The sequence below is a fragment of the Bacillus sp. AFS059628 genome, from assembly GCF_002571225.1.
Lineage (GTDB): Bacteria > Bacillota > Bacilli > Bacillales > Bacillaceae_G > Bacillus_A.
Genome location: NZ_NVEC01000049.1, coordinates 1 through 57,671 on the forward strand (window position 1 = coordinate 1; position 57,671 = coordinate 57,671).

The 57,671-nt window shown below is 35.2% G+C and carries 64 protein-coding genes and 2 tRNA genes (1 of these 66 running past the window's edge); 46 read left to right on the top strand and 20 right to left on the bottom strand.

Features of this window, described 5'->3' with window-relative positions; translation table 11 throughout:
• From COL05_RS16660 to srtB, 5 genes are all read left to right on the top strand, one after another.
• A partial coding sequence (locus COL05_RS16660; RefSeq protein ID WP_142337537.1) for an NEAT domain-containing protein occupies nt 1–1,230 on the top strand: 1,230 nt, incomplete at its 5' end.
• A 75-nt stretch (nt 1,231–1,305) separates the two neighbouring features.
• A complete protein-coding gene (gene isdE, locus COL05_RS16665; protein WP_098669430.1) occupies nt 1,306–2,181 on the top strand; it encodes a heme ABC transporter substrate-binding protein IsdE in 876 nt (291 codons plus the stop codon).
• Nucleotides 2,182–2,208: 27 nt separating this feature from the next.
• Nucleotides 2,209–3,192, top strand: a complete 984-nt coding sequence (locus COL05_RS16670; RefSeq protein ID WP_098669431.1) for a FecCD family ABC transporter permease — start codon at nt 2,209–2,211, stop codon at nt 3,190–3,192.
• Nucleotides 3,182–3,952 carry an ABC transporter ATP-binding protein gene (locus COL05_RS16675; protein ID WP_098669432.1) on the top strand — a complete coding sequence of 257 codons (771 nt, stop codon included), beginning with the start codon at nt 3,182–3,184 and terminating at the stop codon, nt 3,950–3,952. The genes COL05_RS16670 and COL05_RS16675 overlap by 11 nt, the downstream gene beginning before the upstream one ends.
• Nucleotides 3,953–3,983: 31 nt before the next feature.
• Nucleotides 3,984–4,748: a class B sortase gene (gene srtB, locus COL05_RS16680; RefSeq protein WP_098669433.1), complete on the top strand. Its 765-nt coding sequence runs from the start codon at nt 3,984–3,986 to the stop codon at nt 4,746–4,748.
• Nucleotides 4,749–4,810: 62 nt separating this feature from the next.
• Here srtB and isdG read toward each other — a convergent pair whose 3' ends face one another.
• Complete coding sequence (gene isdG / locus COL05_RS16685) at nt 4,811–5,134, bottom strand: heme oxygenase (protein WP_098669434.1); 324 nt, start codon at nt 5,132–5,134, stop codon at nt 4,811–4,813.
• Nucleotides 5,135–5,391: 257 nt separating this feature from the next.
• Here isdG and COL05_RS16690 point away from each other — a divergent pair, with 257 nt between their 5' ends.
• Together COL05_RS16690 and COL05_RS16695 are read left to right on the top strand one after the other, a co-directional pair.
• Nucleotides 5,392–7,182, top strand: coding sequence for a cation:proton antiporter (locus COL05_RS16690; protein WP_098669435.1), 1,791 nt, complete (start codon nt 5,392–5,394; stop codon nt 7,180–7,182).
• Nucleotides 7,183–7,271: 89 nt separating this feature from the next.
• The gene (locus COL05_RS16695) at nt 7,272–8,471 is read left to right on the top strand and encodes a class I SAM-dependent rRNA methyltransferase (RefSeq protein WP_098669436.1); all 1,200 of its coding nucleotides are present in this window, start codon (nt 7,272–7,274) and stop codon (nt 8,469–8,471) included.
• Nucleotides 8,472–8,510: 39 nt separating this feature from the next.
• Here the strand turns inward: COL05_RS16695 and COL05_RS16700 are convergent, their stop codons facing one another.
• Together COL05_RS16700 and COL05_RS31410 are read right to left on the bottom strand one after the other, a co-directional pair.
• Nucleotides 8,511–8,705, bottom strand: a complete 195-nt coding sequence (locus COL05_RS16700; RefSeq protein ID WP_001014310.1) for a YwbE family protein — start codon at nt 8,703–8,705, stop codon at nt 8,511–8,513.
• A complete protein-coding gene (locus COL05_RS31410; protein ID WP_001293578.1) occupies nt 8,706–8,879 on the bottom strand; it encodes a hypothetical protein in 174 nt (57 codons plus the stop codon).
• A gap of 168 nt (nt 8,880–9,047) precedes the next feature.
• On the opposite strand from COL05_RS31410, the gene COL05_RS16710 reads away from it, so the two are divergent.
• From COL05_RS16710 to COL05_RS16740, 7 genes are all read left to right on the top strand, one after another.
• Complete coding sequence (locus tag COL05_RS16710) at nt 9,048–9,740, top strand: response regulator transcription factor (RefSeq protein ID WP_029440068.1); 693 nt, start codon at nt 9,048–9,050, stop codon at nt 9,738–9,740.
• A 1-nt stretch (nt 9,741) separates the two neighbouring features.
• The gene (locus COL05_RS16715) at nt 9,742–10,677 is read left to right on the top strand and encodes a HAMP domain-containing histidine kinase (RefSeq protein ID WP_098669437.1); all 936 of its coding nucleotides are present in this window, start codon (nt 9,742–9,744) and stop codon (nt 10,675–10,677) included.
• Between the two features lie 125 nt (nt 10,678–10,802).
• Entirely contained in the window at nt 10,803–11,726 is a 924-nt protein-coding gene (locus tag COL05_RS16720) for an ABC transporter ATP-binding protein (protein ID WP_098669438.1), read from the top strand.
• Nucleotides 11,719–11,880 carry a hypothetical protein gene (locus COL05_RS31415; RefSeq protein ID WP_098669439.1) on the top strand — a complete coding sequence of 54 codons (162 nt, stop codon included), beginning with the start codon at nt 11,719–11,721 and terminating at the stop codon, nt 11,878–11,880. Before COL05_RS16720 ends, COL05_RS31415 begins: the two co-directional genes overlap by 8 nt.
• 34 nt (nt 11,881–11,914) lie before the next feature.
• The gene (locus tag COL05_RS16730; RefSeq protein WP_098669440.1) at nt 11,915–12,619 is read left to right on the top strand and encodes an ABC transporter permease; all 705 of its coding nucleotides are present in this window, start codon (nt 11,915–11,917) and stop codon (nt 12,617–12,619) included.
• Nucleotides 12,620–12,653: 34 nt separating this feature from the next.
• Nucleotides 12,654–13,526 carry a DUF4097 family beta strand repeat-containing protein gene (locus COL05_RS16735; RefSeq protein ID WP_142337538.1) on the top strand — a complete coding sequence of 291 codons (873 nt, stop codon included), beginning with the start codon at nt 12,654–12,656 and terminating at the stop codon, nt 13,524–13,526.
• A 24-nt stretch (nt 13,527–13,550) separates the two neighbouring features.
• Complete coding sequence (locus COL05_RS16740; protein WP_098669442.1) at nt 13,551–14,243, top strand: ABC transporter permease; 693 nt, start codon at nt 13,551–13,553, stop codon at nt 14,241–14,243.
• 62 nt (nt 14,244–14,305) lie between these two features.
• On the opposite strand, the gene COL05_RS16745 is transcribed toward COL05_RS16740, so the two are convergent.
• The 8 genes from COL05_RS16745 to COL05_RS16780 all read right to left on the bottom strand — a co-directional run bounded on the left by COL05_RS16745 (nt 14,306) and on the right by COL05_RS16780 (nt 22,371).
• A complete protein-coding gene (locus tag COL05_RS16745) occupies nt 14,306–14,611 on the bottom strand; it encodes a YfjL-like protein (RefSeq protein WP_098669443.1) in 306 nt (101 codons plus the stop codon).
• Between the two features lie 398 nt (nt 14,612–15,009).
• The gene (locus tag COL05_RS16750) at nt 15,010–16,032 is read right to left on the bottom strand and encodes a hypothetical protein (protein ID WP_098293595.1); all 1,023 of its coding nucleotides are present in this window, start codon (nt 16,030–16,032) and stop codon (nt 15,010–15,012) included.
• Nucleotides 16,033–16,034: 2 nt separating this feature from the next.
• Nucleotides 16,035–16,595 carry a hypothetical protein gene (locus tag COL05_RS16755; protein WP_098293596.1) on the bottom strand — a complete coding sequence of 187 codons (561 nt, stop codon included), beginning with the start codon at nt 16,593–16,595 and terminating at the stop codon, nt 16,035–16,037.
• 21 nt (nt 16,596–16,616) lie between these two features.
• Nucleotides 16,617–17,819 (bottom strand): hypothetical protein, encoded by a 1,203-nt coding sequence (locus tag COL05_RS16760; protein ID WP_098293597.1) that lies wholly within the window; start codon nt 17,817–17,819, stop codon nt 16,617–16,619.
• 173 nt (nt 17,820–17,992) lie between these two features.
• Complete coding sequence (locus tag COL05_RS16765) at nt 17,993–18,373, bottom strand: DUF6262 family protein (RefSeq protein WP_098293598.1); 381 nt, start codon at nt 18,371–18,373, stop codon at nt 17,993–17,995.
• Nucleotides 18,366–20,480, bottom strand: a complete 2,115-nt coding sequence (locus tag COL05_RS16770; protein WP_098293599.1) for a tyrosine-type recombinase/integrase — start codon at nt 20,478–20,480, stop codon at nt 18,366–18,368. Before COL05_RS16770 ends, COL05_RS16765 begins: the two co-directional genes overlap by 8 nt.
• A complete protein-coding gene (locus COL05_RS16775; protein ID WP_098293600.1) occupies nt 20,477–21,616 on the bottom strand; it encodes a tyrosine-type recombinase/integrase in 1,140 nt (379 codons plus the stop codon). Before COL05_RS16775 ends, COL05_RS16770 begins: the two co-directional genes overlap by 4 nt.
• Before the next feature lie 251 nt (nt 21,617–21,867).
• Entirely contained in the window at nt 21,868–22,371 is a 504-nt protein-coding gene (locus COL05_RS16780; RefSeq protein ID WP_098669444.1) for a DinB family protein, read from the bottom strand.
• Nucleotides 22,372–22,559: 188 nt separating this feature from the next.
• Between COL05_RS16780 and COL05_RS31420 the strand changes: the two genes are divergently transcribed.
• The 9 genes from COL05_RS31420 (at nt 22,560) to uvrC (ending at nt 31,369) form a co-directional block, all read left to right on the top strand.
• On the top strand, nt 22,560–22,793 hold the full coding sequence (locus tag COL05_RS31420; protein ID WP_180233462.1) for a hypothetical protein: 234 nt from the start codon (nt 22,560–22,562) through the stop codon (nt 22,791–22,793).
• A gap of 143 nt (nt 22,794–22,936) precedes the next feature.
• Nucleotides 22,937–23,749, top strand: coding sequence for a BclA C-terminal domain-containing protein (locus COL05_RS16790; protein ID WP_098669445.1), 813 nt, complete (start codon nt 22,937–22,939; stop codon nt 23,747–23,749).
• A 129-nt stretch (nt 23,750–23,878) separates the two neighbouring features.
• A complete protein-coding gene (locus COL05_RS16795) occupies nt 23,879–25,564 on the top strand; it encodes a long-chain-fatty-acid--CoA ligase (protein ID WP_142337539.1) in 1,686 nt (561 codons plus the stop codon).
• A gap of 106 nt (nt 25,565–25,670) precedes the next feature.
• Nucleotides 25,671–26,258, top strand: coding sequence for a fatty acid metabolism transcriptional regulator FadR (locus COL05_RS16800; RefSeq protein ID WP_098669447.1), 588 nt, complete (start codon nt 25,671–25,673; stop codon nt 26,256–26,258).
• A gap of 11 nt (nt 26,259–26,269) precedes the next feature.
• Nucleotides 26,270–27,046, top strand: coding sequence for an enoyl-CoA hydratase (locus COL05_RS16805; protein ID WP_000911295.1), 777 nt, complete (start codon nt 26,270–26,272; stop codon nt 27,044–27,046).
• Between the two features lie 78 nt (nt 27,047–27,124).
• Nucleotides 27,125–27,898: an electron transfer flavoprotein subunit beta gene (gene etfB / locus COL05_RS16810; RefSeq protein WP_001029030.1), complete on the top strand. Its 774-nt coding sequence runs from the start codon at nt 27,125–27,127 to the stop codon at nt 27,896–27,898.
• Nucleotides 27,899–27,934: 36 nt separating this feature from the next.
• Nucleotides 27,935–28,912, top strand: coding sequence for an electron transfer flavoprotein subunit alpha (gene etfA, locus COL05_RS16815; RefSeq protein ID WP_098669448.1), 978 nt, complete (start codon nt 27,935–27,937; stop codon nt 28,910–28,912).
• A gap of 211 nt (nt 28,913–29,123) precedes the next feature.
• Nucleotides 29,124–29,438: a thioredoxin gene (gene trxA, locus COL05_RS16820; RefSeq protein ID WP_001018944.1), complete on the top strand. Its 315-nt coding sequence runs from the start codon at nt 29,124–29,126 to the stop codon at nt 29,436–29,438.
• Between the two features lie 146 nt (nt 29,439–29,584).
• Nucleotides 29,585–31,369 (top strand): excinuclease ABC subunit C, encoded by a 1,785-nt coding sequence (uvrC, locus tag COL05_RS16825; protein WP_098669449.1) that lies wholly within the window; start codon nt 29,585–29,587, stop codon nt 31,367–31,369.
• A 114-nt stretch (nt 31,370–31,483) separates the two neighbouring features.
• Here the strand turns inward: uvrC and COL05_RS16830 are convergent, their stop codons facing one another.
• Nucleotides 31,484–31,933, bottom strand: coding sequence for a YslB family protein (locus COL05_RS16830; RefSeq protein WP_000042224.1), 450 nt, complete (start codon nt 31,931–31,933; stop codon nt 31,484–31,486).
• Nucleotides 31,934–32,233: 300 nt separating this feature from the next.
• On the opposite strand from COL05_RS16830, the gene sdhC reads away from it, so the two are divergent.
• The 4 genes from sdhC to COL05_RS16850 all read left to right on the top strand — a co-directional run bounded on the left by sdhC (nt 32,234) and on the right by COL05_RS16850 (nt 35,961).
• Nucleotides 32,234–32,860 carry a succinate dehydrogenase cytochrome B558 gene (gene sdhC, locus COL05_RS16835; protein WP_000678354.1) on the top strand — a complete coding sequence of 209 codons (627 nt, stop codon included), beginning with the start codon at nt 32,234–32,236 and terminating at the stop codon, nt 32,858–32,860.
• 13 nt (nt 32,861–32,873) lie between these two features.
• On the top strand, nt 32,874–34,667 hold the full coding sequence (gene sdhA, locus COL05_RS16840) for a succinate dehydrogenase flavoprotein subunit (protein WP_098669450.1): 1,794 nt from the start codon (nt 32,874–32,876) through the stop codon (nt 34,665–34,667).
• Nucleotides 34,660–35,421: a succinate dehydrogenase iron-sulfur subunit gene (sdhB, locus tag COL05_RS16845; protein WP_001291825.1), complete on the top strand. Its 762-nt coding sequence runs from the start codon at nt 34,660–34,662 to the stop codon at nt 35,419–35,421. The genes sdhA and sdhB overlap by 8 nt, the downstream gene beginning before the upstream one ends.
• Nucleotides 35,422–35,514: 93 nt before the next feature.
• Nucleotides 35,515–35,961, top strand: coding sequence for an acyl-CoA thioesterase (locus COL05_RS16850; protein ID WP_098669451.1), 447 nt, complete (start codon nt 35,515–35,517; stop codon nt 35,959–35,961).
• A gap of 35 nt (nt 35,962–35,996) precedes the next feature.
• On the opposite strand, the gene COL05_RS16855 is transcribed toward COL05_RS16850, so the two are convergent.
• On the bottom strand, nt 35,997–36,776 hold the full coding sequence (locus COL05_RS16855) for a M15 family metallopeptidase (RefSeq protein ID WP_098669452.1): 780 nt from the start codon (nt 36,774–36,776) through the stop codon (nt 35,997–35,999).
• Between the two features lie 265 nt (nt 36,777–37,041).
• On the opposite strand from COL05_RS16855, the gene motA reads away from it, so the two are divergent.
• Together motA and motB are read left to right on the top strand one after the other, a co-directional pair.
• On the top strand, nt 37,042–37,836 hold the full coding sequence (gene motA, locus COL05_RS16865; RefSeq protein ID WP_098254145.1) for a flagellar motor stator protein MotA: 795 nt from the start codon (nt 37,042–37,044) through the stop codon (nt 37,834–37,836).
• A complete protein-coding gene (motB, locus tag COL05_RS16870) occupies nt 37,826–38,614 on the top strand; it encodes a flagellar motor protein MotB (RefSeq protein WP_098669453.1) in 789 nt (262 codons plus the stop codon). The genes motA and motB overlap by 11 nt, the downstream gene beginning before the upstream one ends.
• A gap of 24 nt (nt 38,615–38,638) precedes the next feature.
• On the opposite strand, the gene COL05_RS16875 is transcribed toward motB, so the two are convergent.
• Nucleotides 38,639–39,466, bottom strand: coding sequence for a 5'-nucleotidase, lipoprotein e(P4) family (locus COL05_RS16875; protein WP_098669454.1), 828 nt, complete (start codon nt 39,464–39,466; stop codon nt 38,639–38,641).
• A 326-nt stretch (nt 39,467–39,792) separates the two neighbouring features.
• Between COL05_RS16875 and COL05_RS16880 the strand changes: the two genes are divergently transcribed.
• The 3 genes from COL05_RS16880 (at nt 39,793) to COL05_RS16890 (ending at nt 42,455) form a co-directional block, all read left to right on the top strand.
• A complete protein-coding gene (locus COL05_RS16880; protein ID WP_142337541.1) occupies nt 39,793–40,677 on the top strand; it encodes an ABC transporter ATP-binding protein in 885 nt (294 codons plus the stop codon).
• 2 nt (nt 40,678–40,679) lie between these two features.
• Nucleotides 40,680–41,906, top strand: a complete 1,227-nt coding sequence (locus COL05_RS16885) for an ABC transporter permease (RefSeq protein ID WP_098669456.1) — start codon at nt 40,680–40,682, stop codon at nt 41,904–41,906.
• A gap of 117 nt (nt 41,907–42,023) precedes the next feature.
• Complete coding sequence (locus tag COL05_RS16890) at nt 42,024–42,455, top strand: Rrf2 family transcriptional regulator (RefSeq protein WP_098669457.1); 432 nt, start codon at nt 42,024–42,026, stop codon at nt 42,453–42,455.
• A 59-nt stretch (nt 42,456–42,514) separates the two neighbouring features.
• Here COL05_RS16890 and COL05_RS16895 read toward each other — a convergent pair whose 3' ends face one another.
• Nucleotides 42,515–43,180: an MIP/aquaporin family protein gene (locus COL05_RS16895; RefSeq protein ID WP_000913206.1), complete on the bottom strand. Its 666-nt coding sequence runs from the start codon at nt 43,178–43,180 to the stop codon at nt 42,515–42,517.
• 143 nt (nt 43,181–43,323) lie between these two features.
• On the bottom strand, nt 43,324–44,289 hold the full coding sequence (locus COL05_RS16900) for a DMT family transporter (RefSeq protein WP_098669458.1): 966 nt from the start codon (nt 44,287–44,289) through the stop codon (nt 43,324–43,326).
• Between the two features lie 100 nt (nt 44,290–44,389).
• Between COL05_RS16900 and COL05_RS16905 the strand changes: the two genes are divergently transcribed.
• Nucleotides 44,390–44,962, top strand: coding sequence for a helix-turn-helix domain-containing protein (locus COL05_RS16905; protein WP_098344609.1), 573 nt, complete (start codon nt 44,390–44,392; stop codon nt 44,960–44,962).
• A 69-nt stretch (nt 44,963–45,031) separates the two neighbouring features.
• Here the strand turns inward: COL05_RS16905 and COL05_RS16910 are convergent, their stop codons facing one another.
• Nucleotides 45,032–45,217 (bottom strand): PspC domain-containing protein, encoded by a 186-nt coding sequence (locus COL05_RS16910; RefSeq protein WP_000044337.1) that lies wholly within the window; start codon nt 45,215–45,217, stop codon nt 45,032–45,034.
• 179 nt (nt 45,218–45,396) lie between these two features.
• Between COL05_RS16910 and COL05_RS16915 the strand changes: the two genes are divergently transcribed.
• The 5 genes from COL05_RS16915 to COL05_RS16935 all read left to right on the top strand — a co-directional run bounded on the left by COL05_RS16915 (nt 45,397) and on the right by COL05_RS16935 (nt 49,984).
• A complete protein-coding gene (locus COL05_RS16915; protein ID WP_098669459.1) occupies nt 45,397–46,638 on the top strand; it encodes an amidohydrolase family protein in 1,242 nt (413 codons plus the stop codon).
• A gap of 97 nt (nt 46,639–46,735) precedes the next feature.
• Nucleotides 46,736–48,031 carry a purine/pyrimidine permease gene (locus tag COL05_RS16920; RefSeq protein ID WP_098669460.1) on the top strand — a complete coding sequence of 432 codons (1,296 nt, stop codon included), beginning with the start codon at nt 46,736–46,738 and terminating at the stop codon, nt 48,029–48,031.
• A gap of 165 nt (nt 48,032–48,196) precedes the next feature.
• A complete protein-coding gene (gene gerE, locus COL05_RS16925) occupies nt 48,197–48,421 on the top strand; it encodes a spore germination transcription factor GerE (protein WP_000659484.1) in 225 nt (74 codons plus the stop codon).
• A gap of 105 nt (nt 48,422–48,526) precedes the next feature.
• Entirely contained in the window at nt 48,527–49,189 is a 663-nt protein-coding gene (locus COL05_RS16930) for a type 1 glutamine amidotransferase domain-containing protein (protein WP_098669461.1), read from the top strand.
• Nucleotides 49,190–49,345: 156 nt separating this feature from the next.
• A complete protein-coding gene (locus tag COL05_RS16935; RefSeq protein WP_098669462.1) occupies nt 49,346–49,984 on the top strand; it encodes a TetR/AcrR family transcriptional regulator in 639 nt (212 codons plus the stop codon).
• Between the two features lie 49 nt (nt 49,985–50,033).
• Here COL05_RS16935 and COL05_RS16940 read toward each other — a convergent pair whose 3' ends face one another.
• Nucleotides 50,034–50,717: a type 1 glutamine amidotransferase domain-containing protein gene (locus tag COL05_RS16940; protein ID WP_098669463.1), complete on the bottom strand. Its 684-nt coding sequence runs from the start codon at nt 50,715–50,717 to the stop codon at nt 50,034–50,036.
• Nucleotides 50,718–51,077: 360 nt separating this feature from the next.
• On the opposite strand from COL05_RS16940, the gene COL05_RS16945 reads away from it, so the two are divergent.
• The 8 genes from COL05_RS16945 (at nt 51,078) to COL05_RS16985 (ending at nt 56,862) form a co-directional block, all read left to right on the top strand.
• Nucleotides 51,078–52,403: an MFS transporter gene (locus COL05_RS16945; protein ID WP_098669464.1), complete on the top strand. Its 1,326-nt coding sequence runs from the start codon at nt 51,078–51,080 to the stop codon at nt 52,401–52,403.
• A gap of 209 nt (nt 52,404–52,612) precedes the next feature.
• Nucleotides 52,613–53,422, top strand: coding sequence for a glutamate racemase (gene racE / locus COL05_RS16950; RefSeq protein ID WP_098669465.1), 810 nt, complete (start codon nt 52,613–52,615; stop codon nt 53,420–53,422).
• 130 nt (nt 53,423–53,552) lie between these two features.
• Complete coding sequence (gene gerM, locus COL05_RS16955) at nt 53,553–54,602, top strand: spore germination protein GerM (protein WP_098669466.1); 1,050 nt, start codon at nt 53,553–53,555, stop codon at nt 54,600–54,602.
• A gap of 128 nt (nt 54,603–54,730) precedes the next feature.
• Nucleotides 54,731–55,468: a ribonuclease PH gene (rph, locus tag COL05_RS16960; RefSeq protein WP_001261765.1), complete on the top strand. Its 738-nt coding sequence runs from the start codon at nt 54,731–54,733 to the stop codon at nt 55,466–55,468.
• 11 nt (nt 55,469–55,479) lie between these two features.
• Nucleotides 55,480–56,088 carry an XTP/dITP diphosphatase gene (locus COL05_RS16965; RefSeq protein WP_000815929.1) on the top strand — a complete coding sequence of 203 codons (609 nt, stop codon included), beginning with the start codon at nt 55,480–55,482 and terminating at the stop codon, nt 56,086–56,088.
• Nucleotides 56,089–56,101: 13 nt separating this feature from the next.
• The gene (locus COL05_RS16970; RefSeq protein ID WP_098669468.1) at nt 56,102–56,605 is read left to right on the top strand and encodes a metallophosphoesterase; all 504 of its coding nucleotides are present in this window, start codon (nt 56,102–56,104) and stop codon (nt 56,603–56,605) included.
• 108 nt (nt 56,606–56,713) lie between these two features.
• Nucleotides 56,714–56,787 (top strand) — tRNA-Gly (locus COL05_RS16980).
• Between the two features lies 1 nt (nt 56,788).
• Nucleotides 56,789–56,862: transfer RNA gene (locus COL05_RS16985), tRNA-Arg, on the top strand.
• Between the two features lie 173 nt (nt 56,863–57,035).
• Here the strand turns inward: COL05_RS16985 and COL05_RS16990 are convergent.
• Nucleotides 57,036–57,386, bottom strand: a complete 351-nt coding sequence (locus COL05_RS16990) for a DUF6572 domain-containing protein (RefSeq protein ID WP_098101632.1) — start codon at nt 57,384–57,386, stop codon at nt 57,036–57,038.
• 15 nt (nt 57,387–57,401) lie between these two features.
• Nucleotides 57,402–57,671, bottom strand: partial view of a WXG100 family type VII secretion target gene (locus COL05_RS16995; protein ID WP_098669469.1) — the final stretch only. 681 nt of this gene lie beyond the right edge of the window; only the last 270 of its 951 coding nucleotides appear in the window; the start codon falls outside the window, past its right edge — the gene reads right to left on this strand; it ends in the stop codon at nt 57,402–57,404.

Genomic DNA, 57,671 nt, shown 5'->3' on the forward strand with positions numbered 1-57,671 from the left:
GACAACCAAGGCGGAAACGATAACCAAGGCGGAAACGACAACCAAGGTAATAACACAACCATTGATCCAAAAGCATTAAAAGATGGTGAATACAGCATTGGCTTTAAAGTGTTAAAAGATCAAACAGAAGAAATTTCAATGATGAACACATATACAAAGAGTCCAGCTGTACTAAAAGTGAAAGATGGTAAGAAGTATGTGTCGTTTACATTAACGAATAGTGCATGGATTACAAAATTTGAATTTGAGAAGAATGGTTCTTTTGTTAACGCAAAAGTGTTAAGTGAGAATAAAGGACAAAATACAAAAGTAATAGAGTTAGAAGTAGATGATTTATCGAAAAAATTAAATGCAAAAGTAAAAGTAGATATTGATGCAATGAATTATCACCATTTTTATGACATTCAATTTGCATTTGATAAAGGTAGTATTAAACCGTTAGACAACCAAGGAGGAAATGACAACCAAGGCGGAAACGATAACCAAGGCGGAAACGATAACCAAGGCGAAAATGACAACCAAGGCGGAAACGATAACCAAGGCGGAAATAATCAACCAAAAGTAATAGTTGATCCGAAAAATTTAGTAGATGGTCAATATGATATTCCATTTAAAGTGTTAAAAGATAAAACAAATGAGCTTTCAAAGATGCATGACTATACTGTACATCCAGCCAAATTAATCGTTAAAGATGGTAAAAAGTATATTGAGATGACGCTGAAAAATAGTGCGTGGATTACGAAATTCCAAACAGAAAAAGATGGTTTATTTGCTGATGCAAAACTAGTGAGTGAAGATAAAAATGCAAACACGAGAGTAGTGCAATTTGAAGTAAGTGATTTATTTGCAAAATTAAATGCAAAAGTGAAAGTTGATATTAATGAAATGAACTACCATCATTTCTACGATGTCCAAATTCAATTTGATACAAATAATATTGGTGCATTAGGAACGATTAAAGAGAATCCAAAAAAAGATCCGAAAAATGATCCGAAAAATGATCCGAACAAACCAGTGATTACATCGAAAGTAGATAATGTAAAAACAGTAAGTACTCCTGATTTCAACCGAAATGCAGATGATAAGAAGAAAAAAGAAGAGCAAAAAAATGATTCAAAAAAAGAGAAAAACTCAAAAACTGCAGATACAGCACAACTTGGTTTATACATGGTGTTACTGCTAGGTTCACTTGCTTTACTAGTTCGTAAATATAGAGCAGGTAGATTGTAATTTTTGGAGTCTTGATGCATGTTCGCATGCATCAAGACTTGTTTCATATTGTTTGGAAAGGAGTGGTGATAGAGAGTGAAAAAAATTGCAAGTGTACTAATGGCTATCATTTTATTAGTGTGTATAGCTGGATGCTCATCACCTAAAAAAGAAACAGCGAAGCAGGTAAAGAGTGAAAGTAAAGAGCGAATTGTTGCCACGACAGTCGCTGTTACTGAAATTATGGATGCGTTAGAAGTAGATTTAGTTGGTGTTCCAACAAGTACGAAAAATCTACCAAAGAGATATAAAGGTTTACCTGAAGTCGGGAATCCGATGAGTCCTGATATGGAAAAGGTAAAGTCATTAAGACCGTCAGAAGTATTATCCGTGACAACACTTGAATATGAATTAAAGCCAGTTTTTGATGGCGTAGGTATGAAAGCAAACTTTGTAGACTTAACTAGTTTAAAAAATATGCAAAATTCCATTAGTAATTTAGGTAAGCAATATGGGCGTGAAAAGCAGGCTAAAGCAGTTGTAACGAAGTTAGATAATAAGGTTGCAGAGATTAAAAAAGCAGTAAAGGGAAAGAAAGAACCGACAGTGCTTATTTTATTAGGTGTACCGGGGAGTTATTTAGTAGCAACAGAGAATTCTTACATTGGCGATTTAGTGAAACAATTAGGCGGTAAAAATATTGTACAAGGTGAGCAAGTAGAGTATTTAGCCTCTAATACAGAGTATTTAAAAAAAGCAGATCCAGACATTATTTTACGAGCAGCACATGGTATGCCTGATGAAGTTGTAAAAATGTTTGATAAAGAATTTAAAACAAATGATATTTGGAAACACTTCGCTGCAGTTAAAAATAACCGTGTTTACGATTTAGAAGAGCGTTTATTTGGAACGACAGGCAATTTAGCAGCAATTGAAGCGTTAGATGAATTGAAAAAAATGATGTATCCGTGATGCATTTTAATATAAAGGAAGAGTGGAATGAATAAAAAAACTTGGAGTTTCCTCATTGTTACTGCATTACTTATTGTTATGACATCATTGTCAGCAATGAAAGGGAGTTTAGAAATAGGGATAGTGGACCTCGTACAAGGGATATTTACAGGGGCTAATGAAGATGTTGAAGTAATTAAAGATTTGCGTTTCCCGCGTATTATTATTGCGCTGTTCACCGGGGCAGCTCTTGCTGTTTCAGGTGTGCTTTTTCAAGCTGTTATGAAAAATCCACTCGCTGATGCTGGAGTAATCGGTATATCTTCAGGAGCAAGTTTTATGACACTTGTTATTATTACGTTGTTCCCGCAATTCTTTTTCTGGACACCAGTATTCGCCTTTTTAGGTGGTGCGTTTGCATGTTATCTCGTTTATGCATTTTCGTGGAAGTCAGGGCTAAGCCCACTTCGCATTATTTTAGTTGGTATAGCTATTAATGCGATGTTCACTGGCTTAAATGAATCGTTCATTACAATTTGCGGATATTTCATTAAGAGTATTAAGCAAACGACGACTTCTAACATAACGATGAAGACGTGGGACGATGTAGAAATAATGGTTACGTATGGAACGATTGGCCTTATCCTCGCTCTGTTTGTAGGAGCTTGGTGTAATTTATTATCGCTACAAGATAAGACTGCGAAAAACTTAGGTTTGCACGTGACGAGAGTTCGTCTTATTATTTCTGCTATTGCAGTACTTTTAGCGGCAGTATCAACGGCGATTGCAGGTGTTATTGCTTTCGTAGGATTACTCGTTCCGCATATTTCAAGACAACTAGTCGGTTCAGATCATAAAGTATTAATTCCATTTTCTGCTCTTGCAGGAGCCTTATTAATTTTGACGGCGGATACGATTGGAAGGTTAATTGTGCCACCTAATGAAATTCCCGCGGCGACGATTATGGCAGTTATTGGTGGTCCATTCTTAATATTCTTGCTTAGAAAGAGTGATAAAGTTCATGGAAATTAAAAATGTAACCTTTTCGTATGATAATGTAACGGATCGATTAAAGTCGGTTAGTAGTGAAATAGAAATTGGTAAAATTACAACAATTATTGGCCCGAATGGATGCGGGAAATCGACATTACTTGGCGTGATGTCAAGAAATCACGATCCTCGTAGCGGAGAGGTAATACTGGACGGAAAGGCTATTAGCCAATATAAACCGAAAGAGTTTGCTAGAAAATTAGCCGTTGTCCATCAACAAAATGAAGCACCAGCAGATATGACGGTAGAGAAATTAACAAGTTTTGGTCGTATGCCTCATAAAAACATTTTTTCCTCGCAAACTGATGAAGATAGAGATGCAATCGAAAGGGCTTTAGCATGTACGAACTTGCTAAGTAAACGTGATAAAGAGATTCACGCTTTATCTGGTGGAGAAAGACAACGTGTTTGGATTGCAATGACGTTAGCTCAGAAAACACCGATGCTCTTTTTAGATGAGCCGACAACATATTTAGATATTTATTATCAACTTGAAATATTAGAGCTAGTAAAAGAGTTAAATGAAGTCCATGGATTGACAATTGTTATGGTATTACACGATATTAATCAGGCGATTCGCTATAGTGATCATATCATCATTATGAAAGATGGCGAGATTGTTACGAAAGGTAAGCCGAATGATGTTGTGACAGAAAGTATGATAAAGACGATATACGGTGTAGATGTCGTCGTAAAGCAAGATGAAGATACAGGGTTGTATATGGTCCCAATGGGTATTTAAATATGCGAACAATCCGTTTTGAGGTGATAATTTGAGTAGTAAAAAAGAACGGAAGAAGAATTCTTTTTTTCAACGAATACTTACAGTTGTTTTTTTAGGTACCTTTTTCTATTCAGTATATGAATTAGGTGGTATTTTCATGGATTACTATGAAAATCGTAAAGTAATGGCCGAAGCACAAGATATTTATGAAAAAAGTCCGATGGAAGAGCAATCACAAGACGGGGAAGTGCGTAAACAGTTCAAAGCTCTGCAGCAAATTAACGAAGAAATAGTTGGATGGATTACGATGGATGATACACAAATTAATTATCCAATCGTTCAAGCGAAAGACAATGATTACTATTTATTCCGTAATTATAAAGGTGAAGATATGAGAGCAGGAAGCATCTTTATGGACTATCGTAATGATGTGAAATCTCAAAATCGAAATACTGTTTTATATGGTCATCGTATGAAAGATGGTTCTATGTTTGGAAGTTTAAAGAAAATGTTAGATGAGGATTTCTTCTTGTTACATCGTAAATTATATTACGATACATTATTTGAAGGATATGATCTTGAAGTGTTCTCGGTGTATACAACAACAACTGATTTTTATTATATTGAAACGGATTTTAGTAATGATACAGAATACGCCTCATTTTTGGAGAAAATTCAAGAAAAATCGCAGTACAAAACGGATACAAAATTGACAGCAAGCGATCAAATCGTAACACTTTCGACGTGTGACTATGCACTTGATCCGGAAGCAGGAAGGTTAGTTGTGCATGCGAAACTAGTAAAAAGAAAGTAATTAAAAAAGTATAGAATATGAGAAGNNCTTCTCATATTCTATACTTTAAAAAAGAAATATGTTTACTGTGCTGCAGCCATCGGCATACGTACAACTTTTACATCATAGTAAGAGACTTTATTATCAAGAATATAATCTGGCATTCCGCCTTGGTGTGAGTGAGCAGCTTTAAATGCTGGGCTCTTTGTCCAACCTTGGAAATCTTCTTTTGCATTCCAGCGTGTGCTAATTGTTACTTCATCATAATCAACGGTATTTTGCGTTAAAAGAACTTCTAATCCTAAAAAGCCTGGCATTGTTTCGACTTGACCTACTTTATTAAAACGATCAATTAATTTATGTCCATTTCCCTTTGTAATTTTAGCTGTATTTGTAACAATAATCATGTGTATTCCTCCTATTAAGTGTAGCCTGTATTTTCGAGAATTCATATACATTAAATGATAATGAAAATCATTATCAATGTCAATGGTAATTTTACATTATGATACTATTTTTATGTAAGTATGATGTCCTTCAGTTGAATGTGTTGACTATATATTTAACTTGATTATATATTATGTAAATAGAATCAATGGAAAATGTGTAGAAGTAAAGAATGTTTATACTTTGCTGTCGCAATACTATGAACAAGGAGAATATTATGGTCGAATCACTTTTACTTAGTATTGTTATTATTATTACGTTGGGTATTGCTTCGCAATGGACTGCATGGCGCTTCCAGCTCCCTGCTATTGTTGTTATGGCAGTTGCTGGATTATTAATTGGTCCAGTTTTCGGTATTATTAATCCAAAAGAGGTACTTGGAGATGTTTTTAGTCCGCTCGTATCACTTTCTGTTGCGATTATATTGTTTGAGGGTAGTTTAAGTTTAGACATACGTGAACTGAGAGGACTATCAAAACCAGTATTTCGTATCGTTACGTTTGGTGCGTTTATTGCTTGGATTGCTGGCTCGCTTGCAGCTCATTACGTCGCTGGATTAGATTGGGCAGTTGCATTTATTATTGGAGGTCTCTTTATTGTGACAGGCCCAACGGTAATTATTCCGTTGTTACGCCAAGCGCGATTAAAGCCAAGGACGGCTGCAATTTTAAAATGGGAAGGTATTATTGTTGATCCATTTGGAGCTTTGCTTGCTGTATTTGCATTTCAAATTGTAAATTTCTTAACGAAAGAAAGTGTACAATTACATACGTTGCTGTATTTCTTTGCAGGTTCGTTATTTGCAATGGTGCTTGGGTATGCGTTCAGTATTTTTATGAGCTATATGATTTTAATGGGAAAAGTACCAGAATATTTAAAGGCACCAATTTTGCTTGTTACGGTACTATTATGCTTCGGTATTGCAGATGAAGTGATGCATGAAACAGGTATGCTAGCTGTAACAGTAATGGGGATTACACTTGCGCGAATGAAGAGATACATCTCCTCTATCGGTGATATTCGCCATTTTAATGAAAATATTTCAGTACTATTAACGTCAACAGTTTTTATTATATTAACAGCATCGCTTCCAAGGACAACTATTATGGAGATTTTCAGCTGGCCTATTATAAGTTTTGTACTTATGATGCTATTTGTTGTGCGTCCCTTATCGATTTGGATATCGACAATCGGTACAGAATTAACAAAATCAGAACGAGCGCTAGTTGGCTGGATTGCGCCGCGAGGTATTGTTGCATTAACAGTTTCTAGTTATTTCGCGACGGAGTTATTACAAGAAGGTTATAAAGATGCTTCTATATTAACAGCACTTACATTTGCACTTGTTATTACGACCGTTTGTGCTCACGGATTTTCAATTGGATTTTTAGCGAAGAAATTAGGATTGGCGAATACGGAGCCACCAGGAATTTTAATTTCAGGTGCAAGTACATTCTCATCTGCTTTTGCATTGCACTGTAAAGAGATGGGTGTTCCGAGCTTAATTGTAGATGTGTCAGAAGAGCATTTGCAATGTGCAAAGGTGAAAGGGCTTAATACATATAATGGCCAAGTTCTTTCTGAACAATTACAATTTGAAGTTGATATGAATCAGTACGAATACTTAATTGCAGTTACAGATACGGATTCTTATAATGTATTAGTCGCAAATACATACGTACCGCAGTTTGGACATCATAATACATTTTTACTTCCAATCCATGATGTGGAAAAGATTGAACAAGAACGCATTTCCCTTTCGAAAAAAGCGCATTTACTGTTTGGTGAAAATGAAATTTATGAAGAGTTAAATAGAAAAATTGAAGATAGTTATACGTTTAAAACGATACAAGTTGCAGAAGAACAAAAAATTAATAAAGAAGAAAGCGATTCAGAGGATTTAATATTATTTATTCGCCATCGAGATGGTAGTCTTACTTTTTCAACATTGTATAAATATATAGCTGTTATACCAGGGGATGAGCTAGTTGTACTAGCAAAGCAATAATATGGTATAGTGAAACGAGGCTGTTTTTCAGTCTCGTTTTTTAAGTGCTTCCTATAGAGAAAGCATGCAAATGGAAAGGAAGTTTTTATATGCGATCAGAAGTAGCTGTAAAAATAAAACCGAAATTTATAAAAGAAATTAAAAGTGGATATCCGCTTATTTTAAAAGATGCGATTCAAAATCTAAACGATGTTCGTGAAGAAGGGACAATCATCAAAGTAGTAGATGAAAAGAACAACTTTGTCGGAAAAGGTTATTATGGAAAACAAAATAAAGGATACGGTTGGATTTTAACGAGAAAAGAGAGTGAACAAATTAATCAATCTTTCTTTGAAAGTAAAATAAAATCTGCCTTACATAAACGAAAGCAATTTTACAAATCAAGTGATACGACAGCATTCCGCGCCCTAAACGGTGAAGGTGATGGTCTTGGCGGCTTAATTATCGATTATTATGACGGTTATTATGTAGTGAGCTGGTATAGTGAAGGGATTTATACTTTCAGAGATGAGATTATAGCAGCTCTTCAAAAAGTAGCAAACTTTAAAGGTATTTATGAGAAGAAGCGTTTTGATACGAAAGGGAAATACATTGAAGGCGACGATTTCGTAGCAGGAGAGCGCGGTGAGTTCCCGCTTATTGTAAAAGAGAATGGTGTGAACTTCGCTGTTTATTTAAATGACGGAGCGATGGTTGGGGTATTTTTAGATCAACGTAACGTGCGAAAACAAATTCGTGATAAATATGCGAAGGGAAGAACCGTGTTAAATATGTTCTCTTATACAGGTGCTTTTTCTGTATTTGCAGCGCTTGGTGGGGCGAGTAAAACGACGAGTGTCGACCTTGCAAATCGTAGTTTAAGTAAAACAATTGAGCAGTTTAGTGTAAATGAAATTGATTATGAAGCACAAGATATTATCGTAGAGGATGTATTCCTTTACTTTAAATATGCAGAGAAGAAAAAGATGAAGTTCGATATGGTTGTATTAGACCCTCCAAGCTTTGCACGCTCGAAAAAATATACATTTAGTGCAGCAAAAGATTATAAAAATTTATTAAAAGAAACAATTGCCATTACAGAAAATAATGGTATTATCGTTGCTTCTACAAATTGTAGTGCATTCGATATGAAAAAGTTTAAAGGCTTTATCGATACAGCCTTTAAAGAAATGAATGGTAAATATAAAATATTAGAAGAACATTCTTTACCAGAAGATTTCCGTACAATTGATCAATTTAAAGAAGGAGACTATTTAAAAGTAGTTTTCATCGAGAAAATAAAAGGATAATAAAGAAAAAGGAGCTCGAGTTTACTTGAGCTCCTGTTCTTATTGAACAATATTTTGTACTCTACCGACTTGCCCGTCCTGCAATCGCACTTTAATGCCATGCGGATGAGAAGGGGAGTTCGTTAAAATATCTTTTACAATTCCACGTGTTAATTTGCCGGTGCGTTGATCTTGTTTTAATACAATATCAACTTCAAGGCCGGGTGCGATATTAGAACGTTTTTGTCCGTTCATTTATACACCTGTACGTCTACGTTGGTTGTTTGTCTTTTTCGTTTGTTGGTTTTGTAGTTTTTTTGTTTCTTGACTTTGGTTTTTTGCATTTTGACCATTACCGTTACCTTGCTTTTTCTTTGCAAGTTGTTCGCGCATTAAATCAGCTAAGCTTACTTTTTTGTTTTCTGACATGATAAGTCTCCTTTATATAAAGTTAATTATGAACTATCGTAGTAAATTTCATCATATCATTGTTATGGAAGGAAGGGAAGTTGGTTTGAAAATTCATATAATTGTTTCCAGTCTGTAGTAGTTACGATACAATTGAGTTGTTAACGTTTGTAAAAAGGGGATAGACATATGTCACATCATATTTTATTAGTTGAAGATGATCTCTCAATTCAAGAGATGGTGGAAAAGTATTTAATAAAAGAGGGCTTTCAAGTTACAATCGCATCTGATGGAGAAGAAGGGGTAAACACATATTTAAAAGGTTCATTTGATTTGATTATCCTCGACATTATGATGCCAAAGCTAGATGGCTTAGAGGTTGTACGCATCATTCGAGAAAAAAGTGCCGTTCCGATTTTAATGATGTCGGCAAAAGATACAGATGTTGATAAAGCTGTCGGATTAGGACTTGGAGCAGATGATTACATTTGTAAGCCATTTTCTATGATTGAATTAGCCGCGCGTGTAAAAGCGGGTATTCGGAGGTCTACGAAATATTCGGCTACAGAAACAACAGAAAAGATGATTCAAATTGGTGATTTAACGATTGATCCAATTAATTTTACTGTGGAAAAAAACAGGAAGCCTCTCAAACTTACTTTAAAAGAATTTGAGATTCTAAAACTGTTTGTAAAAAATCAAAATCGTGTATTTACAAAAGCACAAATATATACGCTAATTTGGAACGAAGAGTATTACGGTGACGATAACGTTATTAATGTTCATATGAGAAGGTTGCGTGAGAAAATCGAAAGTGATCCATCTAATCCAGAATACATTAAAACGTTATGGGGTATCGGTTATAAGTTGGAAGTGATGTAATATGGTCAATTTGTTAATAAGTATTATTTTTATATTGTTATGTGTCATTTATATACAATATAAAATGAGGAAAAATAGTAATAAAAATTTGAGATACACATATGAAAAATTAGAAAGTATTGTTAATGAAAAAACAGGCGAGAAGTTACTCGTTATGACAGATGATCTAGAATTGCAAAAATTATTAGTGGCAATTAATCAATTATTAGATGCAAAACAGAAAACAAATGCAGATCATGCGAAAGTAGAAATTTCGATGAGAAAAATGCTTTCAAATATTTCACATGACTTGAAAACACCGCTAACAGTTATTCTTGGATATACAGAAATGTTAAATAAGGATAAAACGATTAGTGAAGAAGAACAACAAATATTACTTGAAAAGGTGCATGTGAAAACACTAGAAGTAATGGAACTAATTCATAAGTTTTTTGACTTAGCAAAACTAGAATCTGGTGACAAGGCAATCGAGATGACAAAAGTAAATATGAATGAAGTTTGTCGTGAGAAGATTTTATCTTTTTATGATTTAGTGACGGCGAAAGGGTTTCAAGTTCATATTGATATACCAGAAAGAAATATATATGCACTTGGAAATGTAGAAGTATTAGGTAGGGTATTGAACAATTTAATATCAAATGCGATTACATATGGAGACGATGGAAAGATACTGGGTATGACGTTAAGAGATGATGAAACGAATGTGTATATAGACGTATGGGATAAAGGAAAAGGGATTGATGAATCTCATATTGATAAAGTGTTTGAGCGTATGTACACACTTGAAGATTCGAGAAATAGATTGTACCAAGGAAGCGGTTTAGGGTTAACGATTACGAAAAGACTGGTGGAAGCGATGGATGGAAAAATTCATCTTTCTAGTAAGCCGTATGAAAAAACAATTTTTACAGTTGCATTAAAGAAGATGCAGTTTTAGCTTGTAGATAAGTAGATTCTACAAGCTTTTTTGCAGCGTAAGGAATTTGTAAGAAACGGGTAAGGAAAAAGAGATTTCCGTTGTCTATTATAGAAATATAAAGTAGTGCGAAAGGAGAAAGTGACATGACCTATATATTAAAAACGAATCAGTTAACGAAAGTGTTTAAAGGGAAAGAAGTTATTTCTAGCGTTAACATGCATGTAAAAAAAGGAGAAATATACGGTTTCTTAGGACCGAATGGTGCTGGTAAAACAACGATTATGAAAATGATTACAAATTTAATAAAACCGACGAGCGGTGAGATTGAAATTTTCGGTGAGAAGTTAACAGACACATCTTATGAAGTATTAAAAAGAATGGGGACAATTATTGAATATCCAATTTTTTATGATAAATTAACGGCGAAAGAAAACTTAGAATTACATTGTGAATATATGGGCTATTACGACAAAAATGAAATTGACCATGCATTACATTTAGTGAAGCTACAAGGGATAGATAATAAAAAAGTAAAAGATTTTTCATTGGGAATGAAACAACGACTTGGTATTGCAAGGGCAATCGTGACAAAGCCAGAATTGCTCATTTTAGATGAACCAATTAACGGTTTAGATCCAATTGGTATTAAAGAGTTACGAGACTTATTTAAAATGCTCTGCAAAGAATATGGCATTACATTATTAGTTTCTAGTCATATTTTAGGTGAGATGGAATTAATGGCGGATACAATTGGTGTCATTCAAAATGGAAAACTAATAAAAGAAGTTTCAATGAAGAGTATTAACGGAAAACAAACAGAGTACATTGAAATTACTGTTCCTGATGTGAAGCGTGCAACTTATATTCTAGAAGATAAACTTGGTATAAAAAATTATAAAATCATGAGTGGAAAAATGATTCGTGTGTATGATACGGCAGTGTCTCAGCAAGCCATTTCAAAAGCACTTATTATGAACGATGTGGAAATTGAAAGTATTAATAAGAAACATAGTTCCTTAGAGGAATATTTCTTAAATGTAATGGATGGAGAGGGCATTCATGCTTAATGGATTGTTAGTAAATCTAGTAAGTGGATTGGTCGTAATGTTCATAAGTGGGATTTTATATTATAGGAAACCAGGGCGGAAATGGTTGTTAATTCTACTAGTGATAGGAATGTTAAGCTTCGTTACTGCGGGAATTAGAATGTTAGCAATGTAGAGACAGTTATATAAAGAATGGAGGCGTGGTTTATATGTTTAAATTAATGAAGCTCGAATGGAAGAAACATCAATTATCTAGTTACTTTAAAAGTGTAGCAATTTGTATTATAACAATTTTCGCTGTAGTAAGCTTTATGGCATGGGGAATGAAAGCTGAGGGAGACGTGCTCTTCTCTGACTTCAAACAGAACATGGATTTAGCAAATATTTTTATTAGAATAACGTTCATTATTTTTAGTTCGGTCATTTTATCACGTTTAGTAATTGATGAGTATAAGAACAAAACGATCCAACTATCATTTATGTATCCGCTACAAAGGAAAATGTTAATGAGAGCGAAATTAACAATTGTTTTTTGTTTTTGTTTTGTGAGCACGATTATCGCTACTTTCATTATTAGTTTGCTCGTATATTTTGTGAGTCCAATGATGGGACTGATTGAAACGCCAGCTACGATAGGTGAAATAATAGCTATCGTTCCAAATACTATTATAAGTGCATTTATGATATCTGGTATAAGTTTAATTCCCTTATTTTTTGGGATGAGAAAGAAATCAACACCGACAACGATTACTTCGGCAGTAATAATTGGTATGTTGATTAGTGGTAACGTTGGGGCTGAAAGCAATCAAGTAAGTATGTTTGATTTTATAGCTATCCCAATAGTGCTCTGTTTATTAGGGATTTTTATTAGTTATCTATCGTTTCGTAAAATCGACAAGATCGATGTGGCGTGAAGCAAGCCTAAAACAAAAACGAACTGGGGTATGAATGGTGAAAAAAATAATAGTAATTGCAATATTATTTTTGACAATTGCTAGTGTGATTTTTGGCTTTAAGGTATTTCAGGGGAAAGATTTTAAGAAAGAAAAGTCTTTTGAGATAAATCATATAAAAGAAATAGAAGTGAAAAATGAAGACTGGGATATTGAATTTAAAGGTACAGAAGCTAATAAAATAGTAATTTCTGCTCAAGGTAAACAAGTGGATAAAGAGATAGATCCTGTCGAAATAGAGCATGAAGGGAATAAAGTTATAGTTAAGCAAAAACAAAAGGCGACCCAATTCTTTAATGGTTTTACGTTTAGGAAGAAAAATAGTATATCGATAGCTGTTCCGAAGAAAGGAATAGATAAAATTGTATTAAATAATAAATCGGGTGATGTGAAAATAAGGGATATAGTAGTAAAAAGTATCGTGACAAAAGGCAAGTCTGGAGATGGAATGATTACAGGACTATCGGCAGAGAAGGGTGAATTTACATCCGAAAGCGGAGATTTAATGTTAAAAGATAGTTCATTACAAGAAGTAAATATAACTTCTACTACTGGCGATAATTATGTGAAAAATATAAAAAACGAAAATATGAACATCACTTCAACATCCGGTGAAGTATTACTGAAAGATATGAAAGAAGGAAAATTGTTATTGGTAGAAACAAAATCAGGGGATATTGGCGTACGGTATAAAGGTGTCCCGGCATCATTGAAGCTTATGGCTAAAAGTAATTCGGCTGACGTAATAGTGGATTTAAAAGAACTTAAGAAAGATAAAAATACAGAAAAAATAAAAGTAGGAACGATTGGTGATGCCAAAAACAAAGTGGAGATTTTAAGTAAAACAGGGGTAATTTATATCGATTAAAATGTAAATGAAAGGAGGACTATTATGTTACGTCTTATGAAGCTAGAACTGAAGAAATTTAAGATTGGATGGTATGTGAGGGGAGCAATTATTGCAAATATCATTATACTGGCATTATTAATCTTTGTTAGTTTCATTGCACAAATAGAAGGAGATCCAGAAATAAGAGATCCGCAGATGATTTTGTTAACGGCTAGTACATTAGTAAGAGCAACATTTATTATTTTTGGTAGTGTGTTAATCGCAAGGTTAATAATTAGTGAATATAAAAACAAAACAATACTACTTATGTTTTCTTATCCAATTAACCGAAAGGAAATGATGGTTAGTAAGTTGGTTATTACAGCAACATTAACATTTATAACAGTTATTTTATCTAATATTTTAGTAGTAGGAGTGTTCTTTGGGATAGATAGCTATTTTTCACTTCTTCCTAATTCATTCACAGTAGATCAATTGATGCGAGAAGGGATAAATCTTGTTCCTTTAGCCGTTGCAACTGCGGGAATAAGTTTAATCCCACTATATTTCGGAATGCGTAAACGTTCGGTGCCAACTACAATTGTTTCATCTCTTATCGTTGTATCAATTGCAATGAATAGCACGACGTTTTCTGTAGCAACTTTTCTTCCTCTTCAACTAGCATTGGCAGCAATTGGAGTTGTGATTGCATGTTACGGAATTAAAAATATAGAGAAGGAAGATGTAACTGTATGACAAGAATACGTAAAAAAGAGTTGGCGTTACACCAACTCTTTTTGTATATGTATGCTTCGTTATTACTCTGTAAATCTAGAGTGTTTGCTTAAATACTCTTGAACTCCTGGAGAAATGTTAAAGTTATTAGGGCTTTTATATTCAATAGTAAACTCTCCGTCCTTACTTGTTTCAAAGGAGATTGCATAGCTATTCATTTTAGCATCGTAAGAAGTATTTTTGACTTCCGCATCTAGATTAAAGTATTTTGTAATATATTCTTTTGATTCCGTAACTGCTGTTTGTTTTCCCCAAGGGGTACCATAACTTGTGCAATAAAGAGACACACTGATAACTCCGATAATAGAAGTTAGTAAAATAGTTCCCATAGCTATTTTTTTTATTTTTTGTATTCAATTTGGTTACTCCTCTTCGTAATATGTATTCATTTTAACCTATATATTCCATAAAACAACCATTTTAAAAAAATAGTTTCACATGAAACAAGTTACAGAAAAAGACAAGATGGTACACTTATCAAGACCTAAATGCAAAAAATGCTTAAAATATGAAGCTCCTAACATACTATATATGACTAATATGTTAGGAGTTTTTATTTTTGATACTAAGTCTGAATAGTATTTTTCTAATACTTATATCCTTGTGTTCATTCTATAAAAAAACAACTTTTCTAATCTATCTTTAAATTGATATTTAATAAAAAACTGCCTATTCAATTATTAGATTGGTATCTGACAATTGAATAGGCAGTTCATCATTGGATATTTTATTCAAATATGGTAAGTTGATAGTCTATTTCGTCATTTGGTGAGCCCTTAACAACTCTAATTAAGGATTTTTTTTGTTGTAACATGTCGTTAACGTAGTTATTTGTTATTGTTTCTTGGTTGCTAATCTCAAGAATTATATCTCCATCATCATTAGGTATATTATTTATTTTGAATACCTTATTTTCAGATATTGTGTCAGATATGAAAATGTTACTTTTTATTTTTCTTGAAGTACGCATCAAATCAAATAACCCTCTAAATGTCATCCCATTATTTGAATCTGTGGAGAATTGTATTGATTGTTTATCACTACTAATATGTAAACAAATATATATTACTTCGTTACCGTTTAATAGTTTAAAGATTATAGAATAATCTGTTATAGACACTTTTTGATTGTATTCTAGAATGATTTGATTTCTTGTGTTAATTGATATCCTCAGTGAAGGGCTAATTAAATTTTTTATAGTGTCATTTTTGGTTAATATATTGTTAAATCGAAAAAAGTTTAATAATTCATTGTAGCTACATTTATTATTCTTAGTTATTATTAATGACTGATTTTTATTGAACATCTTAATAATTTTTGGTATAAACAAAAATACTGCTATGAGTATAAAAGAAGCAACCATAATTAATATTCTTTCAGTCCAAGTTTTTGCATTTAGTGCATATCCTAAAGATCCAAAAAACCATAGTACTACTAAAACATAAAGTATAACTTCAAAAAAGATTAAAGTAATATTATAAACACGGTTATTTGATAGAACGTGTATTATTTTATTAAATTTATTACTTAACTCACTATACGGTATGTTTTGTTTATTATCTTTATTATTCTGAAGAATTGATTTAATTTCTTCTACAATATCGTTAGATTTTTCTATGGAGCGTTCGTTATAATGTGTAAAAATTATTGTTGTTAATGCTATTATTCCTCCAACAATTGCGGTTATCCACCCAAGGTATTCTACTGAATAACTATCAAGACTTCTTATTATTTCACAAGCTTTGCACATGTTTAAAACTCATCACCAACTTTTAGTAATTCAATTATCTTTAATGCAATGTCAATAATTTTTTCAATAGTAATTTGATCATTAGTCATGCTATAAGTAATTAGTCCATTCGAATAGATTTTTAACAAACTATACTTTTCGTCAATATTCAAAATGACACTTATACCAAAAGCATTTTGAGATTCTATACTAACAATTTCCTTAATTCCATGTTCATTCAATTGATATTCTAATGGAATTTTAACTATCTCAATTTCTAAACTGCTACTGAATAGTTGCTCTAATATATAACTCAATATTTTATAATTTTGAACAGATGAGGTAAAAAGAATAAATGTGTTATTTTTTCTCATGAAATTTATCAAGTTCATTTTACCGTAATGAAAGGATTCGGACCAATGAATTTCACCAATTGTCTTTTCTGGATTATAAAAGTTAATTGAATAAAAAGCATAATCATCTATCCCTTTTTTGGGTTGAGTAAAATGACTATTCCTCAAAAATTCATCAATAGGTGTCACACTATTAGCTTTTACAATAATACATGAACTCGATAAAAACATATTCTTCTCCCCTTTGTATTATTAATCGGAGACATTATAGGTACTTTGAAAAAAGTTCTTGACCTCCTCGGCTTTATCTGGAAGTAAATCTGTTAACTCATTTTTTAATGTATACATAAATGCGTTAAATTGCGGTCTAGTATCAAATGCTAAACGTTGCATATTCTCTTTTAATAACGTTTGACCTATCTCTATAGTATGTTCGTCATCCATTAATTCGTTGATACCATTAAAAAGATCGACGCATGCTTGAGAGACGGTAAAGGTTCTTTCATTCTGATTATCAAAAATGAACTTTATCATTCCTCTAAAATCAATAGTTAAATCCGTAAGGAGTGCAGCATTGCCACCAATCATTTTCATAATGTTTACAGTGAACTTAGTTATTTTGTCTGCACTATATATTCTTTCTACAACATCTGGGTCTTTAAACAGGTCAGTACCAGTTAATTTAGCATTTTTAATTCTCGGTGCGTTTTCATTGTTAAAGGATAATGAATCCACACTTTGTACGATATATCCCATGTCATTGAACTTCTTAAAGATTAAGTTAATTACCAGTAAGGTTAATGAAGCAAAATCGCTAGTTGCAGCATTTTTAATATATCTTATGTTTTGCTGTAAATAATATGGTTTAATGTTTATCTGAGGATGAAAATTATGTTTAATTAAATCGATTAATTTATTGATTATTTTATTATAACCAACCATTGATGTTATATATAGCTTGTTTTTCAGGTCAAACATTACATGAATCGTACCACTTTGAATCTCACGTCCTAGGTCACCTGTTCTCGGATCAACATAAAACTCTGTATATCTACATTTAAATTCAACGATTTCGGTAATATTATCAATAGTTACTTCATGGCAATCAGAGAAAATAAGATTTTCATATGAACAATCTTTTAATAAAAGTGTTTCTAATAATTTTTTAATTTGTTCTAAGTTTAATTCAGTTTCTAATTCTGAAACTGCGTATGGCTGACCTGCTGAATATCTTTCCATTATTATATCTGCGATATCTCCTAAGACAACATCACTAATTTCTGTTTCTTCTCTAATCATCTGTAAAATGAATGCTAAACATCTTTCAGTATCATTTTCAAATGATATTTCAATATCATGGTTAAAAGCTAGATATTCTTCGATTGCTAACAATCTTTTATCTTTATTAGATCTCATTTTTTGTCCAAATAGTGCTTCGAATTTTTGAATATCCATATTTAACTCCTTTCATTAATTAGTATATTGTATTGTATTGAGTATAAAAGATATCTAATGTTATATGTGTCGAAAATCGTCGAAAAAAGATAAAATATAACTAATTAATCTACAGGTGTTGTTTAATAAACTAGCCAGATAGTCGAAGAAGGAGAACAGCGTTCTCTGTTTGACTACAACTTTCTATAAACATCTGCGTAAGCTATTTTCAGTTGTTCTCTTAATTTCTTGTTTTCACCTTCTAATTTCTTATTTTTTCTTTTTAGGGAGGCAATCAGGGCATCCTTATTACTTTCATTCATTTCTCGCTTTACTTGTTTCAGTGTAGGTACTTGTGATTGTTGATTTCGTAACGTGTCAATTCTTGAACGGAAGTCCTTGTTGTTATAGAGCGTTGCTTTGGACACATCAGCTTCATTGGCTACACTGTTAAAATTTATTTTTTCATTTGCTTTTAAAAGCCTTTTAATAGCTTCATTCACTTTTTGATAGGTATCAGCTTTACGCTTGGTATGAATGGATTTCAAATGGATAGAACGATCATACTTAGTCATTTTTAACACCTAACTTTCTTTTCATCCGTTCTTGCCTACCAAAGATAACATTACCTTCTTGTAGGGTATTGAAAATGTTTTGATAACGTTGTAAATTCTTTTCGTTTTTCTCAGCTATATCTTCTCGACCTCTTTGCTTTGCTATTTCAATAGCTTTTACAGTTGTTTTAATGTGAAGTTCATATTTTTCCTTATCTAATTCCGAAAAACCTACTGCTAAGTCTTTACACGGAGTTTGATTGTCACCACAAGTTAGGCAAGGTGGTGCTTCCATATGAGGGCAATTTCCGTTTAGACGAGCGTGACACGTTCCATAAGGGTTGTCCATCGCATTTAGCTTGTGGTCTTGCCACAAAGCATCCAATATGTCTGTCGGAATATCTTCACCTGCTTTAATTTCTTGTACTTCACCATTTAAGTCAAAACAAAAAACACCTTGCTTTATTACCGACTCAAAGACTTTTCTTTTTGTATCATCTAAAAGCTTGGCATATCTTAATGTCATTTCAGGGGATGCATGAGCCAATAGCTCTTGTACAGTTAAAATATCGGCACCACCATTTAACATTTTCACTCCATAAGTATGTCTGAACTGATGGGTTTTGAAATGAAATAAGTTGCCATTTTCATCAGTAATGTTTTTTTGTTTTGCCAAAATATTTATTTTTCTTCTAACAAAATGTTGGCTATATGGTTTTCCTTTTCGTTGTCCACGATAACGAACGAAAATATACCCTTCGGGATTATTGTCTTGATTGCTAAGTTCTTTTGATTTTTCTATTAGAACCGCAAGAATTCTTGCTAATTCTTCGTCAATAGGTATTCGATGTCCTTTAACATATGTTTTTTCAATATCCGTTTCAATAGAATATTGACTGTTGAGTTGTACTAAACAATTGTTAGTTAAACCTAATACATCTGAAATTCTAAGCCCTGTTTTAAAAGCAACCCAAATGACAGGAACGAAATCTTTATGTAAATCATTAATATGAGTAAAAAGTTGCTCTAAAACGGAGTCAGGAATATAGTCTACTTGGTCAATAGATTTCCTTTTTTGTTTTGGTCTATCCTCTGGGATGATTAATAACTTGACATGTGTTTGGGGAGCGATATCATACTCGTATCGTTGAATATCTTCTAAAAATTTTTGTATGATACCCAAAACATGAGAAATATAACTCTCAGGATTTGCATTTCTTCTATTTATTTGATGCTGTGTATATTTGTGCAACCATTGTATGTATTGCTCCATATGTGAACGTTTTAATTGTTTTAAATCATTCCATGTAGGCTCTAATGATAATATAAAATTAATAAATGAAGGCAAATACTTTAAATATGTTTGTGCTGTGCCACAAGAAAAATTGTTTTTACTAAGTAAACGTTGTTTTGTATATTTTTTTACTTGTTTCCGAATAGATTGATGCTCTATTTTTTTAAAATCTATATAGTAATGATTCATGCTTTTGTTGTACTCTATACCATATGTTTGATTTAAAATCCGAATATCCCAACGATCTTTTTCCCATTCTTCACGAGTGTCAGTTAATTGAAAAAGATAAGAGTGAATTACACCTAAAAAGTTTGCTGTTGGTGTTTTATTTGTGTATTCCCCATGATACTCTTCTTTGATAAATTTTATTTTCACCCCTTTTTCAGACAACCAAAACATCCACTCCATTTCTACATTTTCTATCTCCAAATCAAGTAGGGAATGTAATGCAGGATACTTTTCATTGAGGAATGCTGTCAATTTTCTAAGATGTTGAACTTGTCCCGTAAAAGCACTCGTCAACTGCCATTCATCCCGAAATAACTTGTTGTACCATACGTACTTGAGTTCTAAATTAACTGAAGGACTTTCAATTTCGAATTTTAGATTTTTATTTGTATGTGTATAATTCAAAAACTGTTTTATAAAGTTTGGAATCATTCCAATTACGTTAACATTCCATGTATTATTGACTAAGAAATACGGATTTTGCACGATATTGTTTGTTACCTTTCCATCTTCGTGAATATTTTTTTCTGTATAGGTCGATAACTCTTGCTGTAATTGTTCATGAAAACCTAATTCGTCATGGATATGGTTTTGTTGAATCCTCATTTTCTCGAATCATCTCCTGTTTTTGGGGTGATCTGAAACGCATGTTGAGCCTTTCCCCAATTCTCACGAATTTCTTCATCCGAAGGATGTAGGTACAAATTCATTGTAGTTTGAATTTGAGAATGTCCTAATCGTTCTTGTACTTGCTTAATATCTTTTGTTTTTTGGTAGAAAATTGTAGCGTGTGTATGACGAAATAGGTGAGGATATAGGTTTATCCCTGTTTTCTTTTTTAAACGCTTAAATAGAGACTCAACGTTCCAATATTCCATTGGTTTTCCCACATCTTTTCCTCTCAGTTTTACAAAAACAAAGTTTGAATCCAATTCTAATTCATCAAGCACTTCATACAAGTAATCATCATATAAATCCATTAAGGATTGTGATACATAAATTTTACGCTCTCCTGTTTTTAACATCGCACCGTTTTCTAATTCCCCTCGTTCTACTAAACGAATCCGATGACCTTTTTGATGATCATACACAAAATCCTCCATGAAAAGAGAGAGAGCTTCTCCAATACGCAATCCCGTTTCAAATAACAATTGAATTAAGAACTTATCTCGTATATTAGTAGTTGCTTGTAATACTTGTTGTACTTGTTCTTTTGTAAGTGTTTCTACTCTTTTGCGTGGTTCTTTTAACTTCAATATGTTTCTGATTGATGGCTTTTCCTTATTAACATGATGTAAGAAACTTTTGTAACGTGAATGTCCTCTTGTAAATACTTGCTTCATTAACTTTTTCATCATGTCATTTTGTACTTCTTCATTTCGGTAGAGGTAGTCATAGAAGTTTGCTATAACGGTAATTGTATGGTTAATTGTTTTTTCCGTTCGCATTGCCTTCTTTTGTTGGAGAGGGGTGACATTTGGACTCTGATAGGGGCTTCTTAACCACCCCACAAAGTCAACTAAATCTTCTAATCTAATAAACTTGTAATCTTTGTTTGTTTCTTCTAAGTAGGTATAAAAATGTTTTAAAGAATAACAATATGCTTTTTGAGTATTAGGTCTTTTCCCTGTCTTATCTAAATACTTTATATATTTCATAACTGGCATTACAGGGAATCCTTCTTGATCTAGTAATATGTATCTTTTGCTGTTATTCTCTAAGGCAACCTCTTGCACCCTCATAGCATTTCACCCCTAAAAAAATATTAACGCTCGGTCTAAAGACCTCACTACGCATCCCGCTAGGGGCTACGTTCTCCCTCTTAAAGGATACATACTTTTCTGAACATTGTATACATATTGAACTGTATTTTTAATATCTGTATAACTTATCTAATATGTATAAGAAAAGAGGATATATGCTCATATATTGAACATAATATCCTCTTCTTAGTTTAGTCTATTTAATGTAAACACCTTGTCTTTTTCTGTTGTTACATTTTAGGTGCTTCCATTTCAGCAGCAGCCCATTCTTCTTTTGCGGGTCCATACACGCCAGGAACTGTTAAGCCAGCTTGTCTCATTAAAACCGTCATTTGTCCACGGTGGTGATTTTGATGATTAATAAGTGTCATTAAAAATATAGAATTCGGCATAGGGCGACCAAAGAAGTCATTAATAGTTGCTAAATCTTTATCAGTCCATTTACTTTGAAGTGCTTCAACGAAAGCCGCGTTCACTTTACGATACCCATCTGCAATTGTTTTTGCAGAAGTTGGAACAGGATAATCTTTCGATTCTCCTTCAAACTTTAGCCCTGTGCCAGACAGTATAACAGGAATTGCCGTCACGATATGCCAAGCAACTCTGCCTAACGTCCAATGCCCAGGTGCAATTTCTTGTGATAAAGACTCATCTGTTAATGCATCGAGCATCTTTTGAGTAGACTCAGCCTCGTATGTCCATGATTGCAAGAAGCCTTCAAGTGTTTGATACATTGTTATCCCCCCTAGTTATGTTCATAGGTTAAATTCGTGAAAAAAAGATAGTTTCCTTTAGGCTTATGAGAATGAATTAAAAAAGAGGCTTCTCACATAAGAAGCCTCTCTTTTAATTACCCTTCTTCCCACTCTTCCTCATCAGCCATAAGAAATAAGGTGCTCCAAGTACAGCAACGTTCAAATCTGTGTTAACAATAAAGGGGGGAATAATTGCTGAGCCGAGAGCTGAAATACCGGTTCCTATTAAAGTAAGGGGTGTTGAGCTAAACCCTAATTTTCATGAAAAGAAAAGTACAATTCCACCTGCAAGTAATCTGCCGATGAATACACCAATTGGATTGAAATTTATATGTATATGCAGAATGGAGAAAAAGAATTTCGTTTTGGCAAGAAGGCGAAAGTACAAGCAAAAGGAGTGAGAATCGCATGTAATAATTACTAGAATGTATGGAATAAATCTGTGTTTATCCCCACTAGGTAAAGTATGTCTTTGTTATTTAGATAGTTGTTTTCTAACTCGTTGATTGTACTTAAAAGATCGAATGTAAAGGAAGTGATCAACATGTCTTCATGGCTCAATAATACAAATGGATATTGTAGTTGTAATAATCAAAATGGTGTACATGTTGATTCATGCTGTTTTAGTTGTGATGGGACAGTGCCTAAGGTTGGTCCAACCGGTCCGACGGGAGTAACAGGATCAACAGGTCCAACGGGATCGACGGGAGTAACAGGATCGACGGGAGTAACAGGATCAACGGGTCCAACGGGATCGACGGGAGTAACAGGATCAACGGGTCCAACGGGAGTAACAGGATCAACAGGTCCAACGGGTCCAACAGGAGCAACAGGGGAAACAGGTCCAACGGGTCCAACAGGAGCGACAGGCCCAACGGGAGTAACAGGTACAAGTATCACGGCGACGTATGCATTTGCAAATAATACGTCGGGAACAGCGATATCGGTACTTCTCGGTGGAACAAATGTCCCACTTCCAAATAATCAAAACATCGGTCCAGGTATTACGGTTTCCGGGGGAAATACAGTATTTACGGTTGCAAATGCTGGGAATTATTACATTTCATACACGATTAATATAACAGCTTCATTATTAGTCAGTTCACGGATTACAATTAATGGAGCACCACTTGCTGGGACGATTAATTCTTCTGCGGTAGCAACTACATCATTTAGCGCAACAATCATTACAACTCTTGCAGCAGGAGATGCTATTAGTTTGCAATTATTTGGTTTGTTAGCTGTTGCGACATTATCAACAACTACACCAGGAGCTGTGTTAACGATAATAAGATTAAGCATAACTCTCTTATTTTTTTATAGATTAGGAGAGTTTGTACATATAATAAGAAGTTAATGGAGTGAAGCATAGTTATATAAAAGTCAGAATATTATGATTGTAACGTTATGGTGACTATAATATAATGAAACCAACCATCATGAATGAACATTCATTTATTTTTATGTATTTGAAGGGGGAATGAAGGTGGAAAAACCATGGTTGAAAAGTTATCCAGGGGAAATTCCGAGTACGATTTCTTATGATATTCAGCCGCTTCATAGATATGTAGAACAGATGGCTTCTCGCTATCCAGAAAAGAAAGCGCTTCATTTTTTAGGGAAGGATATTACATTTTCAGACTTCCATGATAAGGTGAAGAGGTTTGCAAATTATCTTCAAAAGCTCGGTGTGGAAAAGGGTGATCGAGTTGCTATTATGTTGCCGAATTGTCCGCAGGCTGTAATTGGTTATTACGGTACATTACTTGTGGGGGGTATCGTAGTACAAACAAATCCACTATATACAGAAAGAGAATTAGAATACCAGCTTCATGACTCGGGAGCAAAAGTAATTCTTTGCCTCGATTTAGTATTTCCAAGAGTAACGAATGTTCAATCTGCAACAAAAATTGAACATATTATCGTAACTCGTATTGCGGACTTTTTACCCTTCCCTAAAAATCTATTGTATCCATTTGTGCAGAAAAAACAGTCGAATTTAGTTGTGAAAGTATCAGAGAGTGAAACGATTCATCTTTGGAACTCAGTAGAAAAAGAAGTGAATACGGATGTTGAAGTGCCTTGTGATCCTGAAAATGATTTAGCTCTTTTACAGTACACAGGAGGAACAACTGGATTTCCGAAAGGCGTTATGTTAACGCATAAGAACCTCGTATCCAACACGTTGATGGGGGTTCATTGGTTATATAATTGCAGAGAAGGAGAAGAAGTCGTTCTTGGGGTTCTTCCATTTTTCCATGTTTATGGTATGACAGCTGTTATGAATTTAAGTATTATGCAAGGATATAAAATGGTTCTTATTCCAAAGTTTGATATGAAAATGGTTTTTGAAGCGATTAAGAAGCATAAAGTGACGTTGTTTCCAGGAGCACCAACTATTTATATCGCACTTTTAAATAGCCCGCTTTTAAAAGAATACGATATTTCTTCTATTCGTGCTTGTATTAGTGGCTCAGCACCACTGCCAGTAGAAGTACAGGAAAAGTTCGAAACAGTTACAGGTGGTAAACTAGTAGAGGGGTATGGTTTAACAGAATCATCTCCGGTTACACATAGTAATTTTTTATGGGAAAGGCGAGTGCCAGGTAGCATTGGAGTTCCATGGCCAGATACAGAAGCAATGATTATGTCGCTTGAAACTGGCGAGGCATTACCACCAGGAGAAATCGGTGAAATTGTAGTAAAAGGTCCTCAAATTATGAAGGGATATTGGAATAAGCCAGAAGAAACAGCCGCTGTATTACAAGATGGATGGCTCCATACAGGGGATGTTGGTTACATGGATGAAGATGGATTTTTCTATGTGAAAGATCGTAAGAAAGATATGATTGTTGCGAGTGGATTTAATGTGTATCCTCGTGAAGTAGAAGAAGTATTATACGAGCATGAAAAAGTGCAAGAAGTAGTGACGATTGGAGTTCCTGATCCGTACCGAGGGGAGACAGTGAAAGCATTTGTTGTGTTAAAAGAAGGTGCGGAGTGTTCTGAGGAAGAATTAAATCAGTTTGCACGTAAATATTTAGCTGCCTATAAAGTGCCGAAAGTATATGAGTTTAGAGATGAACTGCCGAAAACGACAGTCGGAAAAATTTTACGTCGTGTTCTAATTGATGAAGAGAAAAGAAAGAATGAGGATGAGCAAACGGGCTAAGGCCCTTTCTTTTTGAAAAAATAGGATTGACACTTTTCTAAATAGTCAGTATTATAAGAATATGAATGGCTATTCATTCAGTCATCTTCTTGAAGGGGACAGTAAAGTGAAGAAAAATAGACCTAAATACAATCAAATTATTGATGCGGCAGTCATTGTGATTGCGGAGAATGGGTACCACCAAGCGCAAGTTTCTAAAATAGCAAAGCAAGCTGGGGTAGCTGATGGCACGATTTATTTATATTTTAAAAATAAAGAAGATATATTAATATCCTTATTCCAAGAGAAGATGGGAGAATTTGTCGAAACAATTCGTCAAAAAACAGCAGGAATTGAAAGCGCTGTATCGAAGTTATTCATGTTGGTAGAAACGCACTTCTTGCTGTTATCGCAAAATGATCCTCTTGCTATCGTTACGCAATTAGAGCTAAGACAGTCCAATCAAGACTTACGCCTGAAAATAAATGAAGTATTAAAAGGCTACTTACAAGTTATGGATGAGATTTTAGAGACAGGGATAAAGCAAGGTGAATTTCGAGCAGATTTAAATGTTCGCGTGGCAAGACAAATGATCTTTGGAACAGTAGATGAAGTTGTGACCAATTGGGTAATGAGCGATCATAAGTATGATCTGGTCGCACTTTCAAAAACGGTACATGGGCTACTTATTGCAGCCTGTGGTTATCGTCAATAATGGGAGGGATCATGTTGAAATTCCTATCTGTAAGAGTTGAAGATCATATCGCGGTGGCGACGTTAAATCATGCGCCAGCTAACGCGATGTCTTCACAAGTTATGCATGACGTTACTGAATTAATTGATCAAGTAGAGAAGGATGATAACATTCGTGTTGTTGTTATTCACGGTGAAGGGCGTTTCTTCTCGGCGGGAGCAGATATTAAAGAATTTACATCTGTTACTGAAGCGAAGCAAGCGACTGAATTAGCGCAGCTTGGACAAGTTACGTTTGAGCGCGTTGAAAAATGTTCAAAACCAGTTATCGCGGCAATTCATGGAGCGGCACTTGGCGGCGGCCTTGAGTTTGCTATGTCTTGCCACATGCGCTTTGCAACTGAAAGTGCAAAACTTGGTTTACCTGAATTAACACTTGGATTAATTCCTGGATTTGCAGGTACACAGCGATTACCACGTTATGTTGGGAAAGCGAAAGCTTGTGAAATGATGTTAACAAGTACGCCGATTACTGGTGCAGAAGCATTAAAATGGGGACTTGTTAATGGAGTTTTTGCTGAAGAAACATTTTTAGATGATACGCTTAAAGTTGCAAAACAGATTGCTGGAAAAAGCCCAGCGACGACTCGTGCTGTACTAGAGTTATTGCAAACGACGAAATCGTCTCATTATTATGAAGGTGTACAACGCGAAGCTCAAATCTTTGGGGAAGTATTTACGAGTGAAGATGGAAGAGAAGGTGTAGCGGCGTTTTTAGAAAAGCGCAAGCCTTCATTTAGCGGCAGGTAGTTCAATTATTTTTTTAATATAAATTAACAGAAGATTAAAATTGATAGAATCTTTCTGAAAAACAAGGGGGTAAATGGAATGAACATCTACGTACTCATGAAACGAACATTTGATACAGAAGAAAAAATCGTAATTAAAAACGGTGCAATTTACGACGGCGAAGCGGAATTCATCATCAACCCTTACGATGAATATGCGATTGAAGAAGCAATTCAAGTAAGAGACGCACAAGGTGGAGAGGTTACTGTTGTAACAGTCGGTGGCGAAGATAGTGAGAAAGAGCTTCGTACAGCATTAGCGATGGGCTGTGATAAAGCAGTATTAATTAATATTGAAGATGATGTAGAAAATGGTGACCAGTTCACGACAGCAAAAGTGCTTGCTGAATATTTAAAAGATAAAGATGCAGATTTAATTTTAGGCGGAAACGTTGCAATTGATGGTGCATCTGGACAAGTAGGTCCACGTGTAGCTGAAGCGTTAAATATTCCGTACGTAACGACAATTACAAAACTTGAAATTGACGGTACAAACGTGAAGATTGAGCGTGATGTTGAAGGTGATACAGAAGTAATTGAAACTTCATTACCAGTGTTAGTAACAGCACAGCAAGGTTTGAATGAACCGCGCTATCCATCGCTTCCAGGTATTATGAAGGCGAAGAAAAAGCCATTAGAAGAATTAGAATTAGATGATTTAGATTTAGAAGAAGATGATGTGGAAGCAAAGACAAAAACAATTGAAATCTATTTGCCTCCTAAGAAAGATGCGGGAAAAGTGTTACAAGGCGAGCTGCAAGATCAAGTAAAAGAACTTGTATCGTTGCTCCATACAGAAGCGAAAGTAATCTAATAAAATACGAAATTATATATGCAGGAGGGAAAATCTATGGCTCGTAAAGTATTAGTAATGGGTGAAGTTCGTGATGGATCGCTACGTAACGTTTCGTTTGAAGCGGTAGCAGCAGCAAAAACAATTGCAGAAGGCGGTGAAGTAGTAGGTCTTCTAATTGGAGACAGCGTTGCCTCTTTTGCAAATGAATTGATTCATTACGGTGCAGATCGCGTTGTGACAGTTGAAAGTGATAAATTAAAATCATATACATCTGACGGTTATGCGCAAGCATTTTTAGCTGTATATGCTGAAGAAAATCCAGAAGGTATTGTATTTGGACATACAGCACTTGGTAAAGATTTATCACCAAAATTAGCAGCGAAGCTTGAAGCTGGTCTAGTTTCTGACGTAACTGCTTTAGAAGTTGAAGGTGGAAATGTTATCTTCACTCGTCCAATTTACTCTGGTAAAGCGTTTGAGAAGAAGATTGTAACAGACGGCATCTTATTTGCGACAGTGCGTCCAAATAACATTGCGACGCTTGAAAAAGATGAGTCTCGCAGTGGTGACGTGTCTTCTATTACAGTAGATGTGAAAGACCTACGTACAATCATTCAAGATGTCGTTCGTAAGACAGCAGAAGGGGTTGATCTTTCTGAAGCGAAAGTTATTATCGCTGGCGGACGCGGTGTGAAGAGTGAAGAAGGATTCAAGCCATTAAAAGAGTTAGCTGACGTATTAGGCGGCGCTGTTGGAGCATCTCGTGGTGCTTGTGACGCTGAGTATTGCGATTACTCATTACAAATTGGTCAAACTGGTAAAGTTGTTACGCCAGACTTATACATTGCATGTGGTATTTCTGGTGCGATTCAGCATTTAGCTGGTATGTCTAACTCGAAAATAATCGTTGCGATTAATAAAGACCCAGAAGCAAGTATCTTCAAAGTAGCTGACTATGGTATTGTTGGTGATCTATTTGAAGTCGTACCTCTTTTAACAGAAGAGTTTAAAAAGTTAAAAGTACATTCATGATTTGAGTACCCTTGAGTTCCAAGTGAAGTACCCCTATATATAGAAAAAGGTGAGAGATCCCCTGTCTCTCATCTTTTTAGTATTTAATCCATATTTTTATATAGTATAAAGGAACACTTTTTTGTTACAATACATAACGATACATATTATTCGCCACGTATATAAGTTAATGATATACTCTTGGTAGAATATACTTGAAGGAGGAAATAAAATGGCAATTGTAAACGCAAATGACCAAAGCTTCGCAGCTGAAACTAGCGAAGGTGTTGTATTATTAGATTTCTGGGCACCTTGGTGTGGACCTTGTAAAATGATCGCTCCTGTATTAGAGGAAATTGATGCAGAACTAGGCGAAAAAGTAAAAGTAGTAAAAGTAGACGTGGATGAAAACCAAGAAACTGCTCGTCAATTCGAAGTAATGAGCATTCCAGCTCTTTTCGTATTAAAAGACGGTAAAGTAGTTGATCAAACGTTAGGTTACAAACCGAAAGAAGCGTTAGTAGAATTAGTTTCTAAACACTTCTAAAATAAAGGGCTACCATTTGGTAGCTTTTTTATTTTCCTTTTTTACACCTTTCCGTTACAATAAAAGAACGTATGTTGGGTGTTTTGGCATAGTATGTTTTCATGTGAAAATAAAAATGCTAAGCATGTAGAAATGGAGGGTAACGAGTGCACGAACATTTAAAAGAAAAATTGGCTATTTTACCAGATCAACCTGGTTGTTATTTAATGAAAGATAAGCAAGGAACGGTTATATATGTCGGAAAGGCAAAAGTGCTTAAAAATCGTGTGCGCTCGTACTTTACTGGTTCCCATGATGGGAAAACACTTCGGCTAGTCGGAGAAATTGTAGATTTTGAATATATTGTAACTTCCTCAAATCTAGAGGCTCTTATTTTAGAGTTAAACTTAATAAAAAAACACGATCCAAAATATAATATTCAATTAAAAGATGATAAAACTTATCCTTTTATTAAAATTACAGCTGAGAAACAGCCGCGATTACTTATTACGCGAAATGTGAAAAAGGATAAGGGGAAGTATTTTGGCCCTTATCCGAATGCACAATCAGCTCATGAAACGAAAAAACTGTTAGATCGTATGTATCCGCTTCGTAAGTGCTCAAATATGCCCGATAAAGTTTGTTTATATTATCATATGGGTCAATGTTTAGCGCCTTGTGTGAAAGATGTGACGGAAGAACAAAACAAAGAAATTGTAGATGGAATTATTAAGTTTTTAAATGGTGGACATAAAGAAGTTCGTTCAGAATTAGAAACAAAAATGTATGAAGCTTCAGAGAAACTAGAGTTTGAACGTGCAAAAGAGTTACGTGATCAAATTGCACATATCGATGCGATTATGGAAAAACAAAAGATGATTATGAGTGATTTAGTGGATCGTGATGTATTTGGTTATGCGGTTGATAAAGGTTGGATGTGTGTTCAAGTTTTCTTTGTTCGAAAAGGAAAGTTAATTGAACGTGATGTTTCTATGTTTCCAATCTACGATGAACCAGAAGAGGGATTTTTAACGTTTATCGGCCAATTTTATGAAAACAGTAGTCATTTTAAACCGAAGGAAATCGTCGTTCCAGGAAGTATCGATTCAGAATTAGTAGAGCGCTTTTTAGAAGTGGAAGCGACACAGCCGAAACGCGGTAAGAAAAAAGATCTTGTAGAATTGGCAAATAAAAATGCGAAGATTGCTCTTGAAGAGAAATTCTATTTAATTGAACGTGATGAAGAGCGAACGATTAAAGCGGTAGAGAATTTAGGGAAGCAGCTCGGAATTGAAACGCCTTATCGTATTGAAGCGTTTGATAACTCAAATATTCAAGGGACCAATCCTGTTTCCGCAATGATTGCTTTTATTGATGGAAAACCAGCTAAGAAAGAATATAGGAAATATAAAATTAAAACGGTTCAAGGACCAGATGATTATGAGTCTATGAGAGAAGTTGTGAGACGCCGTTATACAAGAGCGCTGAAAGAGAGCTTACCTTTACCAGATTTAATCATTATTGATGGAGGGAAAGGTCATCTGGCGGCTACAAGTGATGTTCTAGAAAATGAGCTCGGTTTATACATTCCGATGGCAGGGCTTGTAAAAGATGACAAACATAAAACATCCCATTTAATTATTGGAGATCCACCTGAACCTGTGATGCTTGAGAGAAATAGCCAAGAATTCTATTTATTGCAGCGCATTCAAGATGAAGTGCATCGATTTGCGATTACATTCCATCGTCAATTACACGGGAAATCTGTCATTCAATCAGCGTTGGATGATATTCCTGGAATCGGGGATAAACGAAAAAAAGTATTGTTGAAACATTTTGGGTCGCTAAAAAAGATGAAAGAGGCTTCGGTAACGGAATTTGTCGAAGCTGGTATGCCGAAAAATGTCGCAGAGACGATTTATACTTATTTAGCAGATAAGAAGACGTTGTAGTTTACAACGTCTTCTATTTTTTGGTATAATTTCTGAAGATTTAAAATAAATGTATCTGAATGAAAATACAAAAAAGTCAACTAAACTTATATGTCTAGTTGACTGTAGGTAATGCTACACTTCAATGAGATCTTTTATATCCCATTTCACAAGAAATGTAATAGAGTCTGAACGTTTTTTCTTTTCTTCGTAGGACTCTGCAACGACGTTTCGTTGCTTTTGAATTTGTTCGGCGATGAATCCAGCTTCTAATTGATAAGAAGAATGTCTTTTTTGTTTTTGACGTTCAGCAATAAGAGTGCCTTTAAGTTGGAACTGCATTTCACGACGCTTATGTTCAATAATGCTTAAAGTGCCCCAGCCAGCTTTTTCAAAGAACTGAATGACTTCTTCAATTGTTTCTAGTGGATATTTTCTTGCAAGATTTCTACCGGACCAGTATAAAATACCATCTAAATCGTTACCAATTAAATCAGGTAGTAATTCTTCACGTAGCAATTCATAAGCGAAGGCGTTCAATGAAACATCTTCTAAAGATGTTGTATCGATTGTATTTTTACTCACAATATTCCCCTCTTTCTATAGGGATTATTATATAACATTTCTCATTTATAAAAACAGATTTTTCTTTGGGAAAATCTGAATATATAAGAAGAAAAAAAGAATCGCCAAATTATATGCAAATTATGTATACGTTTTCTTGACGCTTCGACAAAAATAGGAGTAAAATGAACTTGGTATCAAATTATGCTGAAATATTTCGAATAATTTTTTCAGTTTTTCTTATGCCAATAGTGAAAAAACATTATTGCCATAAACTAATCTGAAAACAGCAGTCAATCATTCAAGGGGGGTAATGGGGACATGAAAGGCCGCGAGTATACGTTTCGTAAGTGGCACTCATTAATGGGGGTCATCCCGGTTGGTGTCTTTTTGACGCAACATTTAATTGTAAACAACTTTGCAACAAGAGGAGCAGAGGCTTTTAACAAAGCTGCAGGCTTTATGGAGCTCCTTCCATTCCGGTATGCGCTAGAAATTTTCATTATCTTTTTACCAATACTGTACCATGCTATATATGGCTTATATATTGCATTTACAGCTAAGAACAATGCGGTTTCTTACGGTTATTTCCGTAACTGGATGTTCGTCTTCCAAAGAATTTCAGGTATCGTTACGCTGATCTTCATTTCTTGGCACGTCTGGGAAACTCGTATTCAAGCAATGTTAGGTAAAGAGGTAAACTATGATATGATGGCAGATATTTTAAATAATCCAGCTATGTTTGCATTCTACTTAGTTGGTGTTGTTTCAACAATTTTCCACTTTGCAAATGGACTATGGACATTCTGCATCAGCTGGGGAATTACAGTATCTCCACGTTCACAAAGAATCTCTACTTATGTAACATTAGCTATTTTCTTAGGTCTATCTTATGTAGGTGTGAGTGCATTATTAGCGTTCATCGATCCACAGCTAGCAAACCAGTAAGGAGTGGGAGAGCATGAAAGGGAAACTTATAGTAGTCGGCGGTGGCTTGGCTGGCTTAATGGCAACGATTAAAGCGGCGGAAGCAGGAGTAAATGTTGAACTGTTCTCTTTAGTACCAGTAAAACGTTCGCATTCTGTATGTGCCCAAGGTGGAATTAACGGTGCCGTAAATACAAAAGGTGAAGGGGATTCTCCATGGATCCACTTTGACGATACAATTTATGGTGGGGACTTCTTAGCGAACCAACCACCGGTTAAAGCAATGTGTGAAGCAGCACCTGGTATCATTCACTTAATGGACCGTATGGGTGTTATGTTCAACCGTACGGAAGAAGGACTTCTTGATTTCCGTCGTTTTGGTGGAACGCAACATCACCGTACAGCATTTGCTGGTGCAACAACTGGACAGCAATTACTATACGCATTAGATGAGCAAGTACGTCGTCACGAAGTAGCAGGACTTGTAACGAAATATGAAGGTTGGGATTTCTTACGAGCTGTTGTTGATGACGAAGGTGTGTGCCGAGGAATCGTTGCACAAGACTTACAAACAATGGAGATTAAAAGTTTCGGAGCTGATGCCGTGATTATGGCAACAGGGGGCCCTGGTATCATCTTCGGAAAATCAACTAACTCTATCATTAATACAGGTACAGCAGCTTCTGCTGTATATCAACAAGGTGCATATTATGCAAACGGTGAGTTCATTCAGATTCACCCAACGGCAATTCCTGGAGACGATAAATTACGTCTTATGAGTGAATCTGCACGTGGTGAAGGTGGACGTGTTTGGACATATAAAGATGGTAAACCATGGTACTTCTTAGAAGAAAAATATCCGGCTTACGGAAACCTTGTACCTCGCGATATCGCAACGCGTGAAATCTTTGATGTTTGCGTAGAGCAAAAACTAGGTATTAACGGTGAAAATATGGTTTACTTAGATCTTTCTCATAAAGATCCGAAAGAACTAGATATTAAACTTGGTGGAATTATTGAAATCTATGAGAAATTTACAGGTGATGATCCTCGTAAACTACCAATGAAAATCTTCCCAGCTGTTCACTATTCAATGGGTGGACTATGGGTTGATTATAAGCAGATGACAAATATTCCAGGTTTATTTGCAGCAGGTGAGTGTGATTATTCTATGCACGGTGGTAACCGTCTTGGTGCGAACTCACTATTATCAGCAATTTACGGTGGTATGGTAGCAGGACCAAATGCAATTGAATATATGAAAGGTCTTACTAAATCATCAGATGCTGTTTCATCTACTGTGTATGAACAAAATGAATTGATCGAAACAGAGAAATTTAACAATATTTTAACGCTCGATGGTAACGAAAATGCGTATGTTCTTCATAAAGAGCTTGGAGAATGGATGACAGATAACGTTACAGTAGTTCGTGAAAATAAAAAGTTATTAGAAACAGATGCAAAAATTGAAGAGTTAATGGCTCGTTATAAACGTATTAACATTAACGATACAGCGAGATGGAGTAACCAAGGTGCTTCATTTACACGCCAACTTGCAAATATGTTTGAGTTAGCACGTGTTATTACAATTGGCGCATATAACCGTAATGAGAGCCGTGGAGCACATTACAAACCTGAATTCCCAAATCGTGATGATGCAAACTTCTTAAAAACTACGATGGCAAAATTTGAAGGAGAAGGAAATGCACCAGCATTCCATTACGAAGACGTGGATATTTCATTAATTAAACCACGTAAACGTGATTATTCTTCAAAACATGATGTAGCTGCTAAGAGTGAAGAGAAGGGGGATAAACAACATGTCTGAGAAAACAATCCGCCTCATCATTACGAGACAAGACGGGCCAGACGCGCAAGCGTTTGACCAAGAGTTTGAAATTCCATATCGTCCGAATATGAATATTATTTCGGCGCTTATGGAAATCCGTCGTAATCCTGTTGATGCAAAAGGAAACAAAACAACTCCGATTGCATGGGATATGAACTGCTTAGAAGAAGTATGTGGTGCATGTTCGATGGTGATTAATGGAAAACCACGTCAATCATGTACAGCGCTTATCGATCAATTAGAACAACCAATTCGCTTAAAGCCGATGAAGACATTCCCGGTTGTTCGTGACTTACAAGTTGACCGTAGTCGCATGTTTAATGCTCTAAAACGTGTTAAAGCGTGGATTCCAATTGATGGTACGTATGACTTAGGACCAGGACCAAGAATGCCAGAGAAGAAACGTCAATGGGCTTATGAGCTTTCAAAATGTATGACATGTGGTGTTTGCTTAGAATCATGTCCAAACGTAAACAGCAAATCTGACTTTATTGGGCCAGCACCGTTATCACAAGCTCGTTTATTCAACTCACATCCAACGGGTGAAATGCATAAAGCAGATCGCTTACGTGCAATTATGGGTGATGGAGGACTTGCAAACTGTGGTAACTCTCAAAACTGTGTGCAATCATGTCCAAAGGGTATTCCATTAACAACTTCAATTGCGGCATTAAACCGTGACACAACAATTCAATCGTTCAAAGATTTCTTTGGTAGCGACAATAACTATTAATAAATATTGCCTCTTCAACATGAAGAGGCAATATTTATAACTTTATTTTTCTGTTTATTCTGTATATTGAAGGAACGAAAAGGAGAGGGAACAATGAAGAAGATTTCTTATATTGAAGACTTTGAGCAATGGGAAAGTGGTTTTTCATTTTACAACCCTGTAAAAGTACGTTTTGGCGAAGTAGATATGTTTGGGCATGTAAATAATGTCGTTGCCTTTACCTACTTTGAAGAAGCGCGTATTGCATTGTTTAAAGAACTTGGATTTATGCAAGAATGGACGCATGAATCTTCAGAAACGATGATTGTTGTTGCAGATTTACAATGTAATTTTATTAAGCAAATTTATTTTGATGAACAGTTGAAGGTGTATGTAAAAGCGGGATCGGTTGGGAATTCTTCTTTAGATTTGCATTATATGGTGAAAAACGCAGCAGGAGAAGCTTGCTTAGTTGGTCGTGGAATGATGGTTCAAGCATCGAAAAAAACGGGTAGAGGCGAACCGTGGCCTGAAGAGTGGAAGAAAAAACTACTACAATGATAGAGTGAAAGAAAATAAGAGAGCAATTTGCTCTCTTATTTTTTGTCTTCCATCGCTTCTTCTAACGTTAAATGATGTTTATATATGTATGTAGCGTATGGATTTCCAACGTAGCGTAAATGCCACGGTTCATATGAATATTCTGTTGTTTCGGTTTTATCTTCTAAATAACGAATGACAAAACCAAATTCATGAGCATGTTTTGCAACCCATTTTCCTTCGGCTGTCTCTCCAAAAATAGGCTCTAATTGGAATTTAGCAGATTTTGAACTAATATCCATTGCTAAACCAGTTTGATGTTCACTCGTACCAGGAATGGCACTTACTGAATCAGCTTCAGTTTTCCCTTGACGTCTAACGTATGTATCATGTAATGATTTTTGGCGTTTGTATGAACGATAACCAGATACGGCTGTAAGTTCAAGCCCTTCTTTCTTTGCCGCTTCAAACATATTTTCAAGCGCATTTGCAGCATCTTTGCGCAGCAATGTTTTTTCTTTATCTTTTGGGCTAGTAAATGGTACGTTTGGTCTTGTTAAGTCTTCAGGTATGTATCCGTCTGGTAGTTTTCGATGTTTATTTACTAATACAAGATTAGACTCTAGATTTGTTACAACGGAAAAATCATTGTCTAGCTTTTTTGCATTATGATCAGCTTTTGGAAAAGCGGGAATCTCTTCTTTTTGGTGGTTACTATGCTGTTGACTTTCGACAGCTTTCGCATTATTTTGTAGTGGTGATTTAGAACTAAAGTAAGCGAAAGAAGTGATACCGATTACAATAGTAGTGGCAGAAATAATAATTATCTTTTTCATGATGCCTTGTAATCACAGTCCTTTCTTAATAAAATGTGTATTGTTTTTTATTATAAGTCTAGTTTACTGAAAAAGAAATATAAGAGTCGTAACGTAATAGAAATGCAAAGAAAATGTCAGAAAATGTGTGAAATTGTAGTATTTTTTTATATAATTCATTTCTTGTCTTTCATGAAATTCATTTTTTATGTAATATATATACATAAGAAGATGTAGCGATTATCGAGAATAAAGAACTTCTTGTATAGACTAGGAGTGAATGGGAATGGATTTTGCAACACTTATTGGAATTATTTTAGGAGTAGTAGCGGTAGTAGTAGGGATGGTCGTCAAGGGCGCTGACATAATGGCCTTAGTTAATCCTGCCGCAGCATTAATTATTTTCGTTGGTACATTTGCTGCAGTATGTATAGCATTTCCAATGAATCAATTAAAGAAGATTCCAAAATTATTTAAAGTTCTTTTTGGTTCTAATAAAAAAGATTTAAGTTATGAACAGTTGCTAGAATTGTTTGTTCATTGGACATCTGAAAGTAGAAAATACGGTATTCTGTCTTTAGAGCAACAATTAGACAAAATTCAAGATGAATTTCTTTTGCGTGGTATGAAATTTGTGATTGATGGCGTATCTGCAGAAGATTTAGAACAAATTTTAGAAGCTGAATTAGAAGCAATTGAAGAAAGGCATGCAAAAGGAGCTGCAATTTTTTCTCAAGCTGGTACATATGCACCGACATTAGGGGTTTTAGGTGCTGTTATTGGTCTTGTGGCTGCACTTGGTAATTTAACTGATATTGAAAAGTTAGGACACGCTATTTCGGGTGCGTTTATTGCAACGATTTTTGGTATTTTCTCAGGTTATATATTATGGCATCCATTTGCTAATAAATTAAAGCAAAAATCTGCAGCTGAATTAGAGAAAAAACGTTTAATTATTGATTGTCTATTAATGTTACAAGAAGGTACATATCCGTTTATTATGAAGAACCGTATTTTAGGTGCACTGTCTGCAACTGAGCGTAAAAAGCTTGAAAAAGGGGCAGAAAAAAATGCGGAGTAAAAAAAATAGAAGAAGTAAAAAGAAAAAGCATGATGAGCATATCGACGAAACGTGGTTAATTCCATATTCTGATATGTTAACGTTGTTATTTGCATTGTTCATCGTTTTATTCGCAATGAGTAGTATAGATGCTGCGAAGTTTAAACAGATGGCAGTTGCTTTTCGAAGTGAATTAGCCGGTGGAACAGGAAACAAAGAATTTTTAAGTGATCAGAAGCCAAATGATGAAAAGGAATTATCAGCAAGTAGCCTTGAGGCAGAACAAATAAAAAAACAAGAAGAAGCTAAAGAAAAAGAAAAAAAAGAAATGGATGAATTGAAAGCATTACAAAAAAAGATTGATCAATATATTAATGAGAAACAATTATCCTCTTCTTTTCAAACTAAATTAACTGAAAAGGGATTAATGGTGACAATATTAGAGAATGTGCTGTTTGATTCGGGGAAAGCAGATGTGAAGTTAGAATCACTAGGGATTGCAAAAGAGATGTCTAGCTTACTTGTTTCAGCATCACCTCGTGAAATTACAGTATCTGGTCATACAGATAATGTCCCTATTGCCAATGCGCAGTTTGCATCGAACTGGGAATTAAGTACGCAGCGGGCAGTTAATTTTATGCAAGTATTACTACAAAATAAAGAATTACAACCAGAAAAATTTAGTGCAATTGGTTACGGGGAATACCGCTCAATTGCTCCAAATGATACGCAAGAAGGAAAGGCGAAAAATAGACGAGTAGAAGTGTTTATTTTACCTTTAACGAGAAATATGCAATAAAGAGGATGGTGTATGCCATCCTCTTTATTTTGCATCAAATGATTTTAAGTTGTCATGGCGGATTTTATCTTTTTCTGCATCTGACTTTTTGAAATCATAATCATATAAAGCACCTTCCCAATCGCCATACATTGGATTCGGGAAAATAATAAATTTCTCACCAAATTGTGCTTTTGAATCCGCTACTGCTTGATTTCGATCTTTTACAGACTTTCCGTCAAAACCAGTGAAATCAGATAAGTTATCACCGAAGAATAAGACGATATCATGTGTTTGAGAAACGAGTTCACGGCGTTTTTCTTTTCCTTTTTCTTTCGGGTCTTGTAGTAATATATGTTCTTTCGTTGCTTGAGGGGCGCCTACACGCTCAAGATTTTTAATTGTTGCATCTAGTTGGTTCATTTTACGATTTGAGATGTAGTAAATATCTACACCTTTAGACTCGGTATATTTTAAGAAATCAATTGCGCCTGGAAGAGCCTCAGCTTCAGCCTTATTAATCCAGTCATCCCATTTATACGGATAGCCTTTTCCTGTCTTTACGCTCATTGCTTGATGAGGACTATTATCTAAAACAGTTTCATCTAAATCAAGTACGATAGCAGGCTTTTTCTCTGTCCCTTTTGCAAGAGTTGCATCAAGCTTCAATTGACCGATATTGTACCCTTGGTAATAAAGTGCTTTCGTTTCACCAGCTGTTTGATACCATAAATCAGCCATTAGTTGCTGTTCTGTTAATTTTATTTTCTCTTCTTTCGCCACTGCTTTCTCTTGTGTTCCTGAACATGCTACAAGCGATATAGATAGAACCGCTACAGATAATAAAGTGGTAATGCCCCTCTTCATCTTCATATGTATCCTCCTTGATGTTAGAAAATCAGTTAATATTATATATCGAAAAATAATAATTTTTGTATGAACATTTGCATATTGTCTTTTACATATATAGTAGTATGTCCTATATTAGAAAGATGAGAAAAAATGATGGGAATTATTTTGTCAATTATAATTGTCGTAATGACAATTATAATTGACAAACGATGTGATATTATTTACAATTTTAACTAAATGGAACAAATGATGGATTAAGGGGATAAAGCGTAGTGCTATATTTTATCCTGCATAAACATAGTCTTTGAAAGAGAGTATGAATGATACTAAAGGGGAGGCTTTATACTTTGAGTTTACAAATTCAAAACTTAACGAAACTATTTGGGGAATCAAAAGCAGTTAACGGCTTGCAAATTTCGTTACCAAAAGGTGAAGTGCTAGGATTACTTGGACGAAATGGTGCAGGGAAAACAACGACAATTAAAATGCTTCTCGGATTATTAACGCCTAATGAAGGCTCTATTACATGGGATGGAAAATCATTTGGGACTAGTGGGGTAACGATTGGATATTTACCAGAAGAAAGAGGTTTATATACAAAAAGTAGAGTAATAGACCAGTTACGATATTTTGGTAGATTAGAAGGAATGACAAAGAAAGAAGTAGATCTTGCTATCGATCACTGGTTAGAGCGATTAGCGATACCGGAATATAAATTTAAAACGGCAGGAGAGCTTTCGAAAGGAAATCAGCAAAAAATCCAATTAATTGCTGCTCTTCTTCATAATCCTGAACTTCTCATTTTAGATGAACCATTTAGCGGACTGGATCCAGTGAATGCTGGAATGTTAGCTAGCATTATTGAAGAACAAGTACAGAGCGGAAAGACGATTATTTTATCAAGTCATCGTATGGAACAAGTAGAGGCTTTTTGCCAACATGTATGTATTTTGAAAAAAGGCGAAGCAGTCGTAAAAGGCCAGTTAAGTGATATTAAAAAAGAATACGGTTTCCGCAATTTAACGATTGAAGATACAGAAGAGAATGAGAAGGGATTAGCGGCTATTCATGTGTCGTATGAAAAACAACAAGGCCTTCTTTATGTGCGAGTACAAGATGATGCAGAAGCTCTAAAGATTTTACAACAGTTGCAACAACAAGGTGTTACCTTGCGACAATTTAAAATGTTAGAGCCGACGTTAAACGAAATTTTTGTAGAGAGGGCGAAATAACGATGCGTAAATTTTCTCACGTATTTTCATTTTATTTTAGAGAAGCGTTTTTATCTAAAAAATCATTAATTACAAGTGCGATTTTATTTTTAGTTGTGTTTGGGATTTTTGCATTTAATCATTTTACTTCAGAAAATGATAAAAATAAGGATAAAGATAAAATTGCAGTTGTGACAGAGAGTTCCACATATAAAGTACAAAAAGAAGAATTAACGAAACTATTACCATCAGCAAAAATAACTGTCGGTTCAAAAGGGGATTTTGATAAACTACATAAACAAGTAGAAGATGGTGAACTGGATGGTTTATTTCATGTAACGGAAAAGAATGGAGTTCCAGAAGTTAAGTATATGTTTAATAAGTTACCTAGTGAAACAACTTCTACAATTATAGCTAGTTATTTAAAAGCACAATATACGGCGGCAACAATTGCTAAACATAATGTTTCACCAGAAATTGCACAGCAATTGCAAACCGAAATTTCTGTGAAACAAGAAGCGATAAAAGATCGCTCTGCTTCCGCAGGAATTGCATATTTCTTTACATTTGCTTTGTATATGTTTATTGTCATGTTCGGAAGTACAATTGCGATGAATATTGCTTCTGAAAAAGCTTCTCGCGTTATGGAAGTTATGATTCCAAAAGTAAAACCACTGACGATGATGTATGCGAAAATCTTAGCGGTTGTTTCAACGGCGTTATTACAACTTGCCATATTGGCATGTGGTTACTTGGTTCCTTGGTTACTAGGATGGGTAGATTTAGAAAACGGTTCATTATTTGGAGCACCAATTGATTTTACAAAGATAGATGCACAAGTTATCGGTATGTTCCTTATTTATTTTGTTACGGGATATTTCCTTTATGCAATGATGTATGCGGCTGCTGGTGCGGTTGTTTCTAGGACTGAGGATTTACAAGGTGTTATTTTACCAGTATCGATTTTAATAATGGCAGCATTCTTTATAAGTATTAAATCGCTAGGTGATCCAAATAGTACTGTTGTTGTTGTAAGTTCTTACGTTCCGTTCTTCACCCCGATGATTACATTCTCACGCTTTGTAGCTGGTGAAGCTGGTATATTAGAAATTACGATAACAATGGCGGTTCTTTTAGCGACAATCGGTATATTAAGTGCTATTACAAGCCGCATTTACGTAAACGGCGTAATGAATTACTCAGACAAAGTGAAATTTAAAGATTTAGCGAAATTTATAAAGCGTCAATAATGAGAAAAAGCATGATTTCCTATTGAAATCATGCTTTTTCTTTATGTATAAATTAAAAATAGTATATAATAATAAGAGTCGTCTTTTAATAGAATGAATAAAAAGGAGGGTGTGCAGATGGGGATTAGTAGTCGTTTTACAGTAGGTGTTCATATGTTGACGTTACTTGCGATTGATCGAAACTCTCGCTGTACCTCTGAATGGATTGCTGGTAGTGTGAATACAAATCCGGTTGTGATTCGTCGCATTACAGGAATGTTGAAGAGAGCAGGACTTGTTGATGTACAAGCTGGTAAAGGTGGTACGACACTTGCTCGTGATTTAGAAGAAATTACATTACTTGATGTATATAAAGCAGTGGAAGTTGTAGAAGAAGGGCAGCTATTTTCCTTCCATGAAAATCCCAACATTGAATGTCCAGTAGGAGCTAATATTCAATCAGTATTAGAAATTATTTTAATGCAAGCGCAAGAAGCGATGGAAAACGTACTTGCAAATGTAACGGTAGATCAATTAGTTACAAACTTAAAGTCTAAAATGAAAGATTAAAAAAGCGAGCAACCTCATAATGAGGGCTCGCCTTTTTTTATGCAGAAATATTGAAAATTCTATTTTTCAGTATTTAAAATAAATTTACCTACGATAGCTGCTACGATACCGCCAAGAATTGGTGCAACGATGAACACCCATAGTTGAGAAAGTGCTTCTCCGCCAGCAAATAAAGCTGGTGCGATACTACGAGCTGGGTTAACAGAAGTTCCAGTTAACGGAATACCTAATAAATGAACTAAAACTAATGTGAAACCAATTACTAATCCTGCTAGAGAAGAACTTCCTTTTTTACCTGTTACAGCAACGATAACTAAGACAAATACGAAAGTTAAAATAAATTCAACTAGAAATGCTCCAGATAAACCAAGGGTTCCAAAACCATTTTGTCCTAAATTATCTAAAGGTGTTTTAGCAGAGCGTAAAATTGTTACTAACGTTGCAGTTCCTAATAAACCACCTAAAATTTGAGCTAATACATAATAACAAAGTTCCATAGCATTCATTCTTTTGTTGATGAACATAGCTACTGATACTGCTGGGTTAATGTGACATCCAGAAATTGTTCCGATGCTATATGCCATAGCCACAATAGATAGACCGAAAGCCATAGCGATTCCTAATGTTCCAATTCCTTCAATTCCGCCGCCAATGACAGCTACTCCAGTTCCGAATAATACAAGTACAAATGTACCAATAAATTCAGCGATTGCTTTTTTTAACATAATTTACCTCCTATTATTGCACATGAAACGTATTATAACATAGGTTTTAGTATAAACAGCTAATAAAATACTATTCTGATAAGGCGAAATAGGGGGACAATAAAAAAAGAGTATGGTTCTTTGTTCTAGAACCATACTCTTTTTTACGCTGTTTTTTTCTGTTTAACGATTGGAACAGAACGGTTTAAAATGCTATTTGCAACCATTCCTAACATAATAATAATCATTCCAAGTAGGGAAAGACCACCAGGGAATGAACCATTTAAGAAAACAATTTCGCCAAGCACGGTAAAGACCATCGTTCCGGCTTGTGTTGCTTCAACAGCTCCAAGTAGAGCGAGATTATCTTTTGCTAAGTCAGTAGCAAAGAAAAATGTCATCGTTGCAATTACGCCAGAACATAATGCTAACAAAAACCCTTGCAACATTTGACTTGATGTTGGAATACCAGTAGTAGAAAATCCGTATATGCCAAGCAAAATTGTTATAGGAAGACTGCCGATTGCCATTCCTAATACACGTTGGAACGTATCGAGACGTCCGCCGACAAGCTCCATCATTTTACGATTGCCGAATGGATATAAGAAAGCGGCTAACACGACAGGTAAAAATCCTGAAATGAACTGAGTTAGTGTAATATGACCTGCTGCAGTTGCTTGCATACAAATTACACCAAGTAAAATAAATAATGCGACATATAAACTACGAAGTGGAATTTTTCCACGTACAAGTTTTGTGCCTGATTTCGTTTCTATTTTAATGAAGAATAATGGTGATAAAAGTAAACCTGCTAATATCGTAACTTGCCAAGTTCCAGCAACGAGCCAAGCTGGAGAAAAAACAGCTGCAAAACTTAATAAAGAATAGAAACCAATACCAGCAACGGAACCCCATCCAATCCATGCTAATGGATGTTTCTTTAATTCTTCCCATAAACCCCGTAAGTTTTTGCGAAATAAAACGATAAGGAATAAAATAGGGAGAGCAAATAAAAAACGGAAGGAAGCTGTCCAAGCCCAGCTCGTTCCAGATACATTCATCGCTCGATTAATAATAAAGGTTGCGGAAAAAAAGGCTGATGATAAAAGGCCTAATAAAATTGCGCGCATAAAGTATAGCACTCCTTTCGGAATTTGATGATTATGTATAGTATAATATACTTTAAAAACATAAAAGTAAACTATTTTATACTTTAAGGTGGTTTTATAGATGAAAGAACATGAAGATATGCAAACGAAAGAAGTCATTCAGCAAGTAGGTCAGCTATTAAGACAAATTCGAAATGAACAAAAATTAAGTTTAGAAGAATTAGCTCAAAAAACAGGAGTTAGTAAATTAACATTAGGAAAGATTGAAAGAGGCGAAACGAATCCGACGTTAGCTGTCATTTGGAAAATAACGAAAGGATTATCGATTCCTTTATCGAGATTGATGGTTGTTGGAGAACCAGTAGCTGTTGCGCGCTGCGGAGAAGGATTTGCAGTAGATGCAGGACAAGCGTGGCACTTAGAAACGATGTTCCGCTATACGAAAGAAACGGGAATGGAAATGCACCGTGCTTGTTTAAGATCGAATAGTATATATGAACCAGAAGCTCATCATGAAGGTGCTATTGAACTTGTAACGGTCATGAAGGGAAAAGTATCGATTCAAGTGGAAAACGATGTATACGAATTGAATGAGTTTGATTCTATTCAATTTGAAGCGAATAAGAAACATAGTTATAAGAATGAAGAAGATGAAGTTGCAGTATTACATTTAACGATGAAATATTCTTCATGAAAAAATCTCCTATAGATTTTCTATAGGAGATTTTTTGTACGCTATGCTCAAATAGATGCAAGACTGTTATTAGTAGGAGCGTGGCATAAGTAATAAACAAATAAAATAAACTAAAAACCCCGTCCCAAAACATAAAACAGCAATGACCCAAAGTATGCGAATGAGAGTAGAGCTAATATCAAAATATTCTCCTAAACCACCACATATACCAAATAGCATTTTATCAGTTTCGGATTTGCATAACCTTTTTGACATCTTCCAATCCCCTCCTTTTTTAGCAAACTATATACTTCTATTCTATATGGGAATTTATGAGAAGACTATGAAGTTGTATGACATTTTTTTAGAGAACAGTCGTATTAATTGTCTTAATTTTCAGTGGATATTAAACTTATAGTAAGAAGTAACTTTTAATAAAGGGTGGGGGGATAGAGATGACAGTATATTGGTTGACTAATGTAATGCTTGAATCAGGCTATACATATGAAGAGGGGAGAATTTCCAAAACAGAAACAGAGGTATGTAGTTTACTCATTGAAGATGGAAGAATTAAAAAAATGATAGCAGGGGCTGTTCAAGAGGAAGGGGTACTAATTCTTGATGCTAATCGTTTATTGATTTTGCCTGCTTTCGAAGAGATGCATATTCACATTGATAAGACGTATTATAGTGGTCCTTGGAAAGCTTGTATGCCAGCAGAAAGCATTTTTACACGTTTTCATGAAGAAAAGGAAATTTTGCCGAAGCAATTAGCAACAGCTCAAGATAGGGCGGAAAATATGCTAGCGTTATTGCTTCAAAATGGTGCAACGAATATAAGAACGCATTGTAATGTTGATCCAATTATTGGACTTGGTAATTTAGAGGCGACGTTAGCGGCGTTGGAAACATATAAAAATCAGGTTTCTGGTAGAATCGTTGCTTTTCCGCAACATGGATTATTACGCAGTAATTCTGTGCAACTCGTGAAAGATGCGATGCGGATGGGCGCGCATCTAGTTGGTGGTGTGGACCCAGCTACAGTGGATAATGATATTGAAAAATCATTACATACCATTATGGATATCGCAGTAGAATTTAATGCGGATGTTGATATTCATCTACATGATGCGAATAATCTTGGAACTTTTACGATGAAGAGGTTGGCAAGTTTAACAGAGGAGGCGGGTTGGCAAGGTCGCGTAACGATTAGTCATGCGCTTGGACTTGGTGGTGTTACAGATAAAGAAGCTGAAGAAGTGGCGGAAAGACTAGCTGCTTTACATATTGATATTACTTCAACAGTACCAATTGGGAAACAAGTAATTCCAATTCCGTTATTAGATAAAAAAGGTGTGAAAGTTTCATTAGGAAATGATAGTATTACAGATCATTGGTCACCGTTTGGGACAGGTGATATGCTACAAAAGGCAAATCGATTAGCCGAACGTTTCGGATGGAGTGACGAAAGGTCTTTAGGAAAAGCACTTCGCTTTATTACGGGAGGAAAAGAAACGTTAAACAGTGAAGGGAAGCGAGCTTGGCCGAATGTAGGAGATGAAGCGAGTTTTGTTTTGACGAATGCAACATGTGTCGCTGAAGCAGTAGCGCGTCAAACAGAGAAGCGTTTAGTCGTGCATAAGGGGAATGTTGTTGTTGGAAGTTTAAGTGAGGTTAAATTAAATAATCTTGTGTAAAAGAATCGTTTACATGTTTTGAGGAGGGTTCTAATTGTGAGTATAGAACTCTTCTTTTTTATTCTTACAATATATTTTTTATAGGAAGCTAGAAGGGGTGAAAAATTTGGACAATCAACATAACCACAATCATATTATGGGAACCTTGCAATGGTTTATATTTTTATTAGCGAATTCAATCGCATTACCAATTGTCGTTGGCGGATTATTTCATCTTACGACGGAAGAAATATTTTATTTAATGCAGCGTACATTTTTTGTAGTTGGTATATCTTCTTTTTTACAAGGGTGGCTTGGGCATAGACTGCCAATTGCGGATGGACCAGCTGGATCTTGGGTTGGCGTATTTACCGTACTTGCTTATGCAACAGTGGGACAAGATCAATTACATAGTACGTTGCAAATTTTAGAATTAGGAATGATAATTTCCGGTGTTATTTTAATAGGATTAGGGGTAACTGGTTTTATCGGGCGCATTTTATTTTTATTTACACCGATTGTGACAGGGACGTTTTTACTTTTATTATGCTTACAATTAAGCGGTGTATTTTTAAAAGGAATGCTAGGAATTACTACTACTGTTTCTCAAATCGATGGATTTACAGCGGTAATTGCGTTTAGCATATTTCTTTTCGTTATCATACTATCTAACTTCGGAAAAGGTTTTGTCAAAAGTTATGCAGTTTTAATAGGATTAATTAGTGGGTGGATTCTCTTTCTCATTGTAGGAAAAGTGACAATTCCAGCTCAAGTAACTCATTTTGTGCAACTTCCGCAAATATTTGCTTGGGGACTTCCAAAGTGGAATACAGGTATGGCTGTATCGAGTTTCGTTATGGTATGTATTTTAGTTTCAAATACAGTGGCGGCGATTATAGCAATTAATCAAGCTACCATTCAAAAAGGGACTATTGAGCAGAAACAGTTGAAGGATGGTACGTGGGTTGGAGGGATTTCACATATCATTTCTTCTATATTTTCAACTGTAGGTGTCGTGCCGTTACCAGCAACGGCAGGATTTATACGTTTAACGAAACAAAAGTATATACGATCGTTCTTACTAGCGTGTATGTTATTAGTCGTAATGTCGCTGTTTCCGAGTATTATTCGTTACTTAGCATCTTTACCATCGGCTGTCGCATCTGCCGTTTTAATGGCGTCGTTCGTACAGCTAATTGGAATTGGATTTCATAATATAAAACAAGTACCAATGAGCGAAAGAAATGTAACGATTTTAGGAGTTGCTGTATTATTTGGAAGTGGTGTTATGTTTTTACCGTCTGGAGCGCTCCAATCCTTACCGTCTGTTATGCAATATATATTTGGAAATGGTTTGTTTGTAGGTACCGTTGTTAGCATTTTACTAGAACAAATATGGCGTACTGAAAAGTGAGTGGATACAAGGAGTGTCTGCACTGTATAAAAGTCTAAAATAACATGTGAAATAAAGCCCATTTTCATTCACCACCCGCACATTTCGTTCATACAATATCTTGACTAAATAAACACCCAACTTACACATACACAGCTCTGGCTTAAGCAAGGAGGGTTATACCAGTTGAAGGAAAAAGCGTATCAATCTAAACCTTTACTCACAAAGAGAGAGAGAGAAGTATTTGAATTACTGGTTCAAGATAAAACAACGAAGGAAATTGCAGGTGAACTTTTTATAAGTGAAAAGACAGTTCGCAACCACATCTCAAACGCAATGCAAAAGCTAGGGGTTAAAGGACGTTCACAAGCAGTTGTTGAGCTTCTTCGCATGGGAGAGCTCGAACTATAAAAAGAAAGCCGACTTTTATGAAGAGTCGGCTATTTTTCTGTCTGTTTCATGTTCTATAAGAATGATAAGAACACTCCATACATAAATAGGTAGTAAGGAGGGGATATGTTGAAAAGGATATTGTTAGTTTCAACAAGCGCTCATGATATGAATGGACACCCGACTGGTTTGTGGCTGGAAGAGCTCGCAGCTCCTTATCATGTATTTAAAAAGGCTAAGTTCGATGTTGATATTGTGTCGATACAGGGCGGTAAAGTACCTATTGATAGAGTTTCTATTCCGAACGGGATACCTCGTGAATTTAAGCATGTTGCGTCTTTGTTGCAAAATACGAAGCCGATCTCAACGGTTCATTTTTCAGATTATGATGCGGTTTTGTTTGGTGGTGGGCACGGGGCGATTGTAGATTTTCCAGGTAATTCATATGTTGCAAATTTAATTGTGAATATGTACAACAATAACAGGATTGTAGCGGCTGTGTGTCACGGAGTAAGTTCTTTAGTCGGTGTGAAAAATAAAGATGGCTCGTTTTTTGTTACCGGTAAGCGTATAACAGGTTATACGAATGATGAGGAAAAAGCTGTGCATTTAGAAAAGCGAGTGCCGTTTTTATTAGAAAGTAAATTGAAAGAAGAAGGGGCTTTGTTTTATGTGGCTCCAAATTTCACGCCGCATGTCGTAGTAGATGGGCGTTTAATTACAGGGCAAAATCCGCAGTCTAGTATGGAAATAGGGAAAGCTATAAGAAGAGCTGTAAATAAAGTATAGAAAAAGTGCTCCTTATTTATAAAGGTAGCGGGCATTTTTTCTATAGCATAAATGACCCCTTAAACTGAAAAGATGTATTGAGTATAGTGACTTCATTTATAATTAATTGTGAATTTGCTATACTATTTTGTATGGACAAAAGGGGAGGCTCTTTTAATGAGAAAAGTTGCATGTGCAAACACTTATATTAATAAAATAAAGCCCGTTATTAGAAAAACGAGTTTTAGTCAATTGAAAATAGATGAAATTGCGAAGTATATGGATATTAGTAAAGCTACTTTATATAAACGTTTTTCTTCAAAAGATGAGATTATTGAAGCTGTGGTAGAAGATTTTATAAACTACCTTCTTGAAGGAGATGCGGATAATCAAGATGAAAGTATGTCTTTTACAGAACGTTTCCAAAAGACGTTTATTCATTCTTTAAAATGTGTGACGTATATTTCAGATGTCTTTTTACAAGATTTGAAAGAGGCATATCCGCGCTTATCTGATCAGTTAGTTGCTGCACAACAAAATCGTAATCATAATTTGCAAATGTTTTTTGAAGCAGGTATGGAACAAGGCTACTTTAATAAAATGAACGCACAATTATTTATGGTGCAAGATGATGTGATGTTAAGACGTATTATAGATCATTCTTTTTGTATTCAGTACGATATTACGTTAAAGAAAGCGATACTTGATTTTTATCAACTAAAGAAGTATCAACTGTTTAAACCAGAGTATATAGATGCAATTGATGATTCGGAAATTGAAAAAGAAGTTATTGCTATTTTGCAAATGATTTCGTAAAAAAGCAGGTTTTCCTATAGTAATGGAAAACCTGCTTTTTTATTACTTGTTATTTGTTTACGTGTTGTAATACTAATTCAGCTACTGGACCACCTGAAGCTGGGTTTTGGCCGGTTATAACACGATTATCTTCTACAGCGTAAGCTTCCCAAGGTTGCGCAGCTTTTTCGTAAAGTCCTCCATTTTTAATAAGTTCATCTTCTGTTAAAAATGGAACGAATTGATCTAATTCAGCTAGTTTTTCCTCTTCATTTGAGAATCCTGTTACTTTTTTACCGCTAATTAAACGTTCCCCATTACTTAACGTGATATGAAATAAACCGGCAGCTCCGTGACAAACAGAGGAAACAATTCCGCCATTTTCATAAATGTTACGGCTAATCATTTGGAGTTCTTTATTTTCAGGGAAGTCCCAAATCACACCGTGACCACCTGCGTAATAAATAACAGCATAGTCTTCTGGATTCACCTCACTCGGTTTCATTGTCGAACCGAGACGATTCATAAATTCTTTCTTTTGATACCATTCCCAATCGATGCTCTCCGCCATTGCTAAACTATGTGGATCAATCGGTGTATAGCCGCCTTGTGGGCTAACATAATCTACTTCGTAACCAGCTTCTTCAACTTTTTTAACGAAATGGACAGCTTCACCAAGCCAAAGACCAGTAGCTCGATTTAAATTTGGATATTTTTCTACGCTCGTTAATACGACTAACATTTTTTTCTTCATCATGATCCTCCTGTAATGTTTCTTCTATATAAAAGTTTTTTATTTATTTGGCTTTATTAAGTTAGAAATTGCAAATTTGAATAATCATGTCAGTCCTCCTTATATCGGATTCGAAATTAGTGTATAATAATTTTTGAACAAAGTAAACTAAAAACACTAAAATAGTTTACTTTGTATATTTTTCGTTGACAAACTGTAATGCTGAAACTATGATAGTTCCATGAATATCGAACAACGTACATGTTTCGTTTCAGATTCAATTTGTCGCGCGACAAATGTATACATTTGATGAAGTTGTTTAGTAGTGATAGAGGCGCTGAACAACTTTATTTGTTACTACAATTAGGAGAGGTGTTACACATGGGGAAAGATATAAGCAACCATTCAAAATGGTTTGTTTTCACATTATATTTTATCGTTTTATTAGGACCGATGAATGCGGTTTTATTTAATGTAGCGTTAGAGGATATGGCTCATGATTTATCCATTAGTCAATCGAAGGTAAGTTGGGTTGTAGTAGGTTATTCCTTAGTTGTCGGTATTGGTTCGATGATATATGGGAAGCTTGCTGATCGTTATAGTGTAAAAAAACTATTGATTATTTCAATCATCATATTTGTAGCTGGGTCCATTATTGGATTTGTAAATCAATCTTATGCGATTGTCATTTTTGCAAGATTAGTGCAGGCGAGTGGGGGCGCAGCGTTTATTGCGCTTAGTATGATTGCGGTAGCAAAATTAGTCGCTCCTGCTAAGAAGCCTGGCGCTTTAGCGATGATTAGTTCTTCTATTGCATTAGCGATAGGCATTGGTCCTTTAGTTGGCGGAGCAATTACAAATACATTAGGGTGGCCATATTTATTTTTATTTATGATTATTTCAGTAGTTGGGATTTTTCTGCTTATGAAATTTATGCCAGAAGAAGCGCATCATAAGGCTGAAGCGTTTCATTTTGATTACATCGGAGCGGTGTTGTTATTTGCATTCATTACGACTGTTTTATTGGGTGTAAATATTAATGGTTGGCTATTTGTGTTATCGGTTGTTTTCTTATTTTTATTCACGGTCCGTATGAAGAACGCGGAGCATCCATTTATTGATATTGAGTTGTTTACAAATAAACCATTTCTTCGTTTAATAACAGTCGGATTTATAATTAATGTGGCGTTATGTGCTAATTTATTATTATTGCCATTACTGTTAGGAAGAGTACACGGATTGTCGTCGTTTGTTATCGGAATTGTATTATTTGTTGCATCACTTTTCGGTATTGTGTCTAGTTTTATTACTGGAAAAATTATCCCTTCGTTTGGAAATGTGAATATGATTAATGTGGCGTCTGTCATCATGATTGTTGGCTTTTTAATTTTAGGCTTTATTCCGAATGGAAGTATAGTCGTTATTGTATTAGCGATTATTTTAACGTTTATGAGTTATTCTACCATTCAAGTATCATTGAACACATTTATACCGAAAACATTACATGTAGCTAAAGTTGGAGTCGGTCTTGGTTTATATAATTTAATTAACTTTTTCGGTATGGCATTTGGACCAGCTGTAGCGAGCAAAATTATGGAATCTACAGATAGTTATCGTTTGAATTTTATTTTAATCGTTATGTTAATTTCTGCTCATTTCTTCTTATTAATTGGAATGTCTTCTTTCCAAAAAAAGATGGAGCAATAAATACGTGCTTTATATAGAAGAAACCGACTTTCATATAGAAGGCCGGTTATTTTTCTGTCTTGCAAATTATGAAAAAAAGGAGCAAAATAAAAAAGTCCTAGTCTATACAGGTACAAATGAAAATTTTCATACAGAAGCAGTTTAAGTGAGCGAACTTAAAGTGTGTAAAATATAATGATAAAATAAGATGATGAATGAGAAAACGGGTGATGAAGTTGAATAGAGCAATCGGTGTTATCGATTCAGGAGTTGGTGGTTTAACAGTAGCGAAGGAATTAATTCGTCAGTTGCCGAAAGAGCGCATTATATATTTAGGGGATACAGCACGTTGCCCTTATGGTCCGCGTTCTCGAGAAGAAGTGCGTCAATTTACGTGGGAAATGACGGAGCGTTTACTAGATTTAAATATCAAAATGTTAGTTATTGCGTGTAATACAGCAACTGCGGTTGTATTAGAAGAGATGCAGAAACAATTACCAATTCCAGTGGTAGGAGTTATTCACCCAGGATCACGTACAGCTTTAAAAGTGACAAATACGTATCATGTTGGGATTATTGGAACAATTGGAACGGTGAAAAGTGGTGCATACGAAGAAGCGTTAAAGTCTATTAATAACCGTGTTATGGTAGAAAGCTTAGCGTGTCCGCCTTTCGTTGAGCTTGTAGAGAGTGGCAATTTTGAAAGTGAAATGGCATATGAAGTTGTAAGAGAAACGTTGCAACCGCTGAAAAATACTGATATTGATACACTTATTTTAGGTTGTACACATTATCCGATTTTAGGTCCTGTTATTAAAAAAGTAATGGGAGATAAAGTACAACTCATTAGTTCAGGTGATGAAACAGCGCGTGAAGTAAGTACGATTTTATACCATAGTAAAATGTTGAATGAGGGAGAGGAACAAAGTGATCATCTCTTCTTAACAACAGGAAAAATAGGTCTATTTAAAGAAATTGCATCAAAATGGTTCGGTCAACCGATTGAAAATGTGAAACATATTCATTTAGAAAAAGAATAATAGTAGTACTCATATAAGTAAACTCCTGAGAAATCAGGAGTTTTTTGTTTGTAAGAAGCACAGCTTGTTCTAAAACATGAAACAGCTCGTATACATAATAGTACAAACTTAGATTTTAGGGGGGAATGGCATGCCTAAATCCACTTTTAAATGGGTTGTTGGTGCTACTGTGAGTGCTGTTTTACTAACAGGGTGTGGCTTTATAAATCAGGAGAAAGTAACGGAACAAATTGATCCGCCAAAACAAGTTACGTATACAGAGGGTGGAAAGAAAGAAGTAGCTAAGAAAGATAAGCAAGGACAAATGGTGAATAGAGAACTATACCTTGTTGATAAAAATGGCTATGTTGTACCACAAACGTTAGCTATATCTACTCCAAAAGCAAATGAGGTTATTCAGCAAACGTTAGAGTACCTTGTGAAAGATGGGCCGGTAACGAATTTATTACCGAATGGGTTCCGCGCAGTCATTCCAGCGAATACATCGATGACCCTAGATTTGAAAAAAGATGGGACGGCAGTCATTGATTTTTCTAAAGAAATGAAAAACTATGCAAAAGAAGAAGAGCGTCAAATCGTTGAGTCAATAGCGTGGACGTTGACGCAATTTAAAGAAGTAAAACAAGTGCAGTTCCAAATAAATGGTGAGAAATTGGCGAAGATGCCTGTTGGTGGTACACCGCTTGGTGAAGGGGTGAGCCGTGCTAACGGTATTAACTTCGATGATGAGCAAGTAGCGGATGTAACAAACACAAAACCAGTAACACTTTATTTTATGGCGCAAAATAATAATAAACAGCAATACTACGTACCAGTAACACGCCGCGTTGTAGAAGGAAAAGAAAATGATTATGCAGCAATTGTAGATGAACTTGTAAAAGGGCCGATTCATCAATCTCTTCTGAACGATTTCAATCCAGGAGTTAAGCTGATTACGAATCCGAAATTACAAGATGGAAATCTTACATTAAACTTTAATGAAAATATATTTATAAACCCAGATAAAAATATGATTTCAAATTACGTATTGAAGTCATTAGTTTTATCTTTAACAGAAAAGAAAGGCGTGAAAAGTGTTTCTATTGAAGTAAATGGCAAAGCAAATCTTATAGATGAAAAGGGTGAAAAGTTAATAAAACCTGTAGATCGTCCAGAAAACGTGAATACAGGTAGTTTTTAATCGCCAATAATTTGATATACTTAAGTAAGAAAGGGGAATTGCTTTTTGGGTTCCTCTTCTTTTATTGTATACATATCATACATTTAAATTTGGCTATACTAACAAGTAGTTATGAGGAGGTTATTTTTATGCGAGTAGATGGTAGAGAGAAAACAGAATTACGCCATATACATATTCATACGAATTATTTAAAACATCCAGAAGGATCAGTATTAATTGAGGTTGGGGATACAAAGGTAATTTGCTCAGCGACAATTGAAGAGCGTGTCCCGCCTTTTATGCGTGGAGAAGGAAAGGGTTGGGTAACAGCTGAATACGCGATGATTCCACGTGCGACAGAACAACGTACAATTAGGGAGTCAAGTAAAGGGAAAGTAACAGGACGTACAATGGAAATCCAACGTTTAATTGGACGAGCATTACGTGCGGTAGTTGACTTAGAAGCACTTGGTGAGAGAACGGTTTGGATTGATTGTGATGTTATTCAAGCGGATGGTGGAACGAGAACAGCTTCTATTACAGGTGCATATGTAGCGATGGTATTAGCATTTGAGAAGTTATTACAAGCAGAAAAAGTATCTAAAATTCCAGTGAAAGATTATTTAGCAGCAACGTCAGTAGGAATTGTTGAAGAGCAAGGTGTTGTTTTAGATTTAAACTATGCAGAAGATTCTAAAGCAGACGTTGATATGAACGTAATTATGACTGGAAAAGGTCAGTTTGTTGAAGTACAAGGAACTGGAGAAGAAGCGACGTTTAGCAGAGCGCAGTTAAATGAATTACTTGATGCTGCGGAACAAGGTATTTTCCAACTGATTGACATGCAAAAAGAAGCGTTAGGCGACATCGTATCTCATATAGAGTAGAGGTGGAAAATATGAAACAAGTTGTTGTAGCGACAAAAAATATGGGGAAAGTACGTGAATTTGCCGAGTTATTTGAGCGATTTGATTTAGAAGTAAAATCATTACACGATTTTCCTCATATTGAAGAAGTCGAAGAAACTGGTGAAACATTTGAAGAAAATGCGATTTTAAAAGCGGATAGTCTGAGCAAACAACTGAATGCAATCGTAATTGCGGATGATTCAGGTCTTATTGTAGATGCTTTAAATGGAAAGCCAGGCGTGTATTCAGCTCGTTTTGCTGGAGAGCCAAAAGATGATCAAGCGAATATTGATAAAGTTTTACAAGAATTAAATGAAATACCGTTTGATAAGCGTAAAGCTCGCTTCTACTGTGCATTAGCAGTAGCTTTTCCTGAAGGTGATAAAAAGCCTGTCATTGTAAACGGGACGTGCGAAGGATATATTTTAGAACAGCGCCGCGGGGAAAACGGTTTTGGATATGATCCGATTTTTTATGTGGAAGAATATAAAAAAGCGATGGCGGAACTAAGTTCAGATGAGAAGAATGCCATTAGCCACCGTGGACGTGCTCTTCGTAAATTAGAAGAAAAAATCCCGGAATGGTTTTTAGGAGAATAAGGGAGAGAGATTGATGAAAGCTTTAATCGTAAGCGATAGTCATAGCTCTGGGAAGGAATTACAGCAGTTAAAAGAGAAATATGAAGGGAAAGTAGATATCATGATTCATTGCGGTGATTCGGAGTTAACGCCTGCTCATGAAGAGCTGCAAGGTTTCCATGTTGTAAAAGGGAATTGTGATTATGCTAACTTTCAAGATGAAATTGTAACTGATGTAGAGGGCATTCGTTTTGTAGTTGTGCACGGACATCGTCATAACGTGAAAATGACATTGCAAACATTAGCGTACCATGCAGAAGAGGTAGGGGCGCAAGTTGCGTGCTTCGGACACTCTCACGTATTAGGTGCAGAATTAATCGACGGCGTTTTATTTATTAATCCAGGCAGCATTTTATTGCCGCGTCAGCGTGTAGAAAAGACATTTGCTTTATTAGAAATGGATGAAAATCAAATTGAAGTTCGTTTTGAAACATTAGACGGACAGCTAGTTGAACAAGCAATTTTTAAAAGAGGATAAGAAAAATTATCCTCTTTTAAAAAAGGTGTTGACTTTATGTATGGTTATACATATAATAAATATTGTCGATAGGGCAACAGCGCTAACGAAGAAAATGAAATAACATATGCGGGTGTAGTTTAGTGGTAAAACAAGAGCCTTCCAAGCTCTGGTCGAGAGTTCGATTCTCTTCACCCGCTCCATGTCCCAGTAGCTCAGCAGGATAGAGCAACGGCCTTCTAAGCCGTCGGTCGGGAGTTCGAATCTCTCCTGGGACGCTAAGAAAACCTTGTTATCTTTTGGTAACAAGGTTTTTTGTTTGTCTACAAATTGATGTATGTGCAAAAGGTGTAAAAAATGTAACGTAATATATGGTAATTATTATGTGTAACGGATTAAAGTGCATTAAGAAAAGAGCGCCATTTATGCGCCCTATTCCTCTTATTTAATTTCAAGAATCAATAGGTTTATGATGGAACTCAAATCCATATCCAGATTCTCCTAACTGTTCACTTACAATATTATAAAACTTTTTCCCATAAAAACTAGGTTCATTCTGCGAATACACTTGTATAATGAATTGTGTTCTCCCTATTGTACTTGGAACTTTTTCATAGATTTCATCACTTTCAATGAATCCTAAATATGTATTGATTTTGTCTTGTAAAAGTAAAATGTGTTCATCATCAAGTTCTTCGCTTTTATTCCACTCTAAAGCATCAAAGATTGCTAAGTATACATTATCGTTATTATCCTCATCTATTAAAACTAAATCGACTTGATCCGTATCATGTAATGCCATATAAAAGCCTCCTCATTATTCTTTTCTTATTACATTTATTTTCGTTGGTGGAATCTCTTCTAAATGTTCAAATGGTGGTTTGTTCCTACTTTTAACTATTGCACCTGATTCTGCAATTTCAGGGAAGGCTTTTTTCTGATTTTTAGTAAGAGGTGCAGTAGGTGAAGATTTTAACTCTACTAAGTCAATCTTACCATTTGCGTCCTTGCCTCCTATATCTATACGAGTGCGTACGCCCGATTTTGTTTGTACGGTTATTTGTTCATTCAATTCAGATTTAGGTTT

Coding starts and splice junctions, on each gene's coding strand:
- COL05_RS16850 (WP_098669451.1), top strand. CDS start 35,515: ATGAAGAAGATTTCTTATATTGAAGACTTTGAGCAATGGGAAAGTGGT.
- COL05_RS16905 (WP_098344609.1), top strand. CDS start 44,390: ATGAAAGAACATGAAGATATGCAAACGAAAGAAGTCATTCAGCAAGTA.
- COL05_RS16970 (WP_098669468.1), top strand. CDS start 56,102: ATGAAAGCTTTAATCGTAAGCGATAGTCATAGCTCTGGGAAGGAATTA.
- COL05_RS16740 (WP_098669442.1), top strand. CDS start 13,551: ATGTTACGTCTTATGAAGCTAGAACTGAAGAAATTTAAGATTGGATGG.
- COL05_RS16770 (WP_098293599.1), bottom strand. CDS start 20,480: ATGAGGATTCAACAAAACCATATCCATGACGAATTAGGTTTTCATGAA.
- racE (WP_098669465.1), top strand. CDS start 52,613: ATGAAGTTGAATAGAGCAATCGGTGTTATCGATTCAGGAGTTGGTGGT.
- COL05_RS16775 (WP_098293600.1), bottom strand. CDS start 21,616: ATGAGGGTGCAAGAGGTTGCCTTAGAGAATAACAGCAAAAGATACATA.
- motA (WP_098254145.1), top strand. CDS start 37,042: ATGGATTTTGCAACACTTATTGGAATTATTTTAGGAGTAGTAGCGGTA.
- COL05_RS16715 (WP_098669437.1), top strand. CDS start 9,742: ATGGTCAATTTGTTAATAAGTATTATTTTTATATTGTTATGTGTCATT.
- sdhB (WP_001291825.1), top strand. CDS start 34,660: ATGTCTGAGAAAACAATCCGCCTCATCATTACGAGACAAGACGGGCCA.
- COL05_RS16750 (WP_098293595.1), bottom strand. CDS start 16,032: ATGTGCAAAGCTTGTGAAATAATAAGAAGTCTTGATAGTTATTCAGTA.
- COL05_RS31415 (WP_098669439.1), top strand. CDS start 11,719: ATGCTTAATGGATTGTTAGTAAATCTAGTAAGTGGATTGGTCGTAATG.
- COL05_RS16695 (WP_098669436.1), top strand. CDS start 7,272: ATGCGATCAGAAGTAGCTGTAAAAATAAAACCGAAATTTATAAAAGAA.
- COL05_RS16675 (WP_098669432.1), top strand. CDS start 3,182: ATGGAAATTAAAAATGTAACCTTTTCGTATGATAATGTAACGGATCGA.
- COL05_RS16730 (WP_098669440.1), top strand. CDS start 11,915: ATGTTTAAATTAATGAAGCTCGAATGGAAGAAACATCAATTATCTAGT.
- etfA (WP_098669448.1), top strand. CDS start 27,935: ATGGCTCGTAAAGTATTAGTAATGGGTGAAGTTCGTGATGGATCGCTA.
- COL05_RS16930 (WP_098669461.1), top strand. CDS start 48,527: ATGTTGAAAAGGATATTGTTAGTTTCAACAAGCGCTCATGATATGAAT.
- COL05_RS16875 (WP_098669454.1), bottom strand. CDS start 39,466: ATGAAGATGAAGAGGGGCATTACCACTTTATTATCTGTAGCGGTTCTA.
- gerM (WP_098669466.1), top strand. CDS start 53,553: ATGCCTAAATCCACTTTTAAATGGGTTGTTGGTGCTACTGTGAGTGCT.
- COL05_RS31410 (WP_001293578.1), bottom strand. CDS start 8,879: ATGTCAGAAAACAAAAAAGTAAGCTTAGCTGATTTAATGCGCGAACAA.
- sdhC (WP_000678354.1), top strand. CDS start 32,234: ATGAAAGGCCGCGAGTATACGTTTCGTAAGTGGCACTCATTAATGGGG.
- rph (WP_001261765.1), top strand. CDS start 54,731: ATGCGAGTAGATGGTAGAGAGAAAACAGAATTACGCCATATACATATT.
- COL05_RS16910 (WP_000044337.1), bottom strand. CDS start 45,217: ATGTCAAAAAGGTTATGCAAATCCGAAACTGATAAAATGCTATTTGGT.
- COL05_RS16900 (WP_098669458.1), bottom strand. CDS start 44,289: ATGCGCGCAATTTTATTAGGCCTTTTATCATCAGCCTTTTTTTCCGCA.
- COL05_RS16790 (WP_098669445.1), top strand. CDS start 22,937: ATGTCTTCATGGCTCAATAATACAAATGGATATTGTAGTTGTAATAAT.
- COL05_RS16710 (WP_029440068.1), top strand. CDS start 9,048: ATGTCACATCATATTTTATTAGTTGAAGATGATCTCTCAATTCAAGAG.
- COL05_RS16760 (WP_098293597.1), bottom strand. CDS start 17,819: ATGGATATTCAAAAATTCGAAGCACTATTTGGACAAAAAATGAGATCT.
- COL05_RS16780 (WP_098669444.1), bottom strand. CDS start 22,371: ATGTATCAAACACTTGAAGGCTTCTTGCAATCATGGACATACGAGGCT.
- COL05_RS16940 (WP_098669463.1), bottom strand. CDS start 50,717: ATGAAGAAAAAAATGTTAGTCGTATTAACGAGCGTAGAAAAATATCCA.
- COL05_RS16915 (WP_098669459.1), top strand. CDS start 45,397: ATGACAGTATATTGGTTGACTAATGTAATGCTTGAATCAGGCTATACA.
- etfB (WP_001029030.1), top strand. CDS start 27,125: ATGAACATCTACGTACTCATGAAACGAACATTTGATACAGAAGAAAAA.
- COL05_RS16990 (WP_098101632.1), bottom strand. CDS start 57,386: ATGGCATTACATGATACGGATCAAGTCGATTTAGTTTTAATAGATGAG.
- COL05_RS16700 (WP_001014310.1), bottom strand. CDS start 8,705: ATGAACGGACAAAAACGTTCTAATATCGCACCCGGCCTTGAAGTTGAT.
- COL05_RS16765 (WP_098293598.1), bottom strand. CDS start 18,373: ATGACTAAGTATGATCGTTCTATCCATTTGAAATCCATTCATACCAAG.
- COL05_RS16745 (WP_098669443.1), bottom strand. CDS start 14,611: ATGGGAACTATTTTACTAACTTCTATTATCGGAGTTATCAGTGTGTCT.
- COL05_RS16885 (WP_098669456.1), top strand. CDS start 40,680: ATGCGTAAATTTTCTCACGTATTTTCATTTTATTTTAGAGAAGCGTTT.
- COL05_RS16890 (WP_098669457.1), top strand. CDS start 42,024: ATGGGGATTAGTAGTCGTTTTACAGTAGGTGTTCATATGTTGACGTTA.
- motB (WP_098669453.1), top strand. CDS start 37,826: ATGCGGAGTAAAAAAAATAGAAGAAGTAAAAAGAAAAAGCATGATGAG.
- COL05_RS16670 (WP_098669431.1), top strand. CDS start 2,209: ATGAATAAAAAAACTTGGAGTTTCCTCATTGTTACTGCATTACTTATT.
- COL05_RS16805 (WP_000911295.1), top strand. CDS start 26,270: ATGTTGAAATTCCTATCTGTAAGAGTTGAAGATCATATCGCGGTGGCG.
- COL05_RS16935 (WP_098669462.1), top strand. CDS start 49,346: ATGAGAAAAGTTGCATGTGCAAACACTTATATTAATAAAATAAAGCCC.
- COL05_RS16945 (WP_098669464.1), top strand. CDS start 51,078: ATGGGGAAAGATATAAGCAACCATTCAAAATGGTTTGTTTTCACATTA.
- COL05_RS16755 (WP_098293596.1), bottom strand. CDS start 16,595: ATGTTTTTATCGAGTTCATGTATTATTGTAAAAGCTAATAGTGTGACA.
- trxA (WP_001018944.1), top strand. CDS start 29,124: ATGGCAATTGTAAACGCAAATGACCAAAGCTTCGCAGCTGAAACTAGC.
- COL05_RS16895 (WP_000913206.1), bottom strand. CDS start 43,180: ATGTTAAAAAAAGCAATCGCTGAATTTATTGGTACATTTGTACTTGTA.
- COL05_RS16690 (WP_098669435.1), top strand. CDS start 5,392: ATGGTCGAATCACTTTTACTTAGTATTGTTATTATTATTACGTTGGGT.
- COL05_RS16965 (WP_000815929.1), top strand. CDS start 55,480: ATGAAACAAGTTGTTGTAGCGACAAAAAATATGGGGAAAGTACGTGAA.
- sdhA (WP_098669450.1), top strand. CDS start 32,874: ATGAAAGGGAAACTTATAGTAGTCGGCGGTGGCTTGGCTGGCTTAATG.
- isdG (WP_098669434.1), bottom strand. CDS start 5,134: ATGATTATTGTTACAAATACAGCTAAAATTACAAAGGGAAATGGACAT.
- COL05_RS16735 (WP_142337538.1), top strand. CDS start 12,654: ATGGTGAAAAAAATAATAGTAATTGCAATATTATTTTTGACAATTGCT.
- COL05_RS16720 (WP_098669438.1), top strand. CDS start 10,803: ATGACCTATATATTAAAAACGAATCAGTTAACGAAAGTGTTTAAAGGG.
- COL05_RS16855 (WP_098669452.1), bottom strand. CDS start 36,776: ATGAAAAAGATAATTATTATTTCTGCCACTACTATTGTAATCGGTATC.